Annotated in this window: 49 protein-coding genes (2 of these 49 cut by a window edge); 37 read left to right on the top strand and 12 right to left on the bottom strand. The window is 36.4% G+C overall.

Annotated features, from left to right (window positions below; genetic code table 11):
• The 9 genes from FNN09_RS14230 to FNN09_RS14190 all read left to right on the top strand — a co-directional run.
• Window positions 1-608, top strand: the 3' portion of a protein-coding gene (locus tag FNN09_RS14230) for a polysaccharide biosynthesis/export family protein (RefSeq protein WP_143303040.1). Its footprint begins 157 nt before the window's first position; 608 of the gene's 765 nt are visible here — the last part of the coding sequence; its start codon lies beyond the left edge, outside the window; its stop codon occupies window positions 606-608.
• 1 nt (window position 609) lies between these two features.
• Window positions 610-2,967: a polysaccharide biosynthesis tyrosine autokinase gene (locus tag FNN09_RS14225; RefSeq protein WP_143303039.1), complete on the top strand. Its 2,358-nt coding sequence runs from the start codon at window positions 610-612 to the stop codon at window positions 2,965-2,967.
• Between the two features lie 6 nt (window positions 2,968-2,973).
• A complete protein-coding gene (locus FNN09_RS14220; protein ID WP_143303038.1) occupies window positions 2,974-4,218 on the top strand; it encodes an O-antigen ligase family protein in 1,245 nt (414 codons plus the stop codon).
• A complete protein-coding gene (locus FNN09_RS14215; RefSeq protein WP_143303037.1) occupies window positions 4,199-5,563 on the top strand; it encodes a lipopolysaccharide biosynthesis protein in 1,365 nt (454 codons plus the stop codon). Before FNN09_RS14220 ends, FNN09_RS14215 begins: the two co-directional genes overlap by 20 nt.
• A gap of 135 nt (window positions 5,564-5,698) precedes the next feature.
• Entirely contained in the window at window positions 5,699-6,871 is a 1,173-nt protein-coding gene (locus tag FNN09_RS14210; RefSeq protein WP_185969015.1) for a sugar-transfer associated ATP-grasp domain-containing protein, read from the top strand.
• Between the two features lie 12 nt (window positions 6,872-6,883).
• Window positions 6,884-7,729 carry a glycosyltransferase family 2 protein gene (locus FNN09_RS14205; RefSeq protein ID WP_143303035.1) on the top strand — a complete coding sequence of 282 codons (846 nt, stop codon included), beginning with the start codon at window positions 6,884-6,886 and terminating at the stop codon, window positions 7,727-7,729.
• Window positions 7,716-9,401 carry a hypothetical protein gene (locus tag FNN09_RS14200; RefSeq protein WP_143303034.1) on the top strand — a complete coding sequence of 562 codons (1,686 nt, stop codon included), beginning with the start codon at window positions 7,716-7,718 and terminating at the stop codon, window positions 9,399-9,401. Before FNN09_RS14205 ends, FNN09_RS14200 begins: the two co-directional genes overlap by 14 nt.
• A 170-nt stretch (window positions 9,402-9,571) precedes the next feature.
• Window positions 9,572-10,690, top strand: coding sequence for a glycosyltransferase family 4 protein (locus FNN09_RS14195; protein ID WP_143303033.1), 1,119 nt, complete (start codon window positions 9,572-9,574; stop codon window positions 10,688-10,690).
• A gap of 2 nt (window positions 10,691-10,692) precedes the next feature.
• Window positions 10,693-12,210, top strand: coding sequence for a hypothetical protein (locus FNN09_RS14190; protein WP_143303032.1), 1,518 nt, complete (start codon window positions 10,693-10,695; stop codon window positions 12,208-12,210).
• 3 nt (window positions 12,211-12,213) lie between these two features.
• On the opposite strand, the gene FNN09_RS14185 is transcribed toward FNN09_RS14190, so the two are convergent.
• From FNN09_RS14185 to FNN09_RS14175, 3 genes are all read right to left on the bottom strand, one after another.
• On the bottom strand, window positions 12,214-13,413 hold the full coding sequence (locus tag FNN09_RS14185; protein WP_143303031.1) for a hypothetical protein: 1,200 nt from the start codon (window positions 13,411-13,413) through the stop codon (window positions 12,214-12,216).
• A gap of 34 nt (window positions 13,414-13,447) precedes the next feature.
• Entirely contained in the window at window positions 13,448-14,560 is a 1,113-nt protein-coding gene (locus FNN09_RS14180; RefSeq protein ID WP_185969014.1) for a glycosyltransferase family 4 protein, read from the bottom strand.
• A 104-nt stretch (window positions 14,561-14,664) separates the two neighbouring features.
• Window positions 14,665-15,723 (bottom strand): glycosyltransferase family 4 protein, encoded by a 1,059-nt coding sequence (locus FNN09_RS14175; RefSeq protein ID WP_143303029.1) that lies wholly within the window; start codon window positions 15,721-15,723, stop codon window positions 14,665-14,667.
• Window positions 15,724-15,906: 183 nt separating this feature from the next.
• Between FNN09_RS14175 and FNN09_RS14170 the strand changes: the two genes are divergently transcribed.
• The 15 genes from FNN09_RS14170 (at window position 15,907) to FNN09_RS14100 (ending at window position 30,958) form a co-directional block, all read left to right on the top strand.
• Entirely contained in the window at window positions 15,907-16,719 is an 813-nt protein-coding gene (locus FNN09_RS14170; RefSeq protein WP_255434126.1) for a hypothetical protein, read from the top strand.
• A gap of 5 nt (window positions 16,720-16,724) precedes the next feature.
• Window positions 16,725-17,258 carry an acyltransferase gene (locus tag FNN09_RS14165; protein ID WP_143303028.1) on the top strand — a complete coding sequence of 178 codons (534 nt, stop codon included), beginning with the start codon at window positions 16,725-16,727 and terminating at the stop codon, window positions 17,256-17,258.
• Window positions 17,259-17,273: 15 nt separating this feature from the next.
• Window positions 17,274-18,356, top strand: coding sequence for a glycosyltransferase (locus FNN09_RS14160; protein ID WP_185969013.1), 1,083 nt, complete (start codon window positions 17,274-17,276; stop codon window positions 18,354-18,356).
• 1 nt (window position 18,357) lies between these two features.
• Entirely contained in the window at window positions 18,358-19,608 is a 1,251-nt protein-coding gene (locus tag FNN09_RS14155; RefSeq protein ID WP_143303026.1) for a right-handed parallel beta-helix repeat-containing protein, read from the top strand.
• 156 nt (window positions 19,609-19,764) lie between these two features.
• Window positions 19,765-20,007: an acyl carrier protein gene (locus FNN09_RS14150; protein WP_143303025.1), complete on the top strand. Its 243-nt coding sequence runs from the start codon at window positions 19,765-19,767 to the stop codon at window positions 20,005-20,007.
• Window positions 20,008-20,013: 6 nt separating this feature from the next.
• On the top strand, window positions 20,014-21,972 hold the full coding sequence (asnB, locus tag FNN09_RS14145; protein ID WP_143303024.1) for an asparagine synthase (glutamine-hydrolyzing): 1,959 nt from the start codon (window positions 20,014-20,016) through the stop codon (window positions 21,970-21,972).
• 23 nt (window positions 21,973-21,995) lie between these two features.
• Window positions 21,996-22,976, top strand: a complete 981-nt coding sequence (gene nadE, locus FNN09_RS14140; RefSeq protein ID WP_143303023.1) for an NAD(+) synthase — start codon at window positions 21,996-21,998, stop codon at window positions 22,974-22,976.
• Window positions 22,977-22,985: 9 nt separating this feature from the next.
• Window positions 22,986-24,434: a class I adenylate-forming enzyme family protein gene (locus tag FNN09_RS14135; protein WP_143303022.1), complete on the top strand. Its 1,449-nt coding sequence runs from the start codon at window positions 22,986-22,988 to the stop codon at window positions 24,432-24,434.
• Between the two features lie 240 nt (window positions 24,435-24,674).
• Window positions 24,675-25,808 carry a sugar transferase gene (locus FNN09_RS14130; protein ID WP_143303021.1) on the top strand — a complete coding sequence of 378 codons (1,134 nt, stop codon included), beginning with the start codon at window positions 24,675-24,677 and terminating at the stop codon, window positions 25,806-25,808.
• Window positions 25,809-25,860: 52 nt separating this feature from the next.
• Window positions 25,861-27,945 (top strand): ComEC/Rec2 family competence protein, encoded by a 2,085-nt coding sequence (locus tag FNN09_RS14125; protein ID WP_143303020.1) that lies wholly within the window; start codon window positions 25,861-25,863, stop codon window positions 27,943-27,945.
• Window positions 27,946-28,042: 97 nt separating this feature from the next.
• Window positions 28,043-29,383, top strand: a complete 1,341-nt coding sequence (gene trkA / locus FNN09_RS14120) for a Trk system potassium transporter TrkA (protein WP_143303019.1) — start codon at window positions 28,043-28,045, stop codon at window positions 29,381-29,383.
• A gap of 10 nt (window positions 29,384-29,393) precedes the next feature.
• Window positions 29,394-29,621 carry an immunity 17 family protein gene (locus FNN09_RS14115; protein ID WP_143303018.1) on the top strand — a complete coding sequence of 76 codons (228 nt, stop codon included), beginning with the start codon at window positions 29,394-29,396 and terminating at the stop codon, window positions 29,619-29,621.
• 74 nt (window positions 29,622-29,695) lie between these two features.
• Complete coding sequence (locus tag FNN09_RS14110; RefSeq protein WP_143303017.1) at window positions 29,696-30,049, top strand: DUF6249 domain-containing protein; 354 nt, start codon at window positions 29,696-29,698, stop codon at window positions 30,047-30,049.
• On the top strand, window positions 30,049-30,600 hold the full coding sequence (locus FNN09_RS14105; RefSeq protein ID WP_143303016.1) for an RNA polymerase sigma factor: 552 nt from the start codon (window positions 30,049-30,051) through the stop codon (window positions 30,598-30,600). The genes FNN09_RS14110 and FNN09_RS14105 overlap by 1 nt, the downstream gene beginning before the upstream one ends.
• 10 nt (window positions 30,601-30,610) lie before the next feature.
• The gene (locus FNN09_RS14100) at window positions 30,611-30,958 is read left to right on the top strand and encodes a hypothetical protein (RefSeq protein WP_143303015.1); all 348 of its coding nucleotides are present in this window, start codon (window positions 30,611-30,613) and stop codon (window positions 30,956-30,958) included.
• A 1-nt stretch (window position 30,959) separates the two neighbouring features.
• Here FNN09_RS14100 and FNN09_RS14095 read toward each other — a convergent pair whose 3' ends face one another.
• The 3 genes from FNN09_RS14095 to mnmH form a co-directional block, all read right to left on the bottom strand.
• Entirely contained in the window at window positions 30,960-33,392 is a 2,433-nt protein-coding gene (locus FNN09_RS14095; protein ID WP_143303014.1) for an ABC transporter substrate-binding protein, read from the bottom strand.
• 99 nt (window positions 33,393-33,491) lie between these two features.
• Window positions 33,492-34,523, bottom strand: coding sequence for a selenide, water dikinase SelD (selD, locus tag FNN09_RS14090; protein WP_143303013.1), 1,032 nt, complete (start codon window positions 34,521-34,523; stop codon window positions 33,492-33,494).
• Entirely contained in the window at window positions 34,511-35,539 is a 1,029-nt protein-coding gene (gene mnmH / locus FNN09_RS14085; protein WP_143303012.1) for a tRNA 2-selenouridine(34) synthase MnmH, read from the bottom strand. Before mnmH ends, selD begins: the two co-directional genes overlap by 13 nt.
• A 394-nt stretch (window positions 35,540-35,933) precedes the next feature.
• Between mnmH and FNN09_RS14080 the strand changes: the two genes are divergently transcribed.
• The 8 genes from FNN09_RS14080 (at window position 35,934) to FNN09_RS14045 (ending at window position 43,348) form a co-directional block, all read left to right on the top strand.
• On the top strand, window positions 35,934-36,437 hold the full coding sequence (locus FNN09_RS14080; protein WP_143303011.1) for a hypothetical protein: 504 nt from the start codon (window positions 35,934-35,936) through the stop codon (window positions 36,435-36,437).
• A 236-nt stretch (window positions 36,438-36,673) separates the two neighbouring features.
• A complete protein-coding gene (locus FNN09_RS14075; RefSeq protein ID WP_143303010.1) occupies window positions 36,674-38,212 on the top strand; it encodes a phosphatidylserine/phosphatidylglycerophosphate/cardiolipin synthase family protein in 1,539 nt (512 codons plus the stop codon).
• 162 nt (window positions 38,213-38,374) lie between these two features.
• Window positions 38,375-38,845: a DUF1456 family protein gene (locus FNN09_RS14070; protein ID WP_143303009.1), complete on the top strand. Its 471-nt coding sequence runs from the start codon at window positions 38,375-38,377 to the stop codon at window positions 38,843-38,845.
• On the top strand, window positions 38,832-39,362 hold the full coding sequence (locus FNN09_RS14065; protein WP_255434125.1) for a GNAT family N-acetyltransferase: 531 nt from the start codon (window positions 38,832-38,834) through the stop codon (window positions 39,360-39,362). Before FNN09_RS14070 ends, FNN09_RS14065 begins: the two co-directional genes overlap by 14 nt.
• Before the next feature lie 290 nt (window positions 39,363-39,652).
• Entirely contained in the window at window positions 39,653-40,924 is a 1,272-nt protein-coding gene (locus FNN09_RS14060) for a DEAD/DEAH box helicase (RefSeq protein WP_143303008.1), read from the top strand.
• Between the two features lie 140 nt (window positions 40,925-41,064).
• A complete protein-coding gene (locus FNN09_RS14055) occupies window positions 41,065-41,883 on the top strand; it encodes an alpha/beta hydrolase (protein ID WP_143303007.1) in 819 nt (272 codons plus the stop codon).
• Between the two features lie 71 nt (window positions 41,884-41,954).
• Complete coding sequence (locus FNN09_RS14050; RefSeq protein WP_143303006.1) at window positions 41,955-42,674, top strand: NUDIX domain-containing protein; 720 nt, start codon at window positions 41,955-41,957, stop codon at window positions 42,672-42,674.
• 53 nt (window positions 42,675-42,727) lie between these two features.
• Window positions 42,728-43,348 (top strand): trans-aconitate 2-methyltransferase, encoded by a 621-nt coding sequence (locus FNN09_RS14045; protein ID WP_143303005.1) that lies wholly within the window; start codon window positions 42,728-42,730, stop codon window positions 43,346-43,348.
• 52 nt (window positions 43,349-43,400) lie between these two features.
• Here FNN09_RS14045 and FNN09_RS14040 read toward each other — a convergent pair whose 3' ends face one another.
• Window positions 43,401-43,673, bottom strand: coding sequence for a DUF493 family protein (locus FNN09_RS14040; RefSeq protein WP_143303004.1), 273 nt, complete (start codon window positions 43,671-43,673; stop codon window positions 43,401-43,403).
• Window positions 43,674-43,777: 104 nt separating this feature from the next.
• Between FNN09_RS14040 and FNN09_RS14035 the strand changes: the two genes are divergently transcribed.
• A complete protein-coding gene (locus FNN09_RS14035; RefSeq protein ID WP_143303003.1) occupies window positions 43,778-44,233 on the top strand; it encodes a nuclear transport factor 2 family protein in 456 nt (151 codons plus the stop codon).
• A gap of 79 nt (window positions 44,234-44,312) precedes the next feature.
• Here FNN09_RS14035 and FNN09_RS14030 read toward each other — a convergent pair whose 3' ends face one another.
• A complete protein-coding gene (locus FNN09_RS14030) occupies window positions 44,313-46,502 on the bottom strand; it encodes an amino acid permease (protein WP_143303002.1) in 2,190 nt (729 codons plus the stop codon).
• A gap of 342 nt (window positions 46,503-46,844) precedes the next feature.
• Here FNN09_RS14030 and FNN09_RS14025 point away from each other — a divergent pair, with 342 nt between their 5' ends.
• Window positions 46,845-47,264: a hypothetical protein gene (locus FNN09_RS14025; protein WP_143303001.1), complete on the top strand. Its 420-nt coding sequence runs from the start codon at window positions 46,845-46,847 to the stop codon at window positions 47,262-47,264.
• 405 nt (window positions 47,265-47,669) lie between these two features.
• Here FNN09_RS14025 and FNN09_RS14020 read toward each other — a convergent pair whose 3' ends face one another.
• The 3 genes from FNN09_RS14020 to FNN09_RS14010 form a co-directional block, all read right to left on the bottom strand.
• The gene (locus FNN09_RS14020; RefSeq protein WP_143303000.1) at window positions 47,670-49,532 is read right to left on the bottom strand and encodes a DUF4139 domain-containing protein; all 1,863 of its coding nucleotides are present in this window, start codon (window positions 49,530-49,532) and stop codon (window positions 47,670-47,672) included.
• Window positions 49,533-49,583: 51 nt separating this feature from the next.
• Window positions 49,584-50,402, bottom strand: coding sequence for a hypothetical protein (locus tag FNN09_RS14015; protein WP_143302999.1), 819 nt, complete (start codon window positions 50,400-50,402; stop codon window positions 49,584-49,586).
• Between the two features lie 551 nt (window positions 50,403-50,953).
• On the bottom strand, window positions 50,954-51,778 hold the full coding sequence (locus FNN09_RS14010; RefSeq protein WP_143302998.1) for a hypothetical protein: 825 nt from the start codon (window positions 51,776-51,778) through the stop codon (window positions 50,954-50,956).
• Between the two features lie 450 nt (window positions 51,779-52,228).
• Here FNN09_RS14010 and FNN09_RS14005 point away from each other — a divergent pair, with 450 nt between their 5' ends.
• From FNN09_RS14005 to rlmF, 3 genes are all read left to right on the top strand, one after another.
• Window positions 52,229-52,549 carry a hypothetical protein gene (locus FNN09_RS14005; RefSeq protein WP_143302997.1) on the top strand — a complete coding sequence of 107 codons (321 nt, stop codon included), beginning with the start codon at window positions 52,229-52,231 and terminating at the stop codon, window positions 52,547-52,549.
• A gap of 446 nt (window positions 52,550-52,995) precedes the next feature.
• Complete coding sequence (locus FNN09_RS14000) at window positions 52,996-54,081, top strand: hypothetical protein (RefSeq protein WP_143302996.1); 1,086 nt, start codon at window positions 52,996-52,998, stop codon at window positions 54,079-54,081.
• A gap of 1,167 nt (window positions 54,082-55,248) precedes the next feature.
• Window positions 55,249-56,217, top strand: a complete 969-nt coding sequence (gene rlmF, locus FNN09_RS13995) for a 23S rRNA (adenine(1618)-N(6))-methyltransferase RlmF (RefSeq protein WP_143302995.1) — start codon at window positions 55,249-55,251, stop codon at window positions 56,215-56,217.
• Between the two features lie 167 nt (window positions 56,218-56,384).
• On the opposite strand, the gene FNN09_RS13990 is transcribed toward rlmF, so the two are convergent.
• Window positions 56,385-57,671, bottom strand: the 3' portion of a protein-coding gene (locus FNN09_RS13990; RefSeq protein WP_185969012.1) for an aldo/keto reductase. It continues 204 nt past the right edge of the window; 1,287 of the gene's 1,491 nt are visible here — the last part of the coding sequence; the start codon falls outside the window, past its right edge; the stop codon is at window positions 56,385-56,387.

Raw genomic sequence — 57,671 nt, 5'->3', positions numbered from 1 at the left:
AGGTTTACATCGAGGTGATGAGCACCGATAGAGAAGGATCGAATTTTCTGGAGCAACAGCAACAGGGATTATACAGTACTACCACCCCCGAGGGGCTTTCAATTATATCGTACCGTGTTGATGAGTTTGGTAATGTCAACCTGCCAGTCATTGGTAAAATTAGAATAGCGGAACTTACGATTGAAGGAGCTGCTGATTATATGGAAGAAAAGTTGGAGGATTACCTTTATCAACCATCTGTGAAAATAAACTTCGTTAATAAGAGTATTACCTTGGTTGGTTATGTCAATCGGCCAGGGCGTTATTACTACTCAAGCGATCACATAAATATTTTCCAGGCTTTAGGTATGGCTGGCGATATACACGAGTATGGAAACAGACAAAATGTGATGATTGTGCGTGAAGAAAATAACGTTACAACTAAGCAAATTATTGACCTTACTTCTGATAGGATATTCTCATCGCCATATTACTATTTGCGCTCAAATGATGTATTGTATGTAGAGCCTTTAAAGCGAAGAAGGTGGGGAATGGATACTTTCCCATATGCGCTACTTCTTTCATCAATTACAACCTTTATTTTAGTTATGGATTATGTAAATAATTAATATGAATTTGGAAAACGACCAATCTAACGATTTGAAAAATGTATTGCATAAAGTTGGGAAGCATTGGAAGCTTTATGTGATCTCCATTACTCTGTTTTTGGGTATAGGAGTATTGTTTAATAAGTTCTCGGAACCCAAAGTTAATATAAGTGCTAAACTTGTAGTGCACGAGAGTAGGCGCAATATGATTGATCCTAGTTCTTTTATGCCTGGTTCTGAGTTGTTTAGTGGTCGAAATACATTTCAAAATAGCTTAATTTCATTAAATGCCAGACCTCTTCTTGAACAAGTGGTGAATAAGCTTAATATCGATGTGTTTTACTACCAACCAAAGGTTTTGTATGATAAAAACCTATATACATCATCGCCTTTTCAGGTTGTATTGGATAAAAATTATTTACAGCTTACTGGAGCAGAGTTTTATGTTGAAATACTATCTAAGGATTTATTTACCTTAAAAGTTGAGGTTGACGAAGGTGAATTGCACAATTTTTTAAATGCTAGCAGTGAGCAATTAGTTGAAGATTGGGAGTTTAAACATACCTATCGTTTTGGAGAATCTATTGAGAATGAAAACTTCAACTTTACCGTTTTACTGAAAGAAGGCCTAAATATCGATAAGTTAGTTGGTAAGAAACTCTTCTTTGTTATCAAAAGTAACCGACAAGTAGTAGACGAATCTAAAGATAATCTAAAAATTGAGGCAACCCAGCTTGATGCAACAGCCATAAGCATCAACCTTGTTTCAACGAACTTCAACATGGGAAAGGAGTTTCTGGATAAATATATTGAAACAGTAATTGAATATGATCTACAGCGTAAAAATCATATAGCCTTTTCAACAATCGACTTTATTGATGATCATTTGTCTGATGTTTTTGACTCTTTGAGTATTGCTGAGCAATCTTTACAAGACTTTAAAACTGATCAGCAAGTAGTAGATGTTAATCTTAAAGCAGGTCAGATTTATGAAAACTTAAGGGCGATAGGTATCGAAAAAGATCAATTGGAGGCTCATGTGAATAATCTAGAATTCTTAAATGAGAATTTTCAGAAAGATGAAGACTTTTCAGCACATTCGGTTACTCTAATGTCTAACTTAAACAATGAGGTATTAAATGATTTATTGAATGAATACATTGGACTTGTAGGAAGAAAACAACATCTTTTGGAAAATAAGCAAGCCAAAAGTCCTCAGCTGAGAGAGTTAACGTTTCAAATATCAAATTTGAAAAATACTATTTTAGTCAACTTGCAGTACGAATTAGATGCATCGCGTCTGGCTCTACAACAAATTAGGAGTAAGATTAGCACACTCAATGTTGAACTTAACAGATTACCTGAGACACAGCGTAATTTAACAACATACGAGCGTAATTTTCGATTAAATGATGCGATTTATACCTTTTTAATTCAGAAACGGTCCGAGGCACAGATTGCTAAAGCATCCAATTTACCTGCTTTTGAGTTGATTGATTATCCTGCTTTTGACGGACGAGCTGCTCCCAAAAAGTCTCGTAATTTAATTTTGATGGTCTTTTTCGGACTACTACTACCAACCATATATGTTCTCTTAAACGAATCATATTTCGAAAAGATATCGGACATAGAAGATTATAGATTTAGCTTTAAAGCTCCTGTTTTAGGGCAAATTACCTTGTGTTCAAATGGTAGTAAAAAAATATTTGAGCCTAGTAATGAAGATGCAGTGGTTGCTGAGTCATTTAGAAAATTGCGTACCAATTTAGGCTTCTGGCCATGGAAAGATACACTAGAAGGGCGTGTTGTATTATTTACATCAACCATGCCTGGCGAGGGAAAAACGTTTTGCTCCTATAACTTGGCTCAGTCATTAGCGAGTTTGGGAAAAAAGACCGTGATCTTAGATTTTGACTTACGAAAAGGAGATTTGAGTGAGAATTATTTTAAGAGTGAGAATAAAGGAATTTCAATGTTTTTGTCTAATCAAGTAGAGTTGGATGATATTATTGAGAAACAGGAAGGTAAAAATATTAGTTATATCGCAGCAGGTCACCTACCACCCAATCCGTCTGAGTTAGTTGAGTCAGATAAAACGTTAGAAATGTTAGCTGAATTAAAAACTCGTTATGACTTTATTATTCTTGATGCCGGGCCAACTAGTGTAACAGCAGAGAGTTTGGTATTAGGCAAAATGGCCGATTTAATTTTGGTTGTTATGCGGGTGAACTACACTCTTAAAAAAGAATTTAAAGAGATTATTGAAGAATTAGACGGTTCGTTCGGTAAAAAAGTAACAGTTGTATTAAATGGAGTTAAAGTATCACGTCAACGTTATTACAATTATTCAGCTTATTACGCCAAACCAAACCTGAACTAATAATGTATGTTTAAAATATCAAATCTGATATATCTGTATTTTATAGCTTTAGCATTTACACCATTTGTATGCTTTGTTGATTATAAAACAGTAGATCAAGGTTTCTTTAAATTGTATGGCGCAACCTTGTTGCTTTTAGCTACAGCACTATTAATTCGTAAAGGCGTTAATAAGTCAAAGTTTGATATTATATTACTCTTTGCCTTGGGCATTTATCTGTTTAATCTGATTTGGGATATTACCTTGCAGCAAAGAACATTGGAGCGGAAAGGCTTTGTGTTTGACTTCTTTGTTAATCCATATGTACATATAACGGCATTTATTTATGTTATTGATAATTTTAAAGTGCCTGAAAGTTTGATTAAGATTCTTACGAAAATTTTTATAGGAACTATTATCGTTTCGGTATTGGTTTCTGCTTTACAAATTGTTTATGATCCGTTTTTCTTTTCGCCTGATGAAATTGTGGCGTATACCAGAATGATGGGAGCCATGTATAACGATTTTGAAGTTAGGAGGGTATCGATCTATGGCTATATTGATAACCTTTCGGTAACAATTGCCTACCTACCTATTGTTGGCATTGTTAATTCATACTATTACCTGGAAAAAAGAAAGGTCTTGTTCGTAATTGTAATCATAGCTATTTTGGTTCCTTTTGCTAATAATTACCGATATGCACAATTGGGATATTTCTTAACCTTGATACCATTTGTTGCCCTCGCAAAAAGTAAACTCCGTGCCTCTATTATAATTGGGGTGTCATTACTTTTTGGTTTAGGGCTTTTGTTGCTATTTCTCGATGCGATTGATTTTAATATTCAGTCGTATATTCAAGAGCGGCTTATGTCCGATTCAGCTTCTACACGTTTATTAGCTTTTGAAATGTTTGCTAAATTTTTTGGCCGTCATCCATGGTTTGGTTCTGGCATGCATCTAACAGATGAGTTGGTTACTGCTATTGCCGGAAGAAGCTCACAAATTCATGTTGGGTATTTGGCGCATTTGTTTTCATACGGCATTGTTGGCAGCCTTATAGCTTTTACATTTTGGCTGATGATTGCCCGTCGTTTTTATAAAACAGCTATTAGAACCGGTTTTTGGGGCAGTTTTATTGCAATTATGGTGTTCTTATGGGCCAATGTAACGCAAGTATACTACCTCATATTCTCCTATGGAATTTTAATGGCATTTTTATTTGATAAGTTTTATACTCAAAAATATCACGAGGGTGCACAAAATAAAGAATAAAATATTAAGCCTGATTAATAAGGGTGATAGCCGTTCTGTGCTGCTAAAGAAAAATGTGATTGTATCGTTTTTGTTAAAAGCTATTGGAATGGGTATCGGCTATATTAGGTTTCCATTAACATTATCGTACTTAGGTAACATGTGGTATGGAGTTTGGCTTACTATTGGTTCATTTACAGGCTGGTTAAGCTTTTTTAATTTAGGATTAGGCAATGGTTTAAGAAATAAGTTAGCCGAAAGCCTGGCTAATGGAGATGTTGAAAAATCAAAGAAGTATGTGAGCAGTACCTATTTCGTCATCTCAATTATTTCTTTGAGTTTGTTTCTAATCTTAATGCCTGTTATTTTATTTATTGACTGGAATCCTGTTTTTAATATTCAAGGTGAAGATCCGGGACTGATAAGAGGTGCACTATTAATATTTGTTGGTTTATTTTGCTTGAAGTTCATCTTAAGTATAATAGAAAGTATTTTTGATGCCGATCAACGACCAGCTTATGGCGACTTAGTTGATTTTTTAACGAGTACACTTTTCTTTATAGGGATCATATTTCTAATTAATTTTACAGAGCCTTTGTTGATGTATATTGTAATTGTACACGGAGGTTTGCCGGTCCTTATATTTGCATGTTTATCTGTCTATTGGTACCGAAAAAGATATAAAAATATTAGACCAAGCTTTAAAAGTATCGATAAGACCTTATTTCGAGATTTAGCTAGTTTAGGATTACGATTTTTTATCATCCAAATGTCGGTTATCATCCTGTTTGCAAGCGATAATATGATTATTTCACATGTTTTAGGCCCTGAAGACGTAGTGCCTTATAATGCTGCACGTAAGTATTTTAGTATTGTAGCTGTTGTATTTTATATTATACTTGAACCCTTTTGGTCGGCGTTTACAAATGCTTATATAAAAGGAGACTTGAAGTGGGTTAAAACTTCTATAAAAAAATTAATGTTGTTAGTTGCAGGCGTGTTACTCGCTTTAATTGTGATGTTATTAATTTCTCCCATGGTGTTTAAGATATGGTTAAAAGATATGGTAGAAATTCCGTGGGAACTATCATTGCTCATGGCTTTATTTGTATTTGTACGTGCTTGGGGCAATGTGTTTATTTATTATATAAATGGTGTTGGAAAAATAACCTTACAACTATACATTGCCGTTATAACTGGTGTAATTAATATTCCATTGTCTATTTATCTGGCCAAAAATTTAGAAATGGGTATTAATGGAATTATTCTGGCAACCATCATTTGTTTAGGGATTGGTGCTATAATTTATCCAATACAATATTTAAAAATTATAAGAGGTAATGCCAAAGGTATTTGGAATCGCTAAGGCAACTCTACTTCTGGTTAAACAACTCAATAAGTATGGATATAGTTTAATAAAAGATTATCGTGTATTCATCAAGTATTCTCGATGTATGCTATTTGTTTTCTTAACTTATTTACAATATTTTATTTTAAAGCTATGGGAACATCTTTAAAACGCGCTCTATATTTTTTTCTTACTAAGCTATTTAGGAAGCTACATCAAGTTGTTAAATATGAATATATTCGATTGGATTATTCTGCATTGGAAAAAAAATACAGTTTAAAAGAACGTCAATACAAAAAGGTTTTATCTTCTGAACAAAGGGCGGAATACACATCCAAATGGGGACGCTTAATACAATCCGTCAACATGAATCTTTTGAATAACTATATTGATTACAAAGGCAGATTTGCATCAGATGTTATGCCCATGGAGGTTTTTCATTTAGTAGTTGAACCACTCTTGAATAACGTTGAGTATGCTCGGTCATTGGAAGATAAATGTCGTGTTGATTGGATAAACGGACAGCAACATGTACCAACTATTTATTTACGAAACATACAAGGTGTTTATTATGATTCTAATCAACAAGTTGTAGATAAGGATAAAATAGATCTTGAACTTTTACTATCGAGGTGTTCAAAGGTAATATTGAAGAAATCCATTGGTTTACATGGTGGTAAGGGGGTTATGCGCTTATCCCAAAATGAAGATGGTCATTTTGTGGATGTTCATAAGCGTCAGCTATCTATCAACTATATGGAAAACTTATTTGGTCAGGACTTTTTGTTGCAGAAATTCCTCGAAAATCATGAGTATTATAAGAATATAGAAGATGGTGGTTTTGAGGTGTTTAGAGTTGTTACATATCGATCGGTGAAAGATAATAAAGTACACGTTCTTTATTCTTTTTACAGAATAGGAAGTATGAAAGAAGAGAACAAGATTGAGGGTGGGGAATTAAGTTTATATGTTAATAAAGATGGATATTTCTATGATTATGCCATAGGGGTTAATGCAGGAAAAATGTATGCTCTTAAGGATGGTAAACAATTTAAGGACTATGCTAGAGCACAACAAATAGATGAGGTTTGGAATTTGGCAAAAGAGGTAGCTGAAAAGCAAATTTACTGCCGTATTCTAGGACTCGATATTGGAGTGGATGCCGACGGTAATGTTGTTCTGATAGAAGTCAATACTTCTGAAATTGGTATTGATGGCGATCAATTGGTTGTAGGGCCTTTCTTTGGTGACTTTACTGATGAGGTAATTGATTATTGCGAACAACAATTAGAAAAACAATCGAAGTATAACCTGCTCGACCTTTAATTATTTTTTGATATGACAGATAAATACCCTAAAATAACAATAGTTACCCCATCATACAACCAAGCTGAGTTTTTGGAACGTACCATTTTATCAGTTATTAATCAAGGTTATCCAAATCTAGAATATTTTATCATTGATGGAGGCTCTAACGATGGAAGTGTCGACATCATTAAAAAATATGAACAGCATATTGATTATTGGGTAAGTGAAGCTGATAGTGGTCAAAGTAATGCCATTAATAAGGGATTTAAAAGGGCTAGTGGAGAATTGTATAATTGGTTAAATTCGGATGATATCCTTTATCCTAATGCTCTGCATATTGTGGCTGATTATTATAAACGATTTCCAAAATACCAAATGTTCTTTGGTAATCGAATAATACTCGATGTTCATGATCGTATTTTAAAAATAAATGAGGGGCCTAATTTCAATAGGCGTGAAGCCAGGTACTTTTTAAAAATTCCCCAGGAAACAACTTTCTTCACATCAACAATTTGGGAAAATGTAAATGGCTTGGATGAAAGCCTTCATTATACCATGGATGCCGACTTGTGGCATAAGTTTATGAAGTATACCGACTTTAAGCAAATTCCTTATTTTTTAGGCGCTTACCGCGAGCATGATGAATCAAAATCGGTTCAAGTATTTGGAGAAGTGTCGCAAAGAGATGATTCACAAGATGAATTTGATGAATATGCCAGACGATACCGAACGTGGGTGTCTAAAATCCCAAGAATAAGACGCTTTCTGTATTTATTGAGTCAGAGCCGATTGATAATAAGAAAGTCATCAAAAAAATATCGTATAGAGCTCGAACATATTTATAACCTTATAGCGCAATTAGATGCTGATAAGTAAGCAAAATATAGAACAGATCAGTGACTTTGGTTTTGAGGGTTTCTTAAACGGAAAGTCCTCTTCCGAAGCAAATACTTATGTTCTAAATGAATTGCAAGCTAAAGGTATGGAGGCTTTAAATGGTTTCGATGGAAGTTATTGTGGTTGGTATATCGATCGTTCTGATGGCGTATTATGCATATTTAATGATCGGCATGGGATGCAAGATATATACTTTTACAATAACAGTAATAAGTGGGTTATCAGTAGTAGTTTCTGGGAGGTTATCTATGCTACCGATCAGCACTCAATTGATACCATGGCTATTATGCAATTTCTTAGTTTTGGGTACGTACATTGGAAACAAACATTCCTGAATGAAATATCGCTGTGTGCACCAGCAAGCATTATTAGTATTGATATAGAAACAAATAAAGTAGTTAAGCAGACGACATTTTGGAAGCACCAACCACAACCCGATCTCTTTGACAAAAAGAATGCTAAAGAGGCTATGATTGAAACGATAAAAAGTAGCGTTAAGCAGTGTTTTAATGAGAGTAATGGTAAATATGCAATCGCTAATTCAGGTGGCCTTGATTCGCGTTGGAATATGTTTTTTGCACAGTCGCTTAATCATCAGATTACACCCTACACTTATTCTGGATATACACAATCAGATGCTAATTATATTGCCAATAAAGTAGCCTCAGAACTCGGAATGAGTAACCAACAGGAAATTCATATATCGACCAATAATTTTTTAGAATTGTATGCACAAAAACATATTGGCCATAATCCCATGTTGCCTTTATACAGTGCTTGGTATTATGATGCTCACAAAGAATTGCAAGATCAGACTGTTAATGTAAATGGTTTTATTTCAACCTTTTTTGATGCATTTACTTATATGGATGAAAAGAGTAGCTATAAGAGCTTTGTTCAAGGCTCCCAATCAGAAAAAGCCAATTATTGCTATGATATTTACTTGGCTTCGAACACTACTTTGATTGAAAAGGTTTACAAAAATGCGCAAGTAATTGAAATGAAAGATCAATTTATTGCTGAGTTAGATGAATTAAGAATAAGTGATTTAGGAGATCTCTGTGATACTTTTGATTTCAATTGCCGTCAACGTCGACTGAATAAAAATGAACCATGGACAAACTATTACGGACATATGGAAAGCCGTAGTCCCTTAGTAAGTAATGCAATCGCCGATTTATCGCTTCGTCTTCCATTTGAATATAGAGACCAGAGGAGTTTATACAAAGAGGCAGCCTGTAAAGCAATGCCCGCTTTGGCATCTATACGTTTTGAACGTACGCCATTTAATCTATTGGATGAGAGTGATAAAGCACTGTCGGCTTGTAAAAAGTTTTTTTGGCGATTAGATACTAAATTGTACAAAACCATACATATGTCGCTGTGGTACAAAGGCAACCATAAAAATTTAAGTGGTTGGTTAAGTGAAAAGGAAAATTATGAGTTTATCACCCGTATTTTAAATGAGGAAAATCCATTAGCAGATGAGTATTTTAATAGAGACGAATTATTACAACGCTTGGATGAAGTGCTACGAACGGATAGTGTTTTACTCACATCATTTTTATCTGTCTTTTTGTTTTTAAAGAATTTTTCGGCCTTTAAAGAAGATGGTAAGCCTTTGTTTAATAAAGTGATGGAGGATGTTTAATCCATATGATAGTATAAACTTAATGGATATGAGTTTTTAATTAGTTCATGTAATTATTGTGAAATAGTAAAGGAGAAATAGATGAAACGAGTCAAAAGAATAGCTTCTTACCCTGGAGCATGATTAATTCTGGCGAGTTACATTAGGTTATAAAAACAAAATTTAAACACATGAAGATTGTTTATATCGCTAATTCATTTATACCGAGTAAAACGGCAAATAGTATACATGTAATGCAGATGTGTCAGGCAATGGCGCTTAATGGACATCAGGTATCGCTTATAACCTTTGATTCTCCAAGCAATGAAGAAAATGGTATTAAGGATGTGTTTGAATATTATGGAATTCAAACTTGTTTTGAGCTTATAAAAATTAAGCTGAGTACATTTAAAGGCAAGATGCATGTTTTTGCTTTGGAAGCAGTAAAGGTGGCCCAACGAATTAAACCTGATTTGGTATATACTCGTTGCGAAACACCAGCCATTTACTTGTCTTTTACACAATTGCCATTCGTTATTGAAGCACACAAGCGTTACGTTGACAAAACCTTTTTTATTGATAAGTTAATTGTTAGAATGCTTAGAGCTAGTAATCTAAAGCGTATTGTTACTATATCTAAAGCCTTACAAAATTTATTTATTGAGGATTTTAATATAGATAAAAACAAAATGCTTGTTTTGCACGATGCAGCTACTCCAGTTAATAATTTAAAGGAGAATGTAAGCAATTGGCATGCGAGAGATGGAGCCTTACAGGTTGGGTATTTCGGCCATCTGTATAAGGGCAGGGGTGTAGAAATGATTTTACAAATGGCACAGGCTCTACCTCAAGTTGATTTTCATATTGTTGGAGGACGAGCTGAAGATGTTAACTATTGGCAGGAGCAAATGCATAATGTTAATAATATTAGTTTTTATGGTTTTATTAGTCCTGCTTTAGTGGCCTCTTATCGTCATAAGTGCGATGTTTTGCTAGCACCTTATCAAAGAGCCGTCTGGGTTGCTAATAATGGGCATGAATCATCGAAATACATGTCGCCCCTTAAGATATTTGAATACATGGCATCTCAAAAGTGCATCATTTGTTCAGATATGCCTGTACTACGGGAGGTTCTTTCTGAAAAAAATGCCCTGTTGGTAGAACCCGATGATGTCAAGCTGTGGATAAGTGCTCTTACTTTATGTCAGGATTCTACTTTGAGACAACAATTGGGTAATGCAGCGTTTGATGACTTTTCAAAACATTACACTTGGGAAAAGCGGGCATTACGTGCACTTGAAAAATTGTAATTATGTCAATACAGAAATTGTCACTAATTAGTAAGAAAGAAAATGTTGGTAAATTGCTTATGGTTATTGATGCCACTGTGCCTAGTTGGCTTGTGGATGTGATTGTGGTTTTGGCAAATTTATATCCGTCTAAAGAAATTTCGCTCATTATAAACGAAGAGAAGAGTACGGACGATAAATTCAAGTGGTTTTTAAGTTGTTTTATCTTTTTAGAGCGCTATATTTTTCGCCAACGATTTAAAAATTTCAATTCAATGAATATCTACGATGTGAAATTTCCATCATCAATTGGTTTAAAACCTTATTCACACGAAGCATTAGATGAGTTAGAAGCTGATGATCTGATTTTCAATTTAACCAAAATTAAAATCGATAAGTATTCTAGAAGAGTTGTTTCAGTTGATGGCGTCGATTGTGCAGTAGGGACAACTGGAATTATCTCGTTTGTAGATCAATATATGAAGAACGATCGTGCATTAATTGTCCGTAGTCACCAGGGAGTTATATGGAAACACCTATTTCAAACGAAAGAATACAGCCTAGATAAGAATATCGGATTTTTTAAAGCTGCATTAAAGCAAGCAATAGAATGTTTGTGGGTGTCGGAACGTCAAATTGTAAATGAACAAGAGAGCCCTACAGATAATAACAACAGTAGTTTAGAAACTTATTGGTTACGTTGGGTATTGAAAAGGTTATTTAAGTGGCTGTGTAAAACTGTTTTCTTTAAGAGGTGGATTGTGTTATTGAAATTGCCCGATGGCAGAGTAAAAAGGTTGAAACCCACTAGCCATAATGGTTGGGCTGATCCTTTTCTTGTGCAACAGAATTTGTTTGTTGAAGAGATTGACAATAAAAGTGGGAAAGGCCATTTAGCACAAGTGCAATTGGATGAAAATGGTGACTGTGTTACTGCCAAATCGATAGTTAATGAACCATTCCATTTATCGTACCCCAATATTTTTAAATACAATAATGAGTGGTTGATGGTTCCAGAATCGGCTTCAGCTAAGCAGCTTAGATTGTATAAATCTAATTTTTTCCCACAGCATTGGAATTTATCAAAAGTATTGGTTGATGATGCACGCTTATTGGATACAACCTTATTCTTAAATGATGGATTCTGGTGGATTTTTGCTACAGTTAAGGTTTTAGATGAGGGAAGCTCTTTTGATCAATTATTTCTGTTTTATACAAAAGATCTATTGAACGGAAACTGGAAACCACACAAGCAAAATCCTGTTATTACCAATAGTAGCCAAGCGCGTCCTGCTGGTAAAATCTATCGAGCTGACAATAGAATATATCGACCATCTCAAGATTGTTTTGCTAATTACGGAGCTGCCGTAAATATTAATGAAATAGTAGCGCTAACCACCAGTGAGTACAAAGAGCAACTGATTAAAAGACTAACACCATTAGACTATGGAGTTAAAGGTTTAGCTCTACATACTTTTAATTTTGATAACGGATGGGAAGTATTGGATTTACAATTGTGGTCTCCACGCTTTCCCTCATAATGCTTACCGTCTTATAGATGCTAATAAAATTCCGAGCGTTCTGCGCATGGTAATATAACCCATAAACATACTTACTCGCCAATCCGAAAAAGAAATATATCTGAATGCGATATGGCCTTTTAGCGATTTAATCCACTGCCAAAATGATAATTCGCCATTTTTAACTAATAATTTAACGCCTATTACTTCTCCAACCTCATCCATAAAAACAGCATTATTGCGCTTTTTCTCTTTAGGAGTTAGGTTATGTTCCGTAATTTCATTGTAGGCAATTAGTGGTATGTTTACGCCAGCTGCATTGGCAACAAACTCTTGTCCATCAGGTCTGCCTGCCGTAGGTTCAATTAAATAATAATCTTTTGTAACAGCATGCTGCTTAAACTCTAATGACCCCATGCCTTTAAAATTAATTTGATTGAAAAAATCAATCGTTAGGGATTCAACAGTTTTATTTTCAATTTGTCTTGTTGAGGTTGTAGTGCCTGTTAGGGCATCGTATTGTCTTATTTTTTGTCCGGTAAAGGAGGTATGTACCTTTCCATTCTTATCTGAATAAACAAGGCAGTAGTGTACGTCATCATCTTTTCCAGGTATAAATTCTTGTACTATTAATTTGTTTTCACATTGGTAAAAGGCTTCAAATTGAGGTGCTAATTCCTCAAAGGTATCAAAAATGTATGCTTTAGATGGGAATGACTTTAACCACTTATCTGATTTTAGAAATGGCTTGAGAATAATCGGAAATTGTAGCTCTTTTATCTTAGGAAGATCATCAATGCTTTCAATATCAATGTTTTTAGGTAGTTTAAGGGCTTTGCCATCAATTAGTGCCGGAAGTTTGGTTTTGTCAATTAATTTTTGAGTTAGATCTTTATCGGAAAGACGCATCAAAAAATTTTCTTGCAATACATCCCAATTATCGATAGCGAATTGCACCTTTTCATCGTTCGATAAGAAAAGAACTGGCTTAACCGGCATTTCAGCTCGAAGCTGTAAAAGTTTATCCAGTAAATCTTCATCTGTATTTTTGTATAAAATAACGTTTTTAGCGTACGAAGAGCGGTAACCCCAATGTGTTGTATCAAATGTAAAACCATATAAAGGAATTTTATATTTGTATAAGGATCTCATTATACTGTATCCAGTTGGGTTTACGTCTAATACAAATACTGGGGTTAGTTGGTTTGAAAGCTTCTTGTTCATAATTAGTGATTTAAGGGGTGTTTGATAATGATTATTAATTCAGACTCTTCGTGTATAAACCATCGTACTGCTTGGCAATTTCTGACCAGCTATAGTTGTTTTTTACATGGGTGACTGCCTCCAGAGCCTGGCGTTTAGCTATCTCTTTATTGCTTTCGAACCACGATATTTTGGAGGCTAGATCGTTACTGTCTTCTGATTTAAAGAAAGTAAGGTGTTGGTCATCAAATACCTCTTTGTTTTCTTTAATGTCACTGGCAATTATTGGAGTTAAGGTAGATACGGCCTCTAAAAGCATAATCGACATACCTTCTGTTTCTGATGGAAATACAAATAACTTGGCTTTTTTAATTAGCGTTAGTAACAATGGTAGGTCACTAATGTATCCAGGAAAAATGATGTTTAAATGCTTATAATTTTCTTGTAATTGATGTCTGTACTCTTTGTTATGCGATAAATCACCTGCAATTACAATTTTACCTTCATAGTTAATTTTATCAAGTGCTGCCAATAGGGTATGTGCACCTTTTGTTTTCATTATTCTTCGGGCTGCAAAAAAGTAGTAGTTGCCTTCGTCTAGTTGGTGTTGAGTTAAAAAATCTGTAGCTTCCTTTTCTTTGTATTGATCATTAATGGTAATGCCGTTAGGGATGTACTTTACTTTGTTTGAAGCATCTTGATTATAGTTTTGAGTCAATGGATTTGAAATGCATGTTAATACAGCTTTTGAATTCAAAAATGTTTTTTCGGCTTGCATCAGATATTTTTTTTCGAGCTTACCCCATTTGTCCCTAAGGTAAGCCGACTCATGTGAAGTCGCTATAACTACGCCCTTTTTATAAAACCATGGTATAAAAAATGCTGCATCGATTTTATGGATATGAATGATGTCAAATGTTTGTGTAAGGGCATATAAAGCGCTTCTCAGAAAATAAAATAATGCGCCTAAGCTGCCTTGGAACCATGAGGTAAACTCAACTACTTTAATACCATCCATATGGTTTTGTGCCGCTTTGTTTTTGTAGCAAAGTAAGGTTATGTCATATTTATCTTTAAGCTGATGAATAATATTCTCAACAACTCGGCTCGTTCCTCCTTTTGATGGAAAATACTTGACTCCGAAAATGATAACTTTAGGCTTTTTCATCTGTTTAAATTTATTTTCAATAGTCAGATGGAACTCCCTAGTAAATTTTGTCATCCGCATCTGTGTCAATTTGGATAATAAAATTTTCATGGTCGCTTCATGTGCTAGCTTTCGATTAGAGTTATGTATTTATTTCGAAATTGATCAATTGAAAAGTTCGATTTCAAGTGTTGGTAGGCTTTTTGCCCCATACTGTTTGTTAATTGTCTGTTCTTAATGAGTTTACTCAGGTATTCTGCCGCTTTTTTGTAATCGCCAGTATCTATTAAAAATCCTGTTTTATCGTGTTCTATTAGAGAAGCGTTATCTCCAACATTTGTTGCAACAATTGGCATAAAATTATTCATCGCTTCCATAATTGAATTAGATAAACCTTCAAATACCGACGTGCTCAAATAAACATGACCCATTTGATAATACTGATCAATGTTGTTGGGATTGATTATTACTTTAATCTTATTGTTTAGATCCTCCGCATTTATCCAATGCCTAATGCTTGCTTCTAGTGGGCCATAACCTATAAGGTAAAATGTAAACGGTAGTTCGGTTCGTTTCTGCAGTTCTTTAATTGCTAAGATAGACGTTTTGAAATCCTTAGCTTCTACAAATCGACCTATACTAATGATATTCAGCTCAGATGGAATATCTGTAATATCAAAACTTTCACTGATTTCTATTCCATTGTGGATGACATGACATTTGTTTTTGGCAAACCCTTTTTTTATAAAGTTCTGGCATCCCTGATGGTTATTGAATATGGTAGCTTTTTGGAAAAATCTATTGAGTAAACGAAGAACTAAAAATTTATGAAGTGGTATTTGTGAACTTCTAACGCCTCCGTACACCGTACAATCACTGATGTTGCGCGCAGCTATTGAGGCAATTAAATTGTCGCTTGTCAGATACGCGAACAAATGACTAATATGATAATGCTTAATAGAATTCTTAAGTTTTTTAATCTTTTTCTGCCATTGCCCATCTAAATGGATAAGTTTAATTTGAGGAAATTGCTTAAGTAACTGCTGGTTCTGTTTGCAAAGTTGTGGGTATTGAATAAATAAATAAACACTGTAAGTCGTGCTTAGAACAGATGCAAGAAGGGCACTTTGCTTTTCAGCTCCTCCAGGTTTAAGTGAACGTATGACTATGCCAATGTTTTTCATTCAAATAGTATTTACTACCTAAACTAAGAAATATCTGTCATTGATGCCTGAATTTTTGACAGTTGGTCAAAAATGAGTGGTTAACCACTACTTTTTTTTGTAATTTTTTCATGCATCTAAATTCGGGGATGAAGAACTAACGAATATCAAGTCATAGTTTTTGTTGATTTTAATAAATGAATTATGAATAAATTAAAACTGATAACGGTTATTGTTGTGTTTGCTGTTTTTTCATGTACAAAAAATAATAATATGGAGCCAAGTACTATTAATTCACGAGTCATCTTTTTACACCATAGCACCGGAAAAACCATTTGGCGAGGAGGTAATACCTTTGCTCAGAAAGTTAAACTGAAGCTGGGCCTGCCTTCAGCAGTTGAGAAATGGTTTAAAAACTATAACCAACAGAATGGTACTGATTATCAAGTAGACGCCAGACCATTTCCTGCCAGAGAACCATATGGGTGGAAAAATTACCCTTATGATTATTATAAAATATGGGTTGAAAACGGACATTTGGATTATTATGAGGATGAACCAACCTTAAAAACCTTAACTAAAGAGTATGGTGTTATTATACTTAAACATTGTTTCCCTGTAAGTAAATTAAAAAGTGAAAGCGAAGCGGCTAATATTGAGTCGGATGAAAAAACGATTGAAAATTATAAACTTCAGTACGAGGCTTTGTATCAAGAATTTCAAAAATACCCTAATCATAAGTTTTTATTGTGGACTCCACCAGCCCTTACAGAAAGGAAATCAAAAGAGCAATGGGCAAAAAACATGGATGAATTTTACAATTGGATGAAAAATGATTGGGACAAAATAGATGATAACGTATACCTCTGGGATTTTAGGGAGCTTGAAACTGAAGGGGGAATTTATTTACTCGATAAATATGCCGAAACACCATCTGATTCACACCCAAATACAGCATTAGCACAAAAAGCTTATCCTTTGTTTTGTAAAAAAATTGTTGAAGTATTAAACAGGTAAAAATCATGAGTGGAAAAATACTTCATTTGGTTGCACGCTTGCTTAATCGTGTTTTGGTGGGTAACGCCAGAATCGCATTGCTTCGCAGCAGAGGTGTTAAAATTGGGGATAATTGCATGATTTTTAATGCTGATTTCTCAACAGAACCTTATCTTATCACCATAGGAAATCACGTAGCAGTATCTAACGGCGTTCGATTTATAACACACGATGGCGCCGTGTGGATTTACCGTGATGAATTTCCGGACCTTGATGTTTTTGGAAAAATAGTTATTGGGAATAATACAGTAATTGGGATGAATGCTATAATTCTACCCAATACTGTAATTGGTGATAACTGTATTGTAGCTGCAGGAGCTGTTGTTAAAGGGAAGTTTGGGAATGGTTCGTTGATCATGGGTAATCCAGCAAAAAAAATAATGGATACGAATTTACAGAAACGCATGTACTTAATGAGTCCATCAAAGTTTAACCTTAAACAATTGTCAGACAAACAAAAGAAAAAAGTGTTAACAGAGCGTTTTAAAATTGGAGAGTAAAAAGAGGAGATGGTAATGAAGATATTATATGTGGCTGATAATTTAGTGATGGGAGGCCGTGAGCGTCGTATGCTGGAGTTGATAAAAGGCTTACTTTCTCATGGTCATACGATTACACTAGTTCTCTTTCGAGATGCTATTCATTATAAAGAAGTGTTGGATTTACCCGTGCAGATTATAGTATTGAAAAAGCGATACAAGAAAGATGTGTTTACTTACTTTCAGTTGTTTAAAATTTGTAATGAACAAAAACCAGATTTAATTCATACTTGGGGTGGTATTCCCTCGGTTGTAGCTGTTCCTGTTGCTTTTTTTTGTAAGAAGAAATTAATAAATGGAATGATTGCAAATTCTGTTTGTCAACCTTTTACAAAAGATTGGATGCGCTCTCGCTTATCATTTCCATTCTCCAATTACATCGTTTCCAATTCTAATGTCGGATTAAAAGCATATAAAGTAAATAAAAGTAAAGGTGTTGTAATTCGAAATGGCTTCAACTTATCCCGCTTAAATGTTGCATACGATAAAAGTCCTTTAAGCGAATTTCAATTCGGAAATAAGTCTATTGTGGGCATGATAGCCAGTATCAACTTTCGTAAAGATTATCCGACTTTTATAAAAGCAGCACTAATAGTACTTGAGCAGAGAAATGATGTTGCTTTTGTCATTATAGGAGAGGGAGATGATCAAGTAGCGATCAAGCAAATGGTTCCGGAAAAGTTGGCAGAGAATTTTGCTTTTTTAGGAAAGCAGGATAATGTTGATCGCTATGTTCAATGTTTTACAATGGGAGTATTGGCAACATTTGCCGAGGGTATTTCTAATTCAGTCATGGAGTATATGGCTTTTGGTAAGCCAGTTGTAGCGTCAGATGTACCTGGTAATCGCGAGCTGGTAATTGATGGAGAAACAGGACTCCTTGTCCCGGTTAGAGATGATAAACAGATGGCTCTTAAAATAATAGAATTATTAGATAATCCTCAAAGAGCAGAAGAGATGGGGCAGAGGGGTGCGGAGGTGATTAAATCAAGATTCTCTCAGGCACAAATGACAAGTCAGTATTTAAAATTATATAGTAATTTAATTAAAAACGAATGATATGAGATGGTGGCAGTTCATACCTATTGTTTTTTGTCTTTTGTTTATAGGCAATGTAGAAGGGCAGAATATTTTTCCAGGTTCGGAAGGTTTTGGTACAGATTCTCGAGGTGCATATGCAGGAGATCAGTTGCCAAAAGTTATAAAAGTTACCAACCTTGAAGATGGAGGCCCAGGTTCTTTACGCTCTGCTATTAATCAACGTTATCCACGTATAATTGTGTTTGAAGTTAGCGGAGTTATTGAGCTACAGCGTACCATGCGCATACGTTCTCCTTATGTTTATATTGCCGGCCAAACAGCTCCCTATCCTGGTATTACCTTAAAGAATTATTCCTTAGGTATTTCAAGTCACGATGTACTGGTTCAAGGATTAAAAATACGACCCGGGATCTATTCCAATGAACAAATAGACGGTATCAACATTGCTGATGACCCTGATTACCTTTATAATATTGTGGTTGATCGCTGCAGTGTATCATGGGGTCTAGATGAAAACATTGGTATATTAAATGGAGGTGCCGGGATTTCTATTAGCAACTGCATCATTAGTGAGGGCTTAGAGTTTATGAATCATTCCATGGGTTTGTTAGCAATGGATACAGAACAGGTAAGTGTAATCAAAAATATTTTCATACATAATGCTGATCGTAACCCGCTGATAATAGGTGATTGTAAGGAAGCGCTTGTAGCTAATAATCTAATATATAATTCTGATACCCATGCCATGTATCTGGGCTTTAAAGGACCAAAAGGCATTGCTCTTAAGGCAGCTCTTCTAGGCAACGTATACATACAAGGAAAAGAAAATAGAAATGAATATATATTATCAATTAACAAGGATTTTAATGTTTTAGCTAAGGTGTACCTCAGTCGCAATAAAACTCAAGGTATCACTACTAATAAGCAATGGAGTAGTTCATTAATTCATAATCCTGGTAATAAAGCAGTGGGAGTTGAAAAAAATCCTGTTATAATGCCAGAGTTTGAGTTTATTAATGAAAGTGAACTTAAAAAATACTTGTTAAACAGTTGTGGAGCTCATGCCAAACGTCGAGATTCTGTTGATTTGCGTTTATTACAGGAGCTAAAAAACTACAAGGGAACTCGGATTAAAACACCATCAGATGTTGGAGGGTACGAGTATACATCCAATACAAGAGCATTAGACTTACCTGATAAAATGCATGAAGATGACGATCAAAATGGTTTTACAAATCTTGAAGAATGGTTAAATGCATTTCTTGATTGATAATAGCTTAATCTAATAGATTGTGATGTTAATGTAAAATATCTCCACATCAAGCAAAATTCAAAGCATTTCCGCATAGTATTTTCTACCTTTTTATTAGAATATGCCTTTTGGGGCGCTTCTTTAATTTAAGCACAATAACCTAATTTATACATAATGAAAGAGCAAATAAGAGCCTTTATTTCGGAAATTACCTTTATTGATAAAGAGACCATAACCGATGATGTTTCACTGTTTGAGCAAGGGATTTTTGATTCAATGGGTTTACTGAGTTTAATAACCTTTATTGATGAAGAAATGGGAGTTAAAACAGATGATGGTGATTTGACAGAGGAGAATTTTAAAAGTATTAATACCATTGTTTCATTTCTCGAGCGAAAAAAAACACCTGCTAATTAATTTGTTATGTGTGGTATAGTTGGCTTTAGCGGTAATAATATGCCTTTAGCACAAAAAGAAGATGTGCTGAATAAAATGTTAACGCGTATTGTACATCGCGGTCCCGATGAAGCTGGATTATACAGAACACCAACTTTTGGAATGGGTAGTGTACGTCTCAGTATTGTCGATTTAGGATCTGGTCAACAGCCATTATGTAATCAAGATGGTAATCTGTGGATTGCTTATAATGGCGAAGTTTATAACCATACCGAATTACGGCAACAACTTCAATCATTAGGACATCAATTTAAAACCAACTGCGATACCGAAGTAGTATTGCACATGTACGAAGAGTATGGTGCTGATTGCTTAACTCAACTAAACGGGCAGTTTGCCTTTTCAATTTGGGATGAAAAGAAGCAAAAACTGTTTTTAGCACGCGACCGCTTTGGAATTCGTCCCTTGTTTTATACCCGTAATAATGATGAGTTAATATTCGCGTCCGAAATAAAATGTCTGTTTGAATATCCAAATGTTGAGCCTCATATTAACCTAAAAGGCTTGAAAGAATCGTTTATCTTTTGGTCGCCACTATCGCCTAATACCTTTTTCCAGAATATCAAAGAACTTCCGCCTGGCCATTATATGGAGTTTAGTGGGGGAGTCAGTGAAATTCGATCCTATTGGAAGCATGAGTTTGGGATCAACACTTTTAAAGGGACTTTTAATGAGGCAGCTGAGGAATTATCTTTTTTGCTCAAAAGTAGTATTGATTTACGCTTGCGAGCCGATGTACAGGTTGCGGCTTATTTAAGTGGTGGACTAGATTCTAGTGTGGTAACAGCTCTTGTTAAGCAAATACAACCGAGCTCTTTAAATACTTTCTCAATTGGTTTTGACGATGAGCAATATGATGAATCAAACTACCAACAAGAGGTATCTGCTCATTTTAATACCAGACACAAGAGTATTTCTTGTTCCGACAATAATATTGTAGACCTATTACAAAAAGCCATTTATCATACCGAGGCACCAATTCTTCGTACATCTCCTGTTCCAATGATGATGTTATCCTCTTTGGTTCGAAAGAGTAACATTAAGGTTGTATTAACAGGGGAAGGCGCTGATGAAATGCTTGGAGGCTATAATATTTTTAAGGAAGCAATCATCAGGCATTTTTGGGCAAAAGATCCTACTTCCAAGCTAAGGCCTTTGCTTTTAAAAAGGTTGTATCCGTATATTCCACAATTAAAAAATGCATCAGCCCAGGCTTTAAAATTGTTTTTCGGCTATCAGTTACAAAATACAGAGTCGCCCGTTTACTCGCATTTGTTACGTTGGAAAAATGGTCAAAATCTAACAAATTTATTATCCGATGATTGTTACCAGTCAATTAAAGACTATCATCCAATTGATAATGTTGCTAATAGTTTGGTAAATGAGTTGGATGGGTTTACATCTCTTGAAAAGGCACAGTTAATCGAATCACGATTCTTTATGTCAGGTTACCTTTTGTCTTCTCAGGGCGATAGAGTGGCCATGGCAAACTCTGTCGAAGGGCGCTATCCATTCTTGGATCATCGAGTAGCGGAGTTTTGTTCTACTTTACCCGATGAATTTAAAATAAAAGGGCTGAATGAGAAAGTACTACTTAAACACATGATGAGAACTCAATTGCCTGCTTCAGTAATAAAGAGGCCAAAACAAGCATACCGTGCACCAGTTGGGCATGCCATAATAAAAAGTTCTGATTTACTAGAAGCATACTTTAGTAATTCAGCCTTGGTTTCAAGCGGATTGTTTAATGTCGATAAACTAGCTTCACTTTTTACTAAAATTCAAACCACAAATATTATTACTGAGCAAGATAATATGGCCTTAATAGCCGTGCTGTCAACTCAAATGTTGTATCAACAATTTATTGACTCAAAACAAGAAATAAAAAGTAGTAGCATGTTGCATGCAGATGTCAAAAACAAATAGTAATAACTGTAAAATAGAATCGAATGACTAAACCTGAATTTAATAAAGATATAATAAAGCTAAAAAGCATTTCTAAAACAATAGAACAGATTACCACCAAACTTAAACACGACGTTGGGAAAGTTTTAAAACGACGTGGTGCAGTTGTTGGAATCAGTGGTGGAATAGATTCTTCTGTTACCTTAGCCATAGCTGTTAAAGCTTTCGGTGCCAAGAATGTATTAGGTGTGATGTTGCCCGAAAAAGATTCGAATGACGATAGTAAAGAGTTTGCCTTGAAATTAGCTGAGAAGTTCGGTGTTGAGGTGCTTGAAGAGAATATAAGTGGTGCCCTTGAAGGATTTGAATGTTATACACGTCGAGATGAAGCGGTAAAACGCATTATTCCAAAGTTTAACCCTGCAAAGGATAAGATGAAGATTGGTATTCCTGAGGCTTTTATAAATAGTAACTTGCCTCCAGTATTTTTTGTAACTGTTGTATTTGAAGATGGTAGCGAACAAAGTGAACGTTTGCCAATGAACGAATACTTACAAATAGTGGCTGCTTCTAATTTTAAACAACGTAGTCGCATGACCATGTTGTATTATCATGCAGAAGCACGGCATTATGCTGTTATTGGCACGCCAAATAAACACGAAGTACAACAAGGCTTTTTTGTAAAGTTTGGAGATGGTGGTGCCGATGTAATGCCAATCGGTAACTTGTATAAAACACAAGTTTATGAATTAGCACGAGAATTGGGTATTCCCAATGAAATTATTGAACGTACACCCACTACAGATACTTATACAGCAGAACAAACTCAAGAGGAGTTCTTTTATCAGATGCCTTTTGAAATGATGGATTTGTTGTGGTACGGATGGGAGAATAATTATTCAGCTGCCGAAGTAGCTAAAGTTCTTGCGAAAGAAGAGGTTGAAGTTGAAAAGATTTATAAAAATTTTGACAGAAAAAGGAAGACGACAGAATATTTACGTTTGCCACCTATTCATAACTACTAATTTATAATCATGAATTGTATCGATTTCTTATTAAAGGATCATTTGTTACGAAAGAGTGATTTTGTAATCGGCCGAACCGATACATTGGCTTATTCGCAATTGATTTGTGATATTCTTAAACTAGCCGAGTGGTTTAGGCTAAATGTGGGGCAGGGGAAGAATGTAGTTTTGATAATGCCCAATAGTAACGATTTTATAATTTGTTATTTAGCCATTATGAAATCGGGTAATGTGGTTGTTCCTTTAAACCCAGCAATAGAAAAAGATACATGTGAGAGAATTATGCAATGCTGTGATGCTAAATATTTGTTTGCTTCACAGCAGCTGATTAATCGGATACAACCAACATCTGAGTACATTTTTAATCAATCCGACCTGTCAACAATTATAGCATCATCAGATGAGGTAAATTGGAAGGATTCAACTCAGGATTTAGACGATTTAGCTCAAATTATTTTCACATCTGGTTCTACTGCCGAACCAAAGGGTGTAATGATATCCCATAGAAATATAATTGCTAATACACGTTCCATCGTTGAGTATTTAGCCTTAAGTCAACATGATACAATGGAAGTTGTTTTGCCATTCTTTTATTGTTATGGTTTGTCGCTCTTGCATACGCACTTGAAAGTAGGAGGTAAAATTGTGCTTAATAATACGTTTATATTTCTTTCAAGTGTTATAAGTGATCTAATCAAATATAAATGTACTGGCTTTGCAGGTGTTCCAAGTCATTTTCAGATTTTACTGCGTAAATCAAAAGAATTCAAAACGACTGATTTTCCCGATTTACGCTATGTAACACAGGCTGGTGGTAAATTACATACCGCTTTTATAGAGGAGTTTAAAAAGAGTAAGTCGAAAGTTGATTTATTTGTGATGTACGGCCAAACTGAAGCAACAGCTCGTTTGTCCTATTTACCACCCTTAATGCTTGATAAAAAAATGGGTTCAATTGGCAAAGGTATTCCAGATGTAGAATTACGTGTCGTTAATGCTCAAGGTAGCAATGTTAACCCCGATGAAATTGGCGAAATTATTGCTAAAGGCGATAATGTCATGCTTGGTTACTATAAAGACCCAGAGGAAACAAGTCAAACAATTAAAAATGGTTGGTTATATACTGGGGATATGGCTCGAATCGATCAAGATGGCTTTATATTCCACGCTGCAAGGCGTAAGGAAATTATTAAAGTTGGGGGACGACGAGTTAGTCCAAAAGAAATTGAAGAAGTGATTGTAGGACTGGAAGGGGTGGTTGACTGTACAATTGAAGCGGTTGCTGATGAGTTATTAGGAGAAGCGATTAAAGCAATTGTAGTCGTTAACAATGAAACAATATCGGCAGATGATATTAAGCGAGAATGTGCCATGAAATTATCTAACTATAAAGTGCCTCAACACATTGTTTTTTCAGATAAAATGCAAGTTAATGCAGCAGGTAAGAAAACTAAATAGTAGAGTTTGAAATAGCGATTTTTGGCGGTAACCTATAATTTTAACACGTTCGTAAAAATCAAACTATAAAGATAAAATTTTGACTAAAGGCTTGTTTTGTTAGAGGAATAAATGAAAAACACTGATGAGTCGTTTTTGTTGATATTTAGATTGTTATGTTCTCGTTTGGCTTAGTGTAAAACAACTGTACAAAATTTATAATTGAAAGTATATTGCTTCATAACCTTTTATTGAATTGGGATGAGAAGTGTGGAATCAATAGGAGCTTTAAGAGTTGGGCAAAGTGTTGAACAAGTACAAAATGAGCTTGTCAATTCTGTTGTTGTTGAGAATATTAGTGCTTCCAAGGAAAGTATTATTTTATCATTGAGTGATCAGGTTCGAAAGTATATGAATCAGCATATTGCTATTGATTCAGAATCAGTGCGTTTTATGTCTGACAATGTGATGGATGCAAGTATTGGAAGAGGACAGCAAATACGAAGTATTGTCAATGTACAACAGATAAATAATGTTCGATATATTAATAAATACCTGATTAAGGTTAATAAAGCATTACCTGATGCAGGAATATATGTTGGCTGCGTTGAATCAACCAGTAATCGTAAAAGGAATCTATTCAAAAGGAAGACCCAATTTTTATGTCACTTAATCTGGTTATTTAATTTCATTATTCATCGAGTATGGCCAAAAGTTCCAAGCTTAAGAAAGCTTTACTTTTTTATTACTAAAGGAAAGTATAGATGGTTAACAATTGCTGAAGTTCTTGGCCGAGTGGTTAGCTGTGGCTTTGAAATTATTGAATTTAAAGAGATCGAAGGCAAAGTATACTTTGTTATTATGAAAACATCGGAGGTATTTAGTATAAAGCAACCTTCGTATGCGCCCGTTTTTGCCATGCAACGTGTTGGTAAGCATGGTAAAATGATTAAGGTTTACAAAATTAGAACCATGCACCCTTATTCAGAGTATCTACAAGATTATGTGATTCGTTTAAATGGCTATAATGCACAAGGAAAGCCAGCTAATGATTTTCGTTTAACTCGATGGGGACAGTTTTTTAGGAAATACTGGTTTGATGAATTACCACAGATTATAAATGTGCTAAAGGGTAATATGAATATTGTTGGAGTTCGTCCTCTAAGCCAAACACGTTTTAATGAATTGCCTGAGGATGTGCAGAAAAAGCGAATACTCTTTAAACCAGGCTGCATACCTCCATACGTAGCATTAAATATGCCTGATAACGAACAAAATATTGAAGCTGAAAGAATATATATGAATGAAAAACATCGTTCTCCAATTTTAACCGATTTCAGGTATTTTTTTAAAGCATTATACAATATTCTTTCAGGACGAATTTCAAGTTCATAATTCACTTGTGATTGCAATTTAGATATCATAAATTTAATTTATTTATGATAGTATGCTAAATCTATTTTTGAAGAAATCTCCTTTTGTTCGCTTAGTAATACCACTTATTTTTGGTGTTTACACTGGGATGGTCTTGAGTGGCTTCATGTCAATTATTTTATCTCTATGTATTATATGTATAGCGTTTTTATGGCTCTTAATATACTGGTTCAATAAAAAAGCAAAGTACAGGTATCGCTCACTCAGTGGGTTAACAGTGTTTCTTACTTTTATTTTAATAGGTAACTTTTATATGCAAGTGCGCAAACCTATGGTTTTGCCACCCATAGGTAATGATGTCGCAATAAGTGTTCGGGTAATCGAGATGTCGGGAGAGACACCTAAAAACTATACTTATGAAGTGCAGTTGCATGGCACCTCATCTGATTCGATCAATTCTTTTTGTGGGGGTAAAGGCTTACTATACTTGCCTAAAAAAATATGCAAATATCCTGTTTCAGCAGGAGATAAAGTTCAGTTGTTAGGTCGATTTATTCCTTTTACAAATGCAGATAGTCAATTTGATTTTGACTATTGTGGGTATTTACGCAATCAACGATTTGTCTTTCGGTATTATGCTTCAAGCATGCAAATTGATACTTTAGATGCCGAAAATAATAGTCACTCTCCAATTATATTTAGTGCTAAATTAAAAGAAAAGCTAAGAATTCGCTTTCTTAAGGCTGGTCTTCAGGAATCTAATTTGGCTATTCTTAATGCTCTGTTTTTGGGTGATAAAAGTCGATTAACATACGATCAGAAATCTGCATTTTCTAATGCAGGCGCAATGCATTTGTTGGCAGTTAGTGGTTTGCATGTTGGCATTATTTATATGATGATTTTGGTATTATTACAAAGTATTGGTTTTAAAAAGAAATCAATAATTGTTGCTTTGATAATTATCTTACTATTGTGGTTCTACGCTTTAATCACAGGATTTTCACCATCTGTTATGAGAGCTAGTATCATGTTTTCAATACTTGAAATTGGCCGAACAGTTAAACGTAAGACAGGTGTTTTTAATTTGCTAGGAGCCTCCATGTTTATCATTATTTGTTTTGAGCCCTTATCAATATTTAATATTGGTTTTTGGTTAAGTCATGTTGCCGTAGCTTCCATAGTCAGTTTTTATCCCTACATCAATAATTGGTTTTCGTTTAATTTTCCACCTTTTAAATGGCTATGGTCAATTATTGCAGTTTCACTGGCAGCCCAAATAGGTACTTTGCCTTTGTGCATTTACGCTTTTCATTCGTTCCCGGTTTATTTCATCTTAGCAAATGTATTTTTAATTCCCATTGTAACACCAGTGCTTATATTAGCTGTATTAAGCTCTGTTTTTTCATTCTCAATAACTTGTTTGCAATTTATCATTCCCGGATTGGATGGCATGTTAAGCTATATGGAGGCAATGGTTATTTGGATTGAATCTCTGCCTTACTCAAGTATTGAGCACCTTTATCTGCAAGGTGTACAAATGGTGTTAACTTATTTGTCAATTGTATTTTTATTGATATTTATCGAATATAGATGGATCAAATACTTTCGTTATCTGCTCTATACCTTAACAATTGTACTAATAAGCTTTGTTGTAAGATCACACAATTTGCCGCAGGAGTTACTATATGTTGCCAATGTTAAAGGTAAAAGCGTTGTTAATCATATTTGTCCAGACCATAATACGGTGTACTCAAGCGATTCTTTGTCAGATAAAGAAATCGATTTTGCCTTATCTGGCTTATGGGCTTATTGTGGAGCAAGATCAAATTACACCGTCAAATATTTACAAAATGAACAGCTTTCACAACCTGTTGTTATACTTATAAATAGCAAGAGAATTGCACTTGTTCCAGATAAAGCTAAATGGAGGTATGAGCTAAATAACTCAAATGTGGATTATTTACTTTTAATGGGGCAGCCAAACATGACATTAGAAGAAGTTAGAAATACCATGCGAATTGGTCAAATTGTGATTCCCAATGCCTGGAAGTATTATCAAAAGAAAAAGTGGTTAAAGAATCATGCTAAATATGTTGAAAAGGTACACGATATTTATCAAGATGGAGTTCTTTTTATAGGCTTGAATAAAAGGTGGTGATTTAAGTGCGTTTTTATTTGGAGGTTTGGTAGTATTATCTATTAATTTGCGATGATTTTATCGGGCAAACAACCTTTGCTAAACAACACTGATTATTATGAGAATTTTTATTGCAGGAGCAGGAGAAGTTGGAACGCATTTAGCAAAAATGCTGTGTTCTGCTAATCATGATGTCATTTTGATGGATGAAGAGGAGGAGAAACTAAAACAAGTTGATTCTCACTTTGATCTAATGACTATTGTTGGTAGTATTTCATCCATAGAAGATTTGCGTGAAGCCAATGTTAAATCTTGTGACTTGTTTATTGCTGTTCCTCCATATCAGGATATGAGTATTTTATCTTGCATTTTAGCAAAGCAACTTGGAGCAAAAACCACCATCGCCCGTGTCAATAATTATGAGTATCTGTTGGAGGAGAATAAAGAGTTCTTCGGCAAATTAGGTATTGATGAATTAATTTATCCCGAGCAATTAGCTGCTAAAGAAGTATATGCATCTTTAAAGCAAGTAGGAACGCGACAAATGTATGAGTTTACAGGTAGTAAACTTGTAATGTTTGCACTTAAGGTTCGTGACAATGCACCTATTGTCAATAAAACACTGGCCGAAATTTCAGGCATGTACGACAAGCAGGAATATAATATTGTGGCGATTAATCGCGATAGTGATACCATTATCCCACGAGGAAAGGATTCCTTGTTACATAATGATTTAGCTTATGTCATTACCAATAAGTCAGCAGTTCAGCAAGTAATGGCCGATGCAGGTAAAAAGCAGTTTGAGATAAAGAATGTCATGATTTTGGGCGGTAGTCGTATTGGTAAAAAAGTGGCTCAAAAGCTGGAGGGGCAGTATAATATTAAGCTGATTGAAATAGATAAAGATAAAGCAGCAAGGCTGGCCGATATTTTGGCCGATACCTTGGTTATTAATGGGGATGGGCGTAACCTGGAGTTGTTAAAAGACGAGGGAATTAAAAAAATGGATGCTTTTGTGGCTGTTACAGGCAACTCAGAAGTTAATATTTTGGCTTGTCAGTTGGCAAAGAAGATGGGCGTTCGAAAAACGGTTGCCGAGGTCGAAAATATCGATTACATTGATTTAGCCGAAAATATAGGTATTGGAACTTTAGTCAATAAAAAACTAATAGCAGCTAGTCATATTTACAGATACACATTGAAAGCGCATGTTTCGCATGTAAAGTGTTTAACAGCAACCGATGCTGAGGTGTTGGAGCTAATTGCTCAACCTGGCTCTAAAATTACCAAAGGGCCATTGCGTAAACTGAGTTTGCCTAAGGATGTTAATGTGGGAGGTATTATAAGAGGCGAGTCTGCCATAATTGCCAGTGGCGATACAATAATTGAGGCAAATGATAAGGTGGTAATGTTTGCCATGCCATCTAGTTTTGTCAAAATCGAAAAAATGTTTAGCTAAATTTTAGCCGATGAATTCAGATGTATTGTTTTACCTTATGCTTGGAGTGGGGGCTTTAATATTAATGGCCTCTATTACTAATTGGGAATGGTTTTTTAAGCAACGTAGAGCACAGGTAATGATTAAGTTGATGGGGCGAAATGGAGCCCGTATCTTTTATGCTGTTCTTGGTATCTTATTCTCTGTTTTTGGCTGGCTGGTTTTGAGTGGACAAATAGAGATTGATTCAATCTTTTAAAAAAGTTAGTTTTTATTGTAACCATTCTATGTTTGAGTGTATCTCAGTAGAGAAACAAATAAAAAGAATGGATTATGAATGACTTAGCACTAGCAGTAATTTGGTTGGGATTATTCTCAACAGTTTTCTTTTCATGGTATTTTTATCTGCAAGCTCGTACAAAAGAACGAACCATGTTAATAGAAAAAGGAGCCGATGCCAGTAATTTTTACGGTAAGAAACCTGAACGAAAAGGTTTTACTTTTCCTTGGCTCAAGTTCGGTCTTCTATTAGTAGGTATATCTTTCGGATTAACACTATCTACCATTGTTGAACCTTTTCTTCCATCTAGCATAGATGCCGAACCAATGATATTTGGATCGACAGTTTTGTTTGGTGGTATGGGTATGGTATTGGCACATTTTACTGATAAAAAGAGAGTTCAATAGTGGATCATATTTACATCAAAAAAGTAATAGAAGGCGATGAGCAGGGGTACCGATATTTTATCAGACGGTATCAGGACATGGCCTTTTCTATTGCTCTTTCTGTTGTAAAGGATGAATTTCTAGCCGAAGAGGTAACTCAAGAGGCATTTATGAAATCTTTTGGAAAGATGCATACCTTTAAGGGGCAGTCGAAATATAGTACCTGGTTTTATCGTATTATCGTTAATATTGCTTTTAGGCGTTTAGACAAAGAGAAAAAGTGGAAAAATGAGCCATTGGTAGCAATAGAAGATACTGTTGACCAAAGTCAGTTTGATACTTTGGAACAGGATGAACGCAAGTATTATATCAATGAAACCCTTAAGTTAATGAGTGCCAATGAGAGCTTAGCTTTGCGATTATTCTACTTAGAAGAATTAAGTATTACTGAAGTAAAGGATGTAACAGGCTGGTCAAACAGCAAGGTAAAAGTAGTAATGCATCGAGCTCGAAAAAGTTTTTACTCGTACCTCAATGATATACTCAAGAAAGAATCACGTTTAATTATCTGAACAATATAGGATGGACGAATTTAAAGATCAGCAATTGAAATCATTGCTTCGTGAAAGCAAAGTTGAAATGCCATTTTCAGATTTTGAAAGTAAACTGATGTGGCGAGTAAGAACTGAGCTAGTTGGTAAGCGTTCTGTTATTAAAAATCTTAGGCTTTCGTGGTTATTTTTTGTGTTGGGATCTGTATTTGGCATCGCTGTAAGCATTACCTTACCTATGTTTCAGATAAGCATTGGAGGTTTAGATTTCCAATTACTTAAATACCCTTTATTAGCAAGTGTTCTGTTTTTAATTTTTTGGCAATTAGATGGCATGATAAAATTTACAACACGCCAGCGTAACAAAGAAAACATTTGATTTATTGCTTGTATGGGTGTGTGAAATAAAACTTGGTGCCTTCAGCAGGTTTGCTTTGCACAAAGATTTGGCCACCCAATAATTCAACTAGGTTTTTAGCAATCGATAAGCCCAAGCCAGTACCACCTAAATTCGCTCCAAATCGTTCTTCTTCTCTAAAGAACCTATCGAATATTTGCGATACACGTTCTGTTTTAATGCCAATGCCTGTGTCTTTAACATACAATATAAGCATGTCATTTTGGTTCGATGGAACAATTCCAAATTCGATACTTCCTTTTGGCGTAAACTTAACAGCATTTTCAAGCAGGTTGGTTAATATTTGGCGTAATCGGGTTATATCGCTTTCAAGCCTTAGGTTTTCAATATCTAAATCAGGATGAAAGTAATACGAAAGCTCCAAGTCTTGCTTTTCGAGTTTGTTTATACGTAATTGAAATACTTCGTGAAGATGTTTAAAAAGTTTTTCGATGTTAATATCACTCTTTACAACTTTCAATTGAGAAGCTTCTATTTTAGAAATATCAATAATGTCGGAAATAATACGTAGTAACTGTTGTGAGTTGTCCTCAATTATATCTAAATAATGTTCTCTTTCTTTTTGCCTGATACTTGAATCTTTAAGCAAATCGGTAAAACCAACAATACCGTTCATGGGCGTCCTTATTTCATGGCTCATGTTAGAAAGGAAAGCCGTTTTTAGTCGATCACTTTCTTCTGCTTTTATTTTTGAGTTTTTGAGTTCTTCATTAATGCCCTTTAGAGCTTCGTTTTGCTGGCGTAAAAGTATTTCTTTAAAACTGAGCTCTTCGGTAGTTTTTTTCAGGTCAGTTACATTAATGAGGGACACAATAACCTTGCTCCATGTTTTTTCATAGCCGTTAGGTATTTTCACTGTTATAGAGACATGTATTTTATTCCCCTTAAATGTTATGTGTTCCGATTCCTGTTCGTATAAGTATATGCCTTTATAAAATGTAATAAGCTCTTCTGCAAAATCTTTAAGAGCCATTTCATTAAACACCTGATTTACATTTTCTAAAATATACTTTTTGTCCTTAGCCTCCATGTATTGTACGGTGGCTTTGTTAATATTGATTATGCGAACGCCTTGTGCACATTCTTTAACAAAGTTCGGGTTACTTCTCAAGTAGCGTTCGATATCTGTATTGCCGCTATTAACCAACTCATCAAGCATTTGCTTGGTTTGGCTAAAATCTTCCTCCCACAACGATATGGGCGAATCTTCAAATAATAATTTATAACGATCCTCACTTAATGATAGGTTGGCATGAGCCATTTGTCGGCGACTAATTTCGTTTCTCAAGCTTTTGTTTGCCTGAGAAAGTGCTTCCGTTCGTTCTAATACTGATTTTTTTAAGCGGCGATTAAAGGTGAAAAATATACTTAAGCTTATCAGTGAAAGAATTACAATAGCTAGTAGAATATATAGAAGAAGTTTAATTCTACGTGTGTTAAAGGGTTGATAATCTTCAAGTAAAAAACCATCTATGGAATAAAGAGGCTGCAATTGTCCAATTCTAACAAATGTTTCGGCAATATAGTGCCACCTTTCAGGAGACATATGTCCGGGATCAATTAATTTTGGCATTATTAGCTCTTCCATCACGGTTGCTTCGTAACGCAATTGCTCTTCGGAAAGGGACGTTTCATAGGTGTTAATGATGTGTTCAATTAGCTCCTCCTTGTTGTCCATGGCATAAATCCACCCATTGAGCGATGCTTTCACAAAACGCTCTACCTTTCTTCTATTTTGTTCAATATTAGCTTGTGAAGTAAATAATATGTCGCCATATAAATCTATGCCATACGATCGGGGTTTAAAAACGATATGTTCAATGCCTTTTTGATCTAGAATGTTTGGGGCATCGGTAAGGTAACTGGCAATAATATCCGTTTGCTGGTTCGCAAGGTCATCTATCAGTGAAGTGGAGTTATTATAGGTATAGTTTTCATTACTAATGCCAAACTTCATCAGTAAAGCTTCGGTGGATGTAAGTCCGTGCCTTCCTATAGATATGCGACTATTTTTAAAGTCTCCAATTGTTTTAATACTTGTGTCTTTTCGAGCTATGAGAACTTCGGGAGAATGCTGGAAAATAGCAGCCAATGCAACAACAGGGAGCTTATTATTACGATCACTTATCAGTGCTGAATTACTGATCCCATAATGTGCATTCCCCGATAGAACTTCTTGTACCATGTTAACGCCTGGATGCCCTGGTTTAACAATGACATGAAAGCCTTGGTCGGCATAATAACCTTTTTTAATAGCAGCATAGAAGCCTGCAAACTGAAATTGATGCTTCCATTTTAGTTGCAATACAATGGTGTCATTAACTTGTTTAGCAAAGCTATTATGGCACACTAAAAGTATTAATAAGCAGCTAACTAGCTTAAGGGCTTGTTTCATTAAAAAGACTTCGTTTCATTTTTTGGAAGTCTGAATATACATTTTTTTTTCTACCAATAAAACAAAAATGTCGAATGTGTGGAATGAATAGTTTTTTTGTTACTCAACGTATATTAATTTCTCCTTAGCACAAGTGAGTTCCCCAAAGCAGATTGGTTCAATATCATGCTCTTTTAAAAGAGTCTCAACTTCATTGATGGATTCATTTTCAACTGCAATTAACAAGCCTCCGCTGGTTTGTGGGTCACAGAGAATATCCTTGTAATAATCGTGGCTTAATGTAACTTCATTACCGTAACTAAGCCAGTTACGTGTAGTGCCTCCTGGTAAACACTGTTGGGCAATATACTCATTTAACATTGCTAGTTTAGGTACTTTGTCAAAGTTAATATGGGCGCTAAGCCTACTGCCTTCGCACATTTCGCTTAAGTGTCCTATCAAACTAAAACCAGTAACATCAGTCATGGCTTTAATACCTTTAATAGTTGCCAGTTTTTGACCTATCAAGTTTAATTGACTCATTAAATCTGGAGCAATATGGCTATGCTCTTGCTTTAACAATCCTTTTTTTTGCGCGGTAGATAAAATACCAACTCCCAAAGGTTTGGTTAAGTATAGTTTGCAACCTGGTGTTGCCGTGTCATTTCTTTTAAGCTTATCAAGATCTACCCGACCAGTAACCGCTAAACCAAAGATTGGTTCAGGGCTATCAATGCTATGTCCTCCAGCTAGAACAATACCTGCTTCTTTACATGCTTGCCTGCCACCATCCATTACTTGTGAGGCTACTTCTGGAGATAGTTTGTTAACTGGCCAACCTAAAATGGCAATGGCTAATAGAGCCTGGCCTCCCATGGCGTAAATATCGCTAATGGCATTTGCTGCCGCTATTTTTCCAAATGTAAATGGATCATCAACAATGGGCATAAAAAAATCAGTGGTGCTAATAATGGCCGTTCCATCCTCCATATCATATACAGCAGCATCATCACGACTGCTATTGCCCACAATTAGTTTGTCATCGTGAATTGGGGTAATGTTGCTTTTTAATATATCTGTAAGAACCGATGGTGCTATTTTGCAGCCACAACCTGCGCCATGGCTATATTGTGTTAGTTTTATTTCAGACATGTTGTGTATTCAATTAATGTTTTTGCATTTTCCTGTGCATTGGTATTAGGCATAGGTATAAAATGAATATCAGAGGTGTCTCGTTTGGCTATTCCTCGTTTATAATACTTATCGTAATAACCAAGGGTTAACAGGGCCACTTCATAAAAATTATCCTCCTGAAGATAGTTATGAGCTTTTTTTGCTACATCATTACCCAATCTTCTCGAAATACGATTAATACCGTTACTTAGCTTGGCTTTATCGCCCAAGGCATATTCATTTACTAAAAGTTTAGCGCGCTCTTCTTTACTTATTTCGATAAAGTACAATGAAGAGTTGCGCATTTTCTGGTATAAAAGCATTGGAATATTAACATCGCCAATGTTGGGACTTTCATCTTCTACCCAAATAGGCAGATCCATATTAAATTGGCGCCACTCCCAAAATAGGTTGTTCTCAAACTGCTCGGTAGTTGGTTGTTTAGCCATTCCAATATTTCCAAAAGCAGAACCTTTATGTGATGCAAGGCCTTCCAGATCCAATACCTGAAGTCCGGCTTCTTGTATTTTGTGTAGTATATGTGTTTTACCACTGCCAGTATAACCACCCAGTAGATTTAAAGAGCCCTGTTCAAAGTTGTTTAAAGCTTCATAGCGATATGCCTTATAGCCTTTTTCGATGACATAAACCTGATTAAAACCATTGTCTTTTAGGTGTTTTGCAAATGCATGACTACGCATGCCACCTCGCCAACAATGTATTACAATATTTTTCTTTGGTGCTGCTTTTAGCGATTCATCAATAAACCATTGAAGTTTAGGATTTACATATTGATGCCCTAATTCAATTGCTTTTTTTTGCGACTCTTGCTTGTATACAGTTCCTATGTCGGCACGTTCATCGTCACTAAATAATGGTATGCTATAAGCTGTTGGTATGTGACCCTTTTTATATTCCCCCGGTGAGCGAACATCGATTAACGGTATATGGCTATACTCCCTTAAGTAACTTTGTATACTTATATCTATTGGCATGCGGCAAAGGTAGTCATATTGTTGAATGACTATAAAAGTAAAGTGGTTATTTAAAAAATGAAATTTTCATAGTTGATTGCACTAACAAGAATTATAAAAAGTTGATTGGTTTAATACTTGGCTAAAGCTAGTCGAATCCTTTATTGACAATATGTACTGTTAGGGTATTGTTGGTAATGCGATGTTTTGCTAAAATAATTGAGTGATATTTTTATTTATCAAATAAGTCATATTCACTATGTTATTGCTACTTTTTTATTAGTTTTGAGCTGTCTCAGTTATACATATAATTTGTGTAGTGGGATGGGGAGGATTCAAACACAAGCTAATTATGGAGTATTAATAAACGTGCATAGGCCATGTTATGAGCTTATGTGTAATAAAATAATGCATCATGTATTATAGAAGCAAGGAGGTTCAGCAACGATTTAACATAGGAGTGGCCATAGTATTCATCATTAATTTATCGTTAATGGTGTTTGTTAATCTGCTATTCGGAGTGTTGAGTACTATTATTACTTTGGGTATATTTTTGACTAAAGCTGGTTTAGAAATTGATACTGAAAGTGGTAAAATGAGACGCTATTATCAGTTTTTCAATTATATATCAGGTACCTGGAGAAAGATACCTGCTTTAGATTATGTAACGGTTGTAAGGGTTATGATGACTTGCAAGAAATATCAGGCTTCTTCTGCTAAGTATGTACAAGCTGAATCTTCAGATTATCGATTCAGAGTTAACCTAGTGACTAAAGAAGAACGCCCAAGCGTTATAAAGGTTATGACTACCGACAAAAACAACGCAATTGAAGAAGCGTTAGCTCTTGGTGAGTCATTAGGACTTGGAGTGGTGGATGCTACTACACGTGACCGTAAGTGGATTAAGCAAAGTGTATAGTTAAAGAATTTATTGTATGGTACATTGTTAGGATGCTTATGTATATGTGAAGTTAGTTGGATGGCACAATCTTATTTAATGAATAGCATTTTTGAGTCTACAAAATTTCATGCATAGTGCACTATAGTTATTAATTTGTTTTATTGTATATTAACGAAGTAATGCTTGGGACTATGCTATAGTCGCTTCTACGAGTGTTTTAAGTGTTATTATTCACACATGTAAAGCGTTGATTCATGAAATTCTTATCAATAAAAATCAATTACCTACTGCTTGTTCTGATAATTGCATCTTGTTCGCCCAAAAAGCAACAAGGTTTTTCCGATACAGATTTTTGTTCAAAAATTCATAGAAACGATAGTATAAGTCTAACATCCGAATTGCTTGGTTTAACTGACTCCATGAAAACAAAAACGGGAGTTTATGTGCTTGAGGATGGTGCGGGATCAATGGTTGCTCGTGCTTGGCTTTCTGAATATGCTGAGAAAACGATGGATATTCAATACTTTATATTTTCATTGGATAATGTTGGTCTGATAGCTTGTGATTACATTGTACGAGCTGCAGATCGAGGTGTTAAAGTACGTATTCTTGTTGATGATATAATGGTAGATGCTGATATTGAAGATATTCTAACATTAGATTCTCACGAAAATATTTCAATTAAGATTTACAATCCAGGTGTTAACCTGGGCAAAAATATTTTTTCTAAGATAAAAGCGGTTGCCAGTGACTTTCGTAGCGTAAACCAACGCATGCATAACAAGGCCTTTATTGTTGATGGAAAAGTTGTGATAACAGGTGGTCGTAACATGGCTGATGAATATTTCGACTATGATCATGAATATAATTTTCGGGATCGTGATGTGCTTTTAATTGGTAAATCAGTTAATGATGTTTCCACTACATTTAATAAATTCTGGACCAATTCCTTAAGCACACCAGTCCGTCAATTAAGCGATAAAGTTATCGAATATGAAAAAGTAAAGCATCGGTTTAAGCGTTTGCACGAATATGCCTGTAACCCTGAAAATTTTTGGCCTCAGATTCGTACTCGAATAGAGCAATTGCCACTTGCTTTTCAGCAATTGGTTGATTCAGGTGAATTTATTTGGGTTGAAAAAGTAGATTTTGTGTCAGATGAGCCTGGTAAAAATGATGGAACCCAAGGTTTGGGTGGAGGAGGAGCCTCAACTGATGCGTTGATTAGTTTGCTTCGTGCCGCTAAATATTCAATCGATATTCAAACACCCTATTTAGTTACCACAGAGCTGAGCCAGCATATTTTTAAACAAGCAGTTGATAGAGGCGTTCGAATAAGAATATTAACCAATAGTTTAGCAGCTACCGATAATGTTGAAGCCTTTAGTGCCTATCAATCGAGCAGGAAGAAGCTACTACAAACAGGTGTTGAGATTTATGAATTTAGACCTGATGCGGCTGAACGAGCACAGATAATGACGGATGAACTGCATGAAACATTGGATCATATGCCCATATTTGGTTTACATGCCAAATCAATGGTAATTGATGATGAAATAACCGTAATTGGCACCTTTAATTTAGATCCACGAAGTGCAAACCTTAATACTGAGTGCATAGCTATTATACACTCGGAAAAGATAGCTAAAGGAGTGGCAGAGGGGATGGAAATTGAATTTCAGCCCGAAAACTCATGGCAAACAACACTTGATTTTAATCCCGATTCGAAAGTGAGTAAGATAAAACGGGTAAAAACATGGACACGTAAAGTTTTACCAAAGGATATTTTGTAAAAATATAAACGAGCGATGAGAGTTATTTTTCATACTGGGTTATGATTGATACTATATTCTTGAGGTACTTTTTATTTGCCACTATACTTTAGGGCAAATCTTCTACATATTATTGATGCAATCGTTCTACTCTTTTGTAAGTTTGTAGCAAATTACTGATAAATGGATAACAACGATATATTACGCCGCCTACGTTTTACACTCAGTTTAAACGATAATAAAATGATTGAGCTTTTTACCTTTGGTAATTTAAAGGCTGATCGAACTAAGGTGAGCGACTGGCTGAAGCGTGATGGTGATGAGGCTTTTGTAGAGATGAGTGATAAGGAGTTGGCCTCTTTTTTTAATGGTTTAATCATTGCTAAGCGTGGTAAGCAAGAGGGGCGTGAGCCTATTGCTGAGGACGAACTATCTAATAATTTGATTCTTAAAAAGCTTAAAATAGCTTTAAAGTTAACGTCTGAAGATATTGTAGAGGCATTTAAGCTAATTGATAAGAAGATAACGGTTAGTGAAATAGGTGCGTTTTTACGAAAACCAGATCATCATAAGTACAAAGAGTTTAACGGTCAGTACTTACGTAATTTGTTAAACGGTTTACAAGCAAAATACACACAGCGTGATAACAAGTAAGCGCACTTTTCTTCGGCCTGTAGTATTGAGCGATAACGAGCAAATGTTCTGCTATCGATCAGACGCTGTAAGCAACCAATATCAATCCTGGATTCCCAAGAGTTTGGAAGAAGTGAATGCTTTTATTGCCAAAAACCCCGCAACTATTAATGAACCCAACACTTGGTTCCAATTGGCAATTGTAGATCAATTATCGTCCAATGTTATTGGCGATGTTGGTATTCATTTTATAGGCGACGATGGGCATCAATGTGAAATTGGCTGTACATTAAGTAAGGAATATCATGGACGTGGTTTGGCTTTTGAGTGTATGCAGGTTGTTATCAACTATTTGTTTCATAAGCTTAACAAGCACCGTGTTATGGCTTCTATTGATCCGGATAATATGAGGTCCATTCGTTTGGTTGAGCGTTTGGGTATGCGTAAAGAGGCTCACTTTAAGCAAAGTTTGTATTTAAATGGTAAGTGGGTAGATGATGTGATTTATGCAGTACTAAAAAGCGAGTGGTCAAAGTAATGGCCAACAAAAGATTTTCTCTTCTCAGATTGTTGTGCTTTTTCTACCTATAGCTTGTAGCACATTATGTCCGTTTCTATCAGACTATAAGTTATAAATACCAAATAAACAGTGGTTTGTAAAATGAGTTTTTGTCCTCGTAGATAGCTAGTACTTACTGTGAATATTGGCTCGAAAAAGTTAATGCGTGCGCTTTGCTTTGTTTTTCGTACTTTTGCAAATTGATAGACGGAAGTACACGACATTATAGTAAGGTTGAAGCTCCGTTCTAGTCATTGAAAACAACAATAATGAAATTTGGAGATTTAAAATTAATTCCACCCATACTCAAGGCCTTGAGTGACGAAAACTATTCAGAACCAACATCTATACAGGCAAAATCAATTCCTTTGGTGCTCGATAGAGAAGACGTTTTGGGTAGTGCACAAACAGGAACGGGTAAAACTGCTGCTTTTGCTATTCCTATTATTCAGCATTTGGCAGAAGACATTCAAAAAGTAAAGGGTAAAAGAAAAATATTATCGTTGGTAGTAACGCCTACCCGCGAGCTGGCTATTCAAATAGGTGAGAGTTTTAAAACCTATGGAAAGTACACCAATATAAAAAACACAGTTATTTTCGGAGGAGTGCCTCAAGGACCTCAAACAAGGGCTTTGCGAAGTGGTATTGATGTATTAGTGGCAACGCCTGGTCGTTTGTTAGATCTAATGGATCAAGGTTATATTTCTCTGCGCGATGTAAAGTACTTTGTGTTGGATGAAGCAGATCGTATGCTTGATATGGGGTTTATCCACGATATTAAAAAGCTACTGGTTAAATTACCTAAAGAGCGTCAGTCCTTATTCTTTTCGGCTACCATGCCGCCAAAAATATTAAGCTTATCGCAGCAAATTCTTCGATCGCCTAAAAAAGTGACCGTTAACCCGGTGTCATCTACTGCAGAAACTATTCAGCAGCACTTGTACATGACTAATAAAGGCGATAAGAAAAAGCTGCTTTTGCATATCCTTAGCGATAAAGATATTGATCAGGTACTAATCTTTTCGAGAACAAAGCATGGGGCAGATCGCATTGTGCGCGATCTAAAGCAGAAAAAGATTGCTTGTGCTGCCATTCATGGAGAGAAGAGCCAGAATCAACGACAACGAGCTTTAAAGGAATTTAAAGAGTATAAGATTAGGGCACTCGTTGCCACCGATATTGCAGCTCGAGGCATTGATATTGACAAGCTTCGCTACGTTATCAACTTTGATGTACCTAACGAATCAGAAACCTACGTACACCGTATTGGTCGATGTGGCCGTGCTGGTGAAGAAGGGGTGGCCATCTCAATATGTGAGCCAGAAGAAAACGTGTATGTGAAAGATATTGAGAAGCTGATTAAGAAAAAGATTGACAGGGTAAGTGATAATCCTTTTCCGCAAACTGAAAAGCCAATGAATGCGGCTGAAAAGAAAGAGTTTGAGAAGGAAAAGCAGCGCAGGAAACAAGAGTATTTTGCCAATAGAAATAAGAAACGTGGTGATCAAAACCCCGAGTTTCGTCGCAAAAGAAGAAAATAATACACAAGATACTTTTCGAATAACAAGGCGTAATTATTATCAAATAATTGCGCTTTTTTGTACCCTTATTATTGTGATGATTTTAGTAGTTTTAAAATCTTGATGAGACTTTTTTTAATACCATCCTAAAGATTAGAATAATGAGACGATTGTTTTATTTAGTTCTATTGTTTGTTTCTGCCAGCATTTATGCTCAACAGTACACAATAGACGAAAGCGTGAGTTACTATAGTACGGATGATCAGCAAGCAGATGATTATCTGGCGGAGCGCTGCGTATTGGATGTTTATTACCCCAGTCAAACGAGTGGATTTGCTACCATAGTTTGGTTTCATGGGGGAGGGCTAAAAGCTGGAAACAAAGAAATACCTCAGGCATTAAAAGATAAGGGAGTAGCCATTGTTGCGGTTAATTATCGTTTGTATCCAAAGGTAAAAGCGCCACAATACATTGAAGATGCTGCTGCTGCCGTGGCTTGGGTGTTTAATAATATTGAAGAATATGGCGGCGATAGCTCTCTTATTTTTGTGTCGGGGCATTCGGCAGGAGGTTATTTAGCGAGTATGCTTGGTTTGGATAAAAAATGGTTGGCTCAACATCAGGTCGATGCCAATAATATCGCAGGCTTAATACCCTTTAGTGGTCATGCCATTACACACTTTACCGTTCGTGAAGAGAGAGGGATAGAGGGGTACCGAGCCATAGTGGATGAATTAGCGCCTGTTTATCATGTGAGAGCCGATGCGCCACCCTTACTACTTATAACTGGCGATAGAGAGCTCGAATTACTGGGTAGGTACGAAGAGAATGCTTATTTAATGCGGATGATGAAGGTGGTGGGACATCAACAAACACGCTTGCTGGAGTTGGATGGTTATGACCATGGCATGATGGAACCAGCATTTCCCTTATTGCTTAAAGAAGTTGAGCGAATACAAAAAATGAAGCAAGATTTTTAGAGCCTATCAATAAAGGCAGTAAGTGCTTAAAGATTGATGAGTAATTGTTTGATTGTTGAAGGAGTTTATTGATGCTTAAAATAATTGAGAATAAATACCAGGGACTCGTTGTTGAGAATGCCTCTTTACCCAAAGAGCCCAATGAAGTTAAGTTGGAGTTGGAGCTTTTGTTGACAACTTATAGGCATAAACAATTGATATGGGTGCCTCTTTTTATTGAGCAATCGTCATTAGTACCTGCTCTCACTCAATTGGGTTTTCAATTTCATCATTGCGATGAAACAAGCCTGATGTTAGTAAAGAAATTACAGGTTGATGCCATGATTCCGACCTCCCGCAATTACATTGTTGGCGTAGGTGCCATCGTGCTTAAAGATGATCGATTATTGGTGATAAAAGATCGTTTTTCGCCTGGGTTTAAGTTGCCAGGAGGACACATTGACAAGGATGAAATGATTAAGGATGCTGTTAAGCGCGAGGTAAAAGAGGAGACAGGTATTGATGTAGAGTTTGAATCAATCAGGAACCTCGGGCATTTTAGAAATGGCCAATTTGGTGAATCAAACCTATATATTGTGTGCACAGCCAAGGCTTTGAGTGAAACAATTTCAATTCAGGATGCTGATGAAATACTTGAAGCAAAGTGGATGAATGTGCATAAATTTTTGAGTCTGGATGAGGTTAATAATTACAATAAAAGTGTTGTGAAAGCTTATTTAGAGAATCCAGATCTTAAACTGATTGATCAGCAGGTTGAATTACGCATTAAAGGGGGAGAGGTGTTTTTCTAAATTTGATATCCCATCTAAATTATTAGATTGTATAATTATTATTTTTTGTGAAAATGGAAAGGTTTGATCGTAAAAAGCATTGGGAGAATATCTACCAGAACAAAGATTTGCAAGAGGTAAGCTGGTATCAGCCAGTACCGGAAACATCTTTGGATTTCATCGAGCAATTTAAACTGTCCAAGTCGGCAAAAATCATAGATGTTGGTGGTGGCGATAGCCTTTTAGTCGATCATTTAATTGATCTTGGTTATCAGGATATTGCCGTATTGGATATATCAGAAATGGCAATTGACAAAGCTAAAAAGCGTTTAGGCGTTTTGGCCAATAAGGTAAAATGGATTATTGCCGATGCAGCTGGTTTTAAACCCGATTGTGTATATGATTTTTGGCACGATAGGGCTGCATTTCATTTTTTAACCGAGGAAGAGGATATTAGCAATTACCTGAATACGGCACAACAGAACCTAAGCAAAAACGGCGTTTTAATAATTGGTACATTCTCGCCTCAGGGACCAAGTAAGTGCAGCGGAATAGAAATTAAGCAGTATTCCGAAGGTTCAATGACTGAAAAATTAAAATGCTACTTTGATAAAATAAGGTGTGTAGAGGTCAATCATCAAACACCTTTTGATACCATTCAGAGTTTTGTATTCTGTAGTTTTAAGAAAAAATAAAGCCGCTTTTATGGCGGCTTAGTTGGGGTAGCTCAATGATTTTTTGCAGTTATTACAAGCTCATAACACCTTCAATAGCCGCAATTTTACTTGTTGTTTCCACAATGGCATTGGCACTTTTCATACTTACCTTACATGTAACTGATACATATTTTAGGTTTTTAGTGTGGTTATAACTCACTGTTCCATGCTTGGGCAATAGTTCAACTACTTCTTTTACCTTGCCCTCTTCGTTAGGTACAATGAATTTGAACATATATAGCATGGGCCACTTTTTGTTTTGTGCCAGTAGTTCTTTTAGCTTTTCATAATCTTGCATCGACATAGTACTCTGTTTTTATGACAAAAATAGCTTAAATAACTTAGTGTGTAAAGCAAATGTTTATTGTTGTATATTTATTGCTTAAAACCTAAATGAGATAATACATTATGAAAAGATTAGAACTTATTCTTGTATTCGTGTTCGTGTTTCTTGCAGTCAAAGCTCAATCCAATGAGCAAGAAATAAAAGCCATTAAAAAAGTGATTCAATCCGCTTATGTTGAGGGGATTCAAAATGAGGGTGATGTTGCTAAGATTGATGCTGGTATTCATCCTGATTTTAAACTGCTTGGTATAGGCGAAAACGGAAGCATATGGAAGTTGCCCATCGCTGAGTGGAAGCAAAAAGTTATTGAGCGTAAAAAGAAAGGTGAACTGCCTCGAAGTGGGGATGATCTAATTAGTATCAAATTTTTATCAGTTGATGTAACCGGTACCGCTGCAGTAGCCAAATTTGAGTTTTACGTGGGTAAAGAGCTCAAATATGTTGATTATATATCCTTATATAAGTTTAGCGATGGTTGGAAGTTGGTGAGTAAAATATTTTACAAGTTCGAAAAATAAAAGATCACACATATAGCAATGTTGAAAGTCCCTTTTTTAGTGAAAGAGGGACTTTTTTAATAGCAATTGATTAAACCTACTAAGCAAAAATATTCTCAAGACCCGAATCACGAATGAACAAACAAGTTGTTTGTGTTTCATCAACCATCTTATCCATAAATTGAAGATTAGGGTGTGTGTCCAAACCAAAGATATTTAAGTCAGCCTCGGGTGCTCGCTTAATCAAGGCACTAAAATCATCAACATAAACACCCATTTCGGTTTTTGGCAATCGGGCATGATCAATTAGTTCGTGCATAAAGTTCAAGGCTTGCTCTTTTTGCTCTTCGTTATCAACCACGGTAACAAGACGGATTTTAGCTCCCCAGTTGCGTTTTAATTTATAGGCCACCAATATCGATAAATCCAAATTACCAATGTCCCATGATATTTTCCATTCTGGTGCTCGGTTTCTGATCCATACATTAATTACCTGTCGTTTGCGCATGCCCACCTTGGGATGCTGAGCATAAATGAGTACTCCCAGCTCCAAACGAGCAGCTTCATCAATTATTTCGTTGAAGCCTTCGGTGGGTATGTTAAGATCGCTTCTGTTTAAAAATGTAATGTTGGGTTTAATAAATGAGCCTCTATAAGCCTGATTAGCAAAGTTAACGCCTTGTGAAAAGTTTTCGGTACGTATAACGGCCCAGGAGGCAAAAACATCACTGCTTTTGTATTCTTCAGAAAGCTGACTGATGTTCGTTCCCAGTTCGGGGCATTTTTCCTTTGATCCAAGGCCCAGTAGCTTGATGGACCCCTGTGGATAAGCCACATTTTTCAAAAATGAAAAATAACTTTTAATGGTTTCGGGCTTTCGTACTGGAACCAATAAGTTGGGTTTCCATGAGCGCTCCTGTCGCTGGGTTAGGCGGGCACTTCGTTTGGCGGCCCACTCCGCAACCGATACAAAAAAACCACTGCGTACATCGTCAAAAGGCGTGGTGAGTTTCCGTTGTAACAAAACAGCATATACCAAAAATACCAGGGCAAATGAAATTAGGCTAATGGTAGAATTGATAATAAACATGGCCACCACTGAGCTGAATAAACCGAGCCACGGCACCCATTTTAGTACCCTAAACATCGGACGAAAACTGATTAGCCCAAGGTTTTGCTCAATAATAACCACCACATTTAGCATGGCGTAGGTAATAAGGAAAAACATGGTAACAAGAGGCGCAACGGCATTTAAATCGCGCAGCAACATGGTTAAAAATACCAAGGTGCCCGTCACGATCATGGAGTTGCGTGGTTGCCCCGTTTTATCGGTGCGACCAAGCCAGCCACCAGCCGGTAATACACGATGACGGCCCATGGCGTATAATATGCGCGATGAACCAACCATAGATGCCAAAGCTGATGAAAATGTGGCGCCTAGTACACCCGCTATGGCCAGGGGTGGAAAAAATGATTTATCGATTAAAACATTGTAGTTGTTTAATAACTCTTCGGTGCTTGCCGATTTGGCCAACCAGTATGCAACGGCCATATACACTAAAAAACTAACACCGATGGCCGCTAAGGTGCCTATCGGAATACTTTTTTTGGGATTTTTTAATTCGCCCGACATGTTAGCGCCTGCCATTATACCAGTTGCCGCCGGAAAAAATACCGCAAACACAATCCAAAAGTTCGAACCAGAAAAGTTATTTTCTATTGAGCCAGCAAATGAACCCCATTGCAGAGTGTCGCTAAAACTGTTTTCCATAGAGCCGTAATAGGCTGCCAGCACCATGCCCACCAACGAAGTAAAGATAACTGCCATAATAAGGTACTGGGTGCGAATGGCCAAATCGGCACTTTTATAGGCAATGGCGTATAGTACTATAAACACAGCCATATCCACCATAAAGGCAGGGTGATTGGGGAAAATAAACAGCCAGCCTTCTCTAAAACCAAAAATATACATGGTAACAGCCAATGCTTGAGAAACATAACGGGGAATACCCAAACTTCCACCAATTTCAAGGCCAAGAGATTGTGAAATAATAGCATAGGCACCACCAGCACCAATTTTTATGTTGGTGGTAATAGACGACATGGATAGTGCTGTGGTAAGGGTAATTAAAAACGATATGATGATGATTAGCCAGGCACCTAATAAGCCGGCATTACCAACAACCCAGCCGAGGCGCAGATACATGATAACACCAATGATGGTGAGAAGTGTTGGTGTAAATACACCGCCAAATGTTCCGAACTTTTTGAGTGTGATTTTTTTGTCCATAGAATTTCGATTGATCTAAAATAGGATTTTTTTAATCCCTAATACCAACTTTACAATGAAATGAATCACATTCTTATGATGATTTTGTTATTAATTAAAGCATAGAAGAGACATAGGCATGCTTATTTTCTTAAGAATAAATAAAGAAGAAGAGTTTGTTCTATCGCACAAATAGTCCAATGTCATTCGCGCCATTCTACTGGCGTCTAAACGGTTTTTTAAGAGTCACCATATTCGTTGTTTAGCATCACCAAAAAATAATTTCAAAAAAAGTAAACCAAGCGAGCTTTACTCTTGTTTTACTAGCAGTTAATAAAGGTGTTAATCTTAAATTTTATTGTTATGAAATATTTTATTCCGCTTCTTTTGGCAGTATTTCTAATAACTGCCTGTAACGACGATGATGATTACGATGAGCATGACTACCACCTGGAGTATATTGCAACTGCAAGTGTAGACCTTCCGGATGAATTTATTTATGGGAATTATTATAAAATTAAAGGTACAATTGAACTGCCCAATACCTGTTATTTTTATTATAACCAGTACGATTACTTCTACGAAGGCACCACAAGACTTATATACCCCATTGCTCATGTCGATGATGGTGTTTCATGTGATGATGAGGTAAGTATTGCTGAGTTTGTAATACCAGTGCATGCCTTGCAACAAGAAACCTATATATTTAAATTTTATACGGGGGAAGATGAGAGTGGCGAGGATACCTTCCTGACTTTAGAGGTGCCTGTTGTTATTAATTAAGGTCGATTTTAAACGGTATTTTTCTCGCTCTGTTGCCAGATGTTTTCCATCTTCCCAAAGAGGATACAAAATGTAATTAATTTGGGTGATACCTATATATGCGAATAAAGAGTTGAATTTGAAATATAATAAAGAATTCAACCCTTTTTAGGGTTGTTTATACAACTTCATAAGCTCCCCGAGTTACGACTCGGGTTTATTCATATTAAATCCCTTTGGGATTTTACAACCTAAAGGACTATGAAATAGTTCAAATTGAATAGCCGCGGGTAGCAAGCCATGGAATATCAAAGACATATAGCTTGAGCCCAGAATGGGCTCAACCTTTGATTCGTATTATATAAAATGCAGCTACTAAAACCAGAAAAGCGTAGCCTCTTGCTACGCTTTTCTGGTTTTAGAGCTTTACTCCACTATCAGCTTTTTGTTTTTCGGATACTTGACTTCGTACTTAACGATCAGCACCTTTTTTTCCTTGGCTTCTAGCTTAAGCTTCCAGGTAAGCTTGCCATCATCTTCGTTCACCTCGGCACCCGAAACCTCTAGCTGTTCAACTTTTATGTCGTCCACTTTAGAGATGGGAATCTGATCTTCCAGCACCAGTTCAACGCTTGTACTCTTATTGTTCTTAATGCTTATTTCCCATGTTTTTAGTTCTTTTCGGTGGGTGCCAATGATGCTTTTTCGGGTATAGTCCTTCTGTATTTCGCGACTAATCAAAATATCCTTGTCTCTTCCCACCGATATGCTAAGGGTATCTTCAAAGCCCTTTAAATCGAGGTAGGTATCACCTTGGAAAATACCTTGGAAGAATAAGTTGGCAGGGCCACTTACCATCTCGTAGTTGGTCCAGTCGGGTATTTTGGCCGTTAGGTAGGCATCGTCCGATAATTTGGGTACAGCACTGTAATTGTATTGCGCCGGTACCTGATACTCAACCATTGTTACATCGTAGGGCTGATTGTCCGATGGTATGCTATAGGGGATTTCAATTTCAAATTCGGTTGATGTCTGTCGCTTTTCAATGGCCAACGGAATGTGTTCTTTTTTTGTTGTAGCAATACTACTTGCCCCTCTGACCTTAACGCCTTTAGAACCTCCATATCCCATAACAACCACTTCGTCCATTTCAACAGCATCGTTTTTTAAAGCCACGTTTATCTGCCCTGAGTTAACCCTTTGAACATGCGTTTGCATGCCAATAAACGAATAGACTAAGATGCTATTGCCCGCTGGCATGTTAATGCGGTATTCACCATTCATATCACTTACCGTGCCGTGCTGGGTGCCCTGTGCAACAATTGTTACGCCCGGCAATGCTTCACCAGTATCAGCATCTGTTATTCGCCCATATACCCAACCGGCATAGGGTGTTGGGTTATAGTTGGTATGTTGTGGGCGCTTGTAAAAGTTATTAAAGGTGAGGTAGTAGGTGTTTAGCTCGGGCTTGTAATTACTAATGTTGGGGTTGCCCGTTGATAGTATCATGTTCACATTGTTCCAGTCTTCGTCGGAATTTTGATACACCTTGGCTTTGTAAAAGAGGTTCATGGGCTCGTTCACATCGGCTATGCGTATATCGTAATTAGGTGTCCAACCGGCCTGGTTGATAATATATTTAAGGTCGACGATATGCTTCATATCTTCTTTGGTCGAAACCACCAACTTAACCATGCTGGTAGGTACATCCGACTGTGAGTTTAATTCCATCAACTGTTTTGAAATACCGATAAGGCTCAGCTTTAGTTGGTATTCTTGCTTGTCCAGCTGTTTGGTCTTCTCTTCAATTTCCATCAGTCGGCTGCGAAAAAAAGAGGCCGCATTCTGCAGCTCGTTAATGTTAACGCCGCTGTCGCCACCAATTTTTTTGTTGGCCAGTATCATTTCTTTCTCTTGCAGGTACACCTTGGTGATACCGTCAATCATCGTCAGACTATCCTTTATGGCCAAGTGCCTGTTCTCCAAAGCTTCAATTTCGGCCGATACCTTCATCTTATTGAGGTAGTCGATACTGTGGGAGATAGACACGATCATCAGGTTCTTATTGCCTTGTGCCCGCACACTTTTAGCGTTGAGCTTCGACGATAAACCCTTAAAGAGGAGGGTGGTTTTGCCCTTTTTGAGATTGACGCTGGCCACTCGGCTTATTTCAGCTCCCTGCTGATAAACCGTTACATTTTTAATTTTCGATTCTACACTTTTCTCTGTCTGTGAGAAAGTAGCCTGACCGAGCAAGCCAACAAATAGTAGTGTTAGGAGTTGTTTCATAATGAGGTTTGAGTTTGTATTGTAAGTTTGAGTTTATAGAAATAAGCGTAGCTAGACGCTACGCTTAACGGGGGGGGATATTTCATTGTAATTAATCTTTTGAAACTTAACTGATTCTTTGCCTAAGTCACTCCAATTGAATTCATATAACTCATCTTCGCTCCAATTTTGCGGAAAATTAACCATCAAGAAACCACCAATGCCAAAACTGCCTTTATAATAACCATTAGAACCAAAACTCATTAGTGATTCCCCTGGGAAAAAGTCTTCTGTTCGAAATTGAGATGACAATAAAGCAAATAGTCCACAAAAAGCATCCATCAAGTTCTCAAAATTTGCTTCCTGAAATTTATTGATTCTGTCGTGCTTTGAGTTATTGTAAGACTGATACCATTTTAAAGGCTTATTATCTTTCCAGTCAACAAATGGCTTTCGTATTTTTTTGTTTCCTTTCCAGATTGGTATCTCAATTGTGTAACTGTCCAAATGATGCGTTTTATTTACAATTTTAAAATCGTTAATATTCCATGAATCTTCCGTTCTAGTTTTCCCTTTGTTCGGACCTTTTTTGTATAATGGTGAATATATATTTTCTCTCAAAATTGCTTTGAAATTAGCCTCAATTTCAATACACGTTCTCATTAAAAGTTCATGAATCCTAAAAGAATAAACCTTTTCATTTACATCGGAAGGTTCAATAAACTCAAACACCTTCATTATGTCTTGCTGTATTATGGAAAATGCTCTGGTATAATGTTCTGGCTCATTCGAGTATTCTTTATCAACTATATAGGCCCAGTCACTATATCCTGAGTTTTCCCCTTCTTTAATTTTTCGATATGTTCTATGGTAAGGTTTATTTAGACTCATAATATTGTTTTTGAATAGGTATTTTTCTATGCCTTCAACTTGTTTATATATTGAAATTTCAGACTGTGTATAAACAAAAGGTGCATTAACACCACCATTTGAATCATAAAATTAGCAAACAATCTCACTAATCATCATTCATGGCTAACTAAATTATAGTTAACTAGCTTCATTCATTGATTCATCACTAGGGCATTTGCTATTTTAGTTCATGCACGCTGTGCTTGTTATAATTCCCTTGCAATCATTTCCCTGGACTAAGGTTCAGGGCTATTCATATTCAATCCTTTCAGGCTGTATTAAGCACAGAGTGGTTTAAGGTGAATAACCACCGATGCAATCTGTGGTTTGTGTTTTTTTTGGAATCCTACAGGGATTCAACTTTCAAATGCACTCATTTTGATGTGCTCTCTCACTTATTAATAGCAAAAATGCCAAAGTGTAACACATTTTTTATACGGCCGTTATCGGTGATGTGTATGTAGGTATTTGTTTATGAGTGTGCTTTGTAGTTATTAATTCATTAGTTGTGTGCACTAGTAATTGTGGCGTTATTGTTTATTAGGTTTGTTTCGAATCATCACTTCAATACGTGGTGACTGATAATGCATGTGATCTACCTTCATTAAGGCAGGTAATTTAGGAAACTCAGCTTCGGCAATCTTTGTAATTTCTTGGCCAAGCAATGATTTTTCGTCTTGTGCACTGGCAAACGCCCAATCTTCAATTTTACCATCTTTATTAAATTGGATTACTAAAAGAGCTGAGCTTGTTTTATCGTTATCTCCATTTATTTGCTGCGCATTAAGTTGTGCTTCTATGGTTTTCGTGATTGTATCCTGAAGAAACTTATCAGCGGGGTAGAGTCGCTTATTGTCGGATGATAGGTTATGCTTGATTACTTCCTTTTTAACCTTGCCATTCCAAACATGGTATTGCATTTCTTTCTCATAAACCGAGGCATATGCCATGTTGTGATATTGTAATCTATTTCCGCGTGGGCTAATGAGGGTTCCTGTGAACCACTCTGCATATACCTTTGTGTTTCCAAATTCCTTTTTTAAGTCGTAGCTAATTGCTTCGTTATTGGCATTTTTGCCTTCTATCTTAATCAGAAATAAACTGTCATTTTCCAATTGCCAAGTAGCAATATAACCCCTCCAGCATGCGCTATGTAAGGACTTGATATGATGCTCGTTTATTTTTTTCTCGTTCTTAAAATTAAAATACGCTGTGAGGGGATTACTAAATAGTTCGAAAGTATCAGTTTCAATCACTAAATAATCAGGTATTTGGTGTGTTGCTGAGGCTTTACTGGATGATATAAAGATTCCTACAAAGATCAGTATGCCAATGAGTACAGGTTTAAAGTTCATAGTTTGGGTTTTTATAGTTGACTGTTAAAATTAAGAGGATGTCATAAATCAATTAGCACCTTTGTTTTGTCCCTTAAAATTAGCAAACAATCCCACTAATCATCATTCATCGCTAACTAATATAGTTAACTAGCTTCATTCATTGATTCATCATTACGGCATTCGCCATTTTAGTTCAAGCACGTTGTGCTTGCAATTAACCGCTTGCAATCAATCCCCTGCACTAAGGTACAGGGCTATTCATATTCAATCCATTCAGGCTGTATTAAGCACAGAGTGGTTTAGGGTGAATAGCCACAGAAGCAATCTGTGGTAGGTGGATTTTATTTTTTTTATGCGAATCGGTCACTTTGTTACAGGGTAAATTGGTCTTGCTGCATCTATAAATTAAGAAGCCTGTTAATTAAAAGGCCAGGTTTCATATTTATTAATCATCCTAATCAAAAAAAGATGGCAAAAATGAATGAAGCAACAAAGCGCGATTTTGTATCGCAAATGATTACCCCTGTTGAAGAGTCGAACGATCGCTTGGTGACGAGTGGATTTGATCCGGCCACTAAGGTCGAAGCTTTAAAAGTGAAAAAGCAAGAAGCTGCTACAGCAGAGATCGCTCAGCAAGAAGCCGCTGCCAAGGCCAAAGAGGCTACTAAACTGTCTAACGATAAGTTAGATGAGGCTTACCGCGAGGCATCGAACTTTGCCGACTTGCTGTCGGGTTTACTGGGTAAGGAAGACGAGTTGATTAAAAAGGTTCGTAAGTTCAGGAAGTAATGCCAAAGGCTTCGCCCCAAGGGGATGGTCCTTATCCCCCTGGGGCAAGCCTTAATCCCCTAGGGGCGCACGATTATCCCCTAGGGGCACAACTTTCGCCCCTAGTTTTTTACAGTCATCCCCATGGGGCGCATTGTCATCCCCTTGGGGATTTCTTTTCGCCCCATGGGGCGAAAGGTTCTTTTGTTGGGGCAAATCTTTATCCCCATGGTTCCAAATCCGCGCCCCTTGGGGATCATGTCTCGCCCCAAGGGGATGATGATGATCCCCCACCTGATTTCTTCGTGATAAGAGAACTGTCAACTTCTCTCTTAAATATCGCCCTCTATTCATCTTCAAGTGCTTCTTAGCATGGCAATGCAATGGTTATAGCCAAACATTTGTTTCTTATATTTGTTAAAAGGATAGAAAAATCACAACAAATTGCTTATCAAACTAACTTAAATATGATGAAAATTAAAACACTTAGTTTACTGGTTCTTCTTAGCATAGCCTGCTTGTCCAATGCTCAAATAGATACCACTCAAAGTAACAAGGAATGGCCTTATAGCATGCCAATATTTGGAAAACAAGCAACAGCAAGAGGTTATCAAATTCAATTACCATACGGCTTAAATGTTAATTACGTGTATAACCGAATGGATTTGGAAATTACACAATTCGGTATGACAATTGGCGATGATCTTAATTCACCCATCAACCAATTAATATCGGAGTATGTGAACCTCGAAACCCTCAACTTTACCAATACTATTGCCAAATCAAGTGGTATGAACTTGCGTGCTGATGTATGGGTATTTCCCTTTTGGAATGTTTATGGTATTTATGCGAATAATACGGGAACAACAAATGTTTCGCTGCAGCCTACCTGGTACGATGATAATGGCGATTTGGTGTTGATGTTGCCAGAAATTAAAAGTACAGTAGACTTCTCGGCTAATAGCTATGGTATCGGAAGTACGCTGGTAACTAAATTATACAAGAGTTACTTCTTTTCAATCGATGCGAATATGACGTGGTCACACTCTGAATTGTTGACTGACCCAGCACGCCTGGCTGTTGTATCTGCCCGTATAGGCGATCGTGTGCACCTTGGTAAAAAGGCTATGTTAGCTCTTTATGTGGGGGCGATGTATCGTGGGTTTATTGATCATAAGGGGAACCTTGGGTCTATTGGTATAGCCGAAGCTTTACCTAACTTGGGTAGTGAACTATTTCCGGCCATTGATAACAAAATAGACCAAAATAATCAAAAAATAGCCGAGTTAGATCCTGGCAATCCATTGGAACAAAAGCAAATCGAATTCCTTGAGGCTCAAAATCAGAAATTGACAGATATAGGCTTAGCCGTTGAAAGTTTGATAGAATCAGATGTTAATTATGGTATTAAAAAGGATATTATAAACAACTGGAGTGTACAGTTTGGATTTAACTTGGAGTTAAACCAAAGCCTTACTTTACGTGGAGAATTTGGTAAAGGAACAGGAAATGATTTCGTGCTAATGGGTATACAATATCGATTTGGCATATAAGTTTTATTGTCTAAGTATTCAGGGAAATTGCTTTTAAAACTAATTATACCACCCCGCCTGTCGGCACCCCTCCTAAAATTCAGGAGGGGACGGTTTTTCATCCTTCTCCTCCTTGCCAAGGAGGAGTACCACGAAGTGGGGAGGTGGTTAATATGCTTAAAAGCGAATTCCCTATCTAAGTATTGCTTTTTTAGAGATATGTTAATTATCCAAAATTCACATTTTAAAATAGCATAAACGTATAAACGCAGAGACGCAAAGGCACAGAGGGTTTTTATTAAGAATAATTAATTTCTGTGTCTCTGCGTCTCTGTGTTGTTTTTGTTTGATTGTTTCTCCAGGTACCTACATCTTTAAAAATAGCATAAACGCAGAGACGCAAAGGCACAGAGGTTTTTTATTAAGAATAATTAATCTCTGTGGCTCAGCGTCTCTGTGTTGTTTTTGTTTGAACGTTTCTCCAGATACCTACATCTTTAAAAATAGCATAAACGTAGAGACGCAAAGGTACAGAGGTTCTTTATTGAGAATAATTAATCTCTGTGGCTCAGCGTCTCTGTGTTGTTTTTGTTTGAATGTTTCTCCATGTACCTACATCTTTAAAAATAGCATAAACGCATAAACGCAGAGACGCAAAGGCACAGAGGCTTTTATTGAGAATAATTAATTTCTGTGGCTCAGCGTCTCTGTGTTGTTTTTGTTTGAATGTTTCTCCAGGTATCTACATCTTTAAAAATAGCATAAACGCAGAGACGCAAAGGCACGGAGGTTCTTTATTGAGAATAATTAATTTCTGTGCCTCAGCGTCTCTGTATTGTTTTTGTTTGAATGTTTCTCCATGTACCTACATCTTTAAAAATAGCATAAACGCAGAGACGCAAAGGCACGGAGGTTTTTTATTGAGAATAATTAATCTCTGTGCCTCAGCGTCTCTGTGTTGTTTTTGTTTGAATGTTTCTCCAGATACCTACATCTTTAAAAATAACATGAACACAGAGACGCAAAGGCACGGAGTTTATTTAGAATGATTATCGTGCTCTGTGTCTCAGCGCCTCTGCCTTATCTTTATCGTTTAAGAAGTGTATTGTGCATGTTTACGTATATTTGCTCTCCAATTTGTTTTCCGAGTAAACAGCTTTAAAGCATATCATCAATACAAATTCCATAATGGTTCAAAAAAAGAGAGTACATCCAAAGGTAAAAGCAGGCTTGCATGTTCGTAATAAGCACCGTGAACGTTACAATTTTAAAGAACTTATTCAATCCTGCCCAGAGCTTGCACCTTTTGTGTCTTTGAATAAATTTGATGATGAATCAATTGATTTTGGCAATCCCAAAGCGGTGGTAATGCTTAATCGTGCCGTTTTAAAACATTTTTATGGGATAGATCATTGGTATATTCCCGAGGGCTTTTTGTGCCCGCCTGTACCAGGTAGAGCCGATTACATACACAACGTAGCTGACTTATTGGCAAGTGAGAACAAGGGTGTTATCCCCATGGGCAAGTCTGTTAAGTGTCTCGACGTGGGTGTAGGGGCCAATTGTATTTATCCTATAATTGGGCATACCGAGTACGGATGGTCGTTTGTGGGCGCCGATGTTGAGCAGGTAGCCATCGACTCAGCCAGGGAAACGGTAGAAAACAATGAAGCGCTGAAGGGGAATGTCGATCTTCGCCTGCAAACAGCGCATTACAATACTTTTAAGGGCATTATCGCGGATGATGAGTATTACGATGTTACCATTTGTAATCCACCTTTTCATGCGTCATTAGCCGAGGCCGAGGCTTCTTCACTTCGTAAAATGAGTAGCCTGAACAAGACTGAGGTTAAGAAAGTAGTGTTGAACTTTGGTGGAAATGGAAAGGAATTATACTGTAATGGTGGCGAAGAGCGCTTTATTACCAACATGATAAAGCAGAGCAAGGAGTTTAGCCAGTCATGCCTGTGGTTTTCAACTTTAGTATCCAAAGAGTCTAACCTCAGAACGTTTCGCAAAGCACTAAAAGGCCTTGGGGTAGAAGAGGTCAAAGCCATGAAAATGAGTCAGGGAACAAAAGTAAGTCGAGTGCTGGCCTGGACTTTTCACAACAAAGAACAACAACAGGCCTGGGCTGCAAAATATTGGAGCGAATAGTTTTATTATCAGTTGGAAAGAGTGTTTCTATTGGAGGTTTATTAAAGTATTTTCGTTACCGCTCGAATCTTCGCTACTGCGCGAATCTTTTAGAGTTATAAAATACAAACACCTCAATTAGCCACGATTATTAGATGCTAATTGAGGTGTTTGTTTATTGGTAAACTCTATGCCTTTAAAACATCAGAAGCCACTTTCTTACCCCCTTTATCAAGGCTCACAATTTGAATGTTATTTTGTTCGTCGGCCTTTACTTTTACATGAAAAGAGAATGGTTTATCGCTTATCTGTGGCTGGTGGGCTATGTTTCCAATTAGCTCATCGTTTTTATACACCAGGTACTTATCAATAGGATGTTCACCTGCATAGGCCGTGTCCCAGCTTAGGTTTAAAAGGTTACTTTTTGCCTTTTCAAGTTTAATGTTGTGCACAGCACTTAGTCCACCTTCTTTAATCTGAAAGTAATTTGTTTGCCCGTTTTTGACTTTGGCTGCCCATTCTTCAATTTGCAAGCGTTGTGCTGCACTAAGGCCGTCACGCGTAATTTGAGAGGCTGCAATATTATTAGCCAACTGGCAATGGGCTATATTATCCGATATTTGGCCAATGCCAATAATTAAAGTGTCAATGCCTGGTGTGGTTAATGAATATTGAATAAGTGGTGCGTACGGAACTTCAGAGCTACCTACACTGCGTACCACATGTTTCGGGTTATTTGACCAAGTAGCCTCTTTGGTATACATGGCGCCATCGGCAAATGTTTTCATGCCAATAACACCCATATTTGAGGCTTTTGCCACAGGAATAACATTGTGTTGCATGTTAAAGTTAAGCTTGTCGTTGGCATTGATTGATACAAGCATGCCATCTAATATGTTTTTATGATCTCTTCGAATCAGCTGCATCATCAATGCCGTGTCATGATGACCTGAGAACCCAATGTGCTTAATCAGTTTTTCTTCCTTGGGGTTTAATCCGGTTGTGTTTGTTCCATCCCTATAATCTAGCAGAGCAGCTAAAGCCCCAATTCTCTCTGCTTTTGGGTCGGGATTATCATATCCTTCCATTATGGCATCAACATCGGGTTGTTGTGCTATGGTATGAGCCAACACCATGTCTAAGTATGCACCTTTGGGATAATATCCTTTGCCATCGCCAAATATTTGTGTCAATGAGCGTTTAACATCATCAATTGCATGAGAACCATCGTCACCGTTGCTATAGTTGAATAGTCCAGGCACCTGTAAGTCACCTTTAGCATAGCGCAATCCTGTTTTTGAAGTTAGAAATATTGATTTTCGTAGCTTTTCGTTATAACCCGCTTTCCCGGGTATTAATCCAAGCTTATTAAAGGCTTTACCAAAATTTAATTGGCTAGGTCCATATAAATTGGAAGTATCGAAATAGTTAACTCCCAAATTAAATGCCTTTACAATGATGGCAACAGGGTCAAC

Source organism: Carboxylicivirga sp. M1479 (assembly GCF_007097485.1).
Classification (GTDB): Bacteria; Bacteroidota; Bacteroidia; order Bacteroidales; family Marinilabiliaceae; genus Carboxylicivirga.
The sequence above is the reverse complement of the archived record's forward strand: the minus strand, read 5'-3'. Positions and strand labels throughout refer to the sequence as shown.

Excerpts from the sequence above, each read along its gene's own strand:
- FNN09_RS14225 (WP_143303039.1), top strand. The coding sequence starts at position 610 with ATGAATTTGGAAAACGACCAATCTAACGATTTGAAAAATGTATTGCAT.
- FNN09_RS14220 (WP_143303038.1), top strand. The coding sequence starts at position 2,974 with ATGTTTAAAATATCAAATCTGATATATCTGTATTTTATAGCTTTAGCA.
- FNN09_RS14210 (WP_185969015.1), top strand. The coding sequence starts at position 5,699 with ATGGGAACATCTTTAAAACGCGCTCTATATTTTTTTCTTACTAAGCTA.
- FNN09_RS14205 (WP_143303035.1), top strand. The coding sequence starts at position 6,884 with ATGACAGATAAATACCCTAAAATAACAATAGTTACCCCATCATACAAC.
- FNN09_RS14200 (WP_143303034.1), top strand. The coding sequence starts at position 7,716 with ATGCTGATAAGTAAGCAAAATATAGAACAGATCAGTGACTTTGGTTTT.
- FNN09_RS14195 (WP_143303033.1), top strand. The coding sequence starts at position 9,572 with ATGAAGATTGTTTATATCGCTAATTCATTTATACCGAGTAAAACGGCA.
- FNN09_RS14190 (WP_143303032.1), top strand. The coding sequence starts at position 10,693 with ATGTCAATACAGAAATTGTCACTAATTAGTAAGAAAGAAAATGTTGGT.
- FNN09_RS14185 (WP_143303031.1), bottom strand. The coding sequence starts at position 13,413 with ATGAACAAGAAGCTTTCAAACCAACTAACCCCAGTATTTGTATTAGAC.
- FNN09_RS14180 (WP_185969014.1), bottom strand. The coding sequence starts at position 14,560 with ATGAAAAAGCCTAAAGTTATCATTTTCGGAGTCAAGTATTTTCCATCA.
- FNN09_RS14175 (WP_143303029.1), bottom strand. The coding sequence starts at position 15,723 with ATGAAAAACATTGGCATAGTCATACGTTCACTTAAACCTGGAGGAGCT.
- FNN09_RS14170 (WP_255434126.1), top strand. The coding sequence starts at position 15,907 with ATGAATAAATTAAAACTGATAACGGTTATTGTTGTGTTTGCTGTTTTT.
- FNN09_RS14165 (WP_143303028.1), top strand. The coding sequence starts at position 16,725 with ATGAGTGGAAAAATACTTCATTTGGTTGCACGCTTGCTTAATCGTGTT.
- FNN09_RS14160 (WP_185969013.1), top strand. The coding sequence starts at position 17,274 with ATGAAGATATTATATGTGGCTGATAATTTAGTGATGGGAGGCCGTGAG.
- FNN09_RS14155 (WP_143303026.1), top strand. The coding sequence starts at position 18,358 with ATGAGATGGTGGCAGTTCATACCTATTGTTTTTTGTCTTTTGTTTATA.
- FNN09_RS14150 (WP_143303025.1), top strand. The coding sequence starts at position 19,765 with ATGAAAGAGCAAATAAGAGCCTTTATTTCGGAAATTACCTTTATTGAT.
- asnB (WP_143303024.1), top strand. The coding sequence starts at position 20,014 with ATGTGTGGTATAGTTGGCTTTAGCGGTAATAATATGCCTTTAGCACAA.
- nadE (WP_143303023.1), top strand. The coding sequence starts at position 21,996 with ATGACTAAACCTGAATTTAATAAAGATATAATAAAGCTAAAAAGCATT.
- FNN09_RS14135 (WP_143303022.1), top strand. The coding sequence starts at position 22,986 with ATGAATTGTATCGATTTCTTATTAAAGGATCATTTGTTACGAAAGAGT.
- FNN09_RS14130 (WP_143303021.1), top strand. The coding sequence starts at position 24,675 with ATGAGAAGTGTGGAATCAATAGGAGCTTTAAGAGTTGGGCAAAGTGTT.
- FNN09_RS14125 (WP_143303020.1), top strand. The coding sequence starts at position 25,861 with ATGCTAAATCTATTTTTGAAGAAATCTCCTTTTGTTCGCTTAGTAATA.
- trkA (WP_143303019.1), top strand. The coding sequence starts at position 28,043 with ATGAGAATTTTTATTGCAGGAGCAGGAGAAGTTGGAACGCATTTAGCA.
- FNN09_RS14115 (WP_143303018.1), top strand. The coding sequence starts at position 29,394 with ATGAATTCAGATGTATTGTTTTACCTTATGCTTGGAGTGGGGGCTTTA.
- FNN09_RS14110 (WP_143303017.1), top strand. The coding sequence starts at position 29,696 with ATGAATGACTTAGCACTAGCAGTAATTTGGTTGGGATTATTCTCAACA.
- FNN09_RS14100 (WP_143303015.1), top strand. The coding sequence starts at position 30,611 with ATGGACGAATTTAAAGATCAGCAATTGAAATCATTGCTTCGTGAAAGC.
- FNN09_RS14095 (WP_143303014.1), bottom strand. The coding sequence starts at position 33,392 with ATGAAACAAGCCCTTAAGCTAGTTAGCTGCTTATTAATACTTTTAGTG.
- selD (WP_143303013.1), bottom strand. The coding sequence starts at position 34,523 with ATGTCTGAAATAAAACTAACACAATATAGCCATGGCGCAGGTTGTGGC.
- mnmH (WP_143303012.1), bottom strand. The coding sequence starts at position 35,539 with ATGCCAATAGATATAAGTATACAAAGTTACTTAAGGGAGTATAGCCAT.
- FNN09_RS14080 (WP_143303011.1), top strand. The coding sequence starts at position 35,934 with ATGTATTATAGAAGCAAGGAGGTTCAGCAACGATTTAACATAGGAGTG.
- FNN09_RS14075 (WP_143303010.1), top strand. The coding sequence starts at position 36,674 with ATGAAATTCTTATCAATAAAAATCAATTACCTACTGCTTGTTCTGATA.
- FNN09_RS14070 (WP_143303009.1), top strand. The coding sequence starts at position 38,375 with ATGGATAACAACGATATATTACGCCGCCTACGTTTTACACTCAGTTTA.
- FNN09_RS14060 (WP_143303008.1), top strand. The coding sequence starts at position 39,653 with ATGAAATTTGGAGATTTAAAATTAATTCCACCCATACTCAAGGCCTTG.
- FNN09_RS14055 (WP_143303007.1), top strand. The coding sequence starts at position 41,065 with ATGAGACGATTGTTTTATTTAGTTCTATTGTTTGTTTCTGCCAGCATT.
- FNN09_RS14050 (WP_143303006.1), top strand. The coding sequence starts at position 41,955 with ATGCTTAAAATAATTGAGAATAAATACCAGGGACTCGTTGTTGAGAAT.
- FNN09_RS14045 (WP_143303005.1), top strand. The coding sequence starts at position 42,728 with ATGGAAAGGTTTGATCGTAAAAAGCATTGGGAGAATATCTACCAGAAC.
- FNN09_RS14040 (WP_143303004.1), bottom strand. The coding sequence starts at position 43,673 with ATGTCGATGCAAGATTATGAAAAGCTAAAAGAACTACTGGCACAAAAC.
- FNN09_RS14035 (WP_143303003.1), top strand. The coding sequence starts at position 43,778 with ATGAAAAGATTAGAACTTATTCTTGTATTCGTGTTCGTGTTTCTTGCA.
- FNN09_RS14030 (WP_143303002.1), bottom strand. The coding sequence starts at position 46,502 with ATGGACAAAAAAATCACACTCAAAAAGTTCGGAACATTTGGCGGTGTA.
- FNN09_RS14025 (WP_143303001.1), top strand. The coding sequence starts at position 46,845 with ATGAAATATTTTATTCCGCTTCTTTTGGCAGTATTTCTAATAACTGCC.
- FNN09_RS14020 (WP_143303000.1), bottom strand. The coding sequence starts at position 49,532 with ATGAAACAACTCCTAACACTACTATTTGTTGGCTTGCTCGGTCAGGCT.
- FNN09_RS14015 (WP_143302999.1), bottom strand. The coding sequence starts at position 50,402 with ATGAGTCTAAATAAACCTTACCATAGAACATATCGAAAAATTAAAGAA.
- FNN09_RS14010 (WP_143302998.1), bottom strand. The coding sequence starts at position 51,778 with ATGAACTTTAAACCTGTACTCATTGGCATACTGATCTTTGTAGGAATC.
- FNN09_RS14005 (WP_143302997.1), top strand. The coding sequence starts at position 52,229 with ATGGCAAAAATGAATGAAGCAACAAAGCGCGATTTTGTATCGCAAATG.
- FNN09_RS14000 (WP_143302996.1), top strand. The coding sequence starts at position 52,996 with ATGATGAAAATTAAAACACTTAGTTTACTGGTTCTTCTTAGCATAGCC.
- rlmF (WP_143302995.1), top strand. The coding sequence starts at position 55,249 with ATGGTTCAAAAAAAGAGAGTACATCCAAAGGTAAAAGCAGGCTTGCAT.